Source organism: Clostridium chromiireducens (assembly GCF_003575225.1).
GTDB lineage: Bacteria > Bacillota > Clostridia > Clostridiales > Clostridiaceae > Clostridium > Clostridium chromiireducens.
On record NZ_QXDJ01000004.1, the window covers coordinates 1 to 57,671 of the forward strand.

Sequence of the window (57,671 nt, forward strand, 5' to 3'; positions counted from 1 at the left end):
TTCGTCCTGAGCCAGGATCAAACTCTCAATAAAAAGTTTAATCTTAGCTTACTCAAATAAAGAATTGCTGGTTTACTTAAATGTATTTATATATTCTGTTCAATTTTCAAAGACCAATTTTTCTTTCACAAGCCTGTTGTTACAAGGCTTTACAAGTTTCTGCCGTTTCTGACAGCTTACTCAGTATATCACCGCTTTCAGACTTTGTCAACAACCTTTTCAAAGAACTTTTTAAGCATTTTTCTTAGATGTTCTTTCAGCTTTAAGTCATTGAATTCTGTTCTTTTCAGCGACGAATTACATCATATCATCGATATTTATTCTTGTCAACAATTTTTCCAAAAACTTTTCCACCTTAATTTCAGATAGATTTGTAATCATAGTAGTTTTTAATAACTTTGTCTTTAGATACATATTTCATCTTACACTATTACTATAACCAATGACTTTAAATTTATACTATAAAATTAAATTATTTTTATATTTCATTATGATTCTTTATTACGCTTATTAATAGTACGCAGTGATGTACTGGTATCAGACATTTTGTTTAATAATAACTTTTCTTGGCTTTTACCTTATAATTTGCTCCTTTATTTAATAAATTAAGCATATGGTGTGTATAATAACCTAAAATATAATACACTACGACACCCCTCTAGCTGTATTTTTATTTTTTATTGTCTTTTAAAAAATTATCAAAATTATAACAAAAAAATAAGTCTCCATGAATATGAAAACCTACTTACTTTTGAAAAAAATTTTTAATTATTATTCCTTGGTATAAATCCTTTTATAATTAATATTGACCAATCGGTATTAGGATTTTCTATCCACTCACATTGAATATCAAGAAACTTAAGCCAAGCATTAAGTCCATGACTTTTTTTACTGACATTTGGTGACTTTCTTCCATGTGTTTCCTTGATATCTTCTAATAATTTAACTTGTTCATCTTTTCCTAATTCTTTATTTAACAATTGCTTTATTATTTCTAAACTCTCGCTATAAGCTATAGCATCACCTATATATAATTCATCCGCATATACTTGTCTTTCCTTATTTAACAAATCACTTATTTCATTAATCTCATCTTTATTTGATAAATATTGTTTAACCCTTCTTAAGGCCTCAATATCATTATCTAATTTGTTTATAGTTTTTTCTAAATTTTCAAATCTCATTTACTCTTCTCTCTTTACATTTATATTTTAATCATTAATTACTTAATGAAAATCAATTTATTATAACATTAATATTTATTTTTTACATATATAATTTAAATATTCACTAATAAATTATATTTTCGAGTTAATTTTATCATAAAGATAGACTAAATACTCAACATTTGCATTATTTTCAATTAACTTATCAATTCTATTTCTGGCAATCACTAATGTATCTTTTGCTTCTCTACGATCCTTATCCTTTATGCAATTATTAGCGTATGTTAATAAATAATCTATTTTTAATACATCTTCTGCTAAATCTTCCCTATCAGCATTCACAAGTTCTACTAATAATGAATAAACTTTAGGAGATGTTGTATTTTTAGTGTCTTTTAATATATCTGTATTTCTACTAGTTTTCTTCGCCATAGTTTCAACCACCTCGTTTCCAAAAAAATTATACCAAACATTCTTTATTAATCCAACGGGGTAGTCTTAAATATTTAGGGAATTCTCCTTATTGTTAACATCTTATCTCCATCTTTTTGAAATATATAATTTGTTTTTTCAATCTCAACCACATAGCTTTTATTATACTTCTCTATAATTGGCTTTAACAAACTTGACTCATCAGCGTTTAAATCTAAAATTGGAAAAATACGTACTTCATTGCATATTCTAAGCATTTCATCTATTGATTTAATATGAAAATCAAGTCCAAGATTTGAATATAATAACAAGAAATGTGAGCTTAGCCCTATATCAAAATGTTTATCATGGAAAATTGTTTTATTCGGTAATTCGTGAGTAATATAGCGTTTTTCCACTTTTCCTTTTTCAAAATCATCAATAAAATTATACATAGCTTCCATTCTCATCTTTTCTAATTCTTCTAAATTCTTTATTGTAGTCCAAATGAAATTTTCTTTATTCTCTTCTGTTTGTTTCATTACAATTTCTTTTGTTTCTATTATCCTATTTAATATTTGTTCTTTTGTGAATCCATAAATCGGATCAAATGAAGTTACATTATTTTTTAACTTGTTCATTTCTGAATTAAAACTCGCAGGACCATCGCCAAAACTTGCAATTTCTTTTTTGATATCCTCATTAGTTAATTTAAACATTGCCTTATATTCTTTCAAAGTTCTTCCCCAAGGTACTACTGATAATAATTCATAAGACATATTTAATCCTCCTTATTTTACAATCTTCTTACACTCAGATAACTCTAAATTTATAAATGAATTAATCATTTCTCTATATATGTTTTCAACCATATCTGAATTTACACCATGAAACTTTGCTAACATCCTTACTTTATTTATAATTTCTTCTACTCTTTGTGATGCTTTCACCTCCTCGGAAGTATTCTTAAAATTCGCTGCTTGTACAACATATTTACTTCTTTCTGCTATTAATTCAATTATTTTTTTATCAATTCTATCTATATTCTCCCTTACTTCCTCTAAAGTTTCACATTCCATAAAACTCAACTTCCTTTCTACTAATTTATCCAAAACTTGAACTTCTGTTTACGTTACCTATAATACAAATCGAGCCACTCCGCCTCGAAATATTAGGACGAAGTGACTCGCTCTGCCACCCAAAATCAATTTATATTTATTAATTCAAGCCCTCTTATAAACCTTATCCACTTATAATATTGCTTACGATCTAAATCCTTCCTTTAAATCTTTTATAAAATCTATTACTGCTTGTTTACTTTCTGCCATTCTCTTAACTATTGCACTTCCAACAATTACTCCATCGCAGTAATCTTTAACTTCTTTAACAACTTCTTTCGAAGAAATTCCAAAGCCTATGCACATTGGAATTTCCACAATTTTTCTAACTTCATCTAAATATTCATGAGTTCCACTATCTAATGAAGTTCTTTCACCTGTCGTCCCATTTGTTGAAACGCAATAAACAAATCCTTTTGCATCTTTTGTTATTGCTGAAATTCTATCTCTTGATGTTCTAGCTACTAGAGGAATTAAATAAATCCCATTTTCTTCGCAAATTTTATTAAGTTCTCCTCTTTCTTCAAGAGGTATATCTGGAACGATAAGTCCATCAACTCCAGATTTTGCTGCTTCTTTCAAGAAATTTTCTATTCCTTTGAAATACACAACATTGAAGTAAACCATAAGTACAACTGGAACTTCTGATTTTTCTCTTATTAACTCCACACATCTGAATACATCTTTTAATTTTATTCCATTTTTAAGAGCCTTAGTATATGAATTTAATATTACAGGACCATCTGCAAGAGGGTCACTAAAAGGTACTCCAATTTCTACCACAGTTGCGCCTTCTTGGTCTAAAGCTACAACTAAATCCGCTGTTTCTTCAATTGTAAAATCTGCTCCACAGGTTACAAAAGGTATTAGCGCTTTACTATTATTTTCTTTTACTTTATTAAACGATATATCAATTCTATTCATTATTTTTCACCTAGATATGCTAGCACTGCATCCATATCTTTATCTCCTCTCCCTGAAAGATTTACAATTATAATTTTATCACTGCCTAGTGTTGGTGCTAATTTCTTAGCATAAGCAACAGCATGTGATGATTCCAGTGCTGGTACTATTCCTTCAATTTTGGTTAAATACATAAAGCCGTCTCTTACTGCTTCCTCATCTGTTACACTCACATAATTGGCTTGCTTAGTTTCAGAAAGGTAAGCATGTTCTGGTCCAACCCCTGGATAATCAAGTCCCGCTGATATTGAATACGCCTCAAGAATTCCTCCATCTTCATTTTGAAGAACATAACTTAACGTTCCATGTAAAATTCCCTTTTGTCCTTTTGTAATAGTTGCTGCATGTGCTTCAGTTTCAACACCTTTACCAGCTGCTTCAACTCCGATAAGACTAACTTCTTTATCTTGAATAAATGGATAAAATATTCCTATTGCATTACTTCCTCCTCCAACGGGGGCTAGAATATAATCTGGAAGTTTTCCTTCAAGTTCTATAATTTGCTTTCTTGCCTCATCACCTATTACTCTTTGAAAATTTCTAACCATAGTTGGGTATGGATGAGGCCCAGTAGCCGATCCTATGATGTAAAATGTATCTTCTACATTGGCAGCCCAATATTTAATTGCTTCTGTTGTAGCATCACTTAACGTTCTTGTTCCATTTAGAACTGGAACAACTTCAGCTCCGAGTAGCTCCATCTTCTTAACATTCATAGCTTGCCTTTTTGTATCTTCTTCTCCCATAAATACCTTACATTCCATTCCAAACTTAGCTGCTACAGTAGCCGTTGCAACTCCATGTTGTCCTGCTCCTGTTTCTGCTATTACTTTCTTTTTACCCATTCTTTTAGCTAAAAGCACTTGCCCCAGCGCATTATTAATCTTGTGAGCTCCAGTGTGGTTTAAATCTTCTCTTTTCAAATAAATTTTTGCACCACCTAAGTCCTTTGTCATGTTCTCTGCATAATAAAGTGGACTTGGTCTTCCTGTATAATATTTTAAGTAGTACATATACTCTTCAATAAACTCTTTATCATCTTTAAATTTTTCATACGCATCCTCAAGCTCAATTAAAGCATTCATTACAGTTTCAGGAACATATTGTCCCCCAAATTCGTTGAATCTTCCATTCATTATTTTTCCCAACCTTCCTTAATAAGAGTAAGTTTACTTATATACTTTTAATTTTTCTAACGTTATCAATCAATTTCTTCATTTTTTCAAATGACTTTGTTCTAATTCCTTTTTCATCCATACATTCTACACCTGATGAAACATCAACACCTATAGAATTTGCATTACTAACTCTTTCTACAACATTTTCTGGTGTTATTCCTCCTGCCAAAAAGAAGTTATATTTTCTATTAATATAGTTAATTTCTTGTTCTACATTGCAGTTTTCATCAAACAATCTTCCAATGCTATCTAGTGAATATATTTCACCACTCCCTGGATTATCACCGTCAATAAGGACATTATCTATTAATTTAATATCTTTAAATTTTATAAACCGCTTTATATTATCAACATCACTTATTGAAAGCGCCTTCCATATATTTGTTTCTACATCTATATTTTTCTTTAATTTGGCAATGAATACCTCATCTTCATTTCCATGAAGTTGAACTGCATTTAAAGGAATATCATTAAGAACATCTAAAATCTCTTCCATTGTATTATCTTTAAACACCCCAACCGTTTTAATTCCATTGCTTAAATTATCACACAATTCTTTAGCCTCTCTACTAGTCACTTGTCGTTTACTTTTTGTAAATACAAATCCTATATATTCTGGCTTTAATATATTTAAATATTCAATCTCATTTTTGTTAGTTATCCCACAAATTTTAACTTGAATCATATTAAATCCTCGCATAATCTAATAATTTTTAGATTTAACAAATTACTTATTACTTCTAAACTCTTTATATTTAGTTTTAAATTCTGAATTATCTATGTTTCTCATAAACAATTCTCCAATCAGCACCCCATCTGCTCCATATTTTTTAATCCTATCTAAATCCTCAATACTCATTATCCCGCTTTCAGCTATAATTATCTTTTCTTTCGGAATATACTGAATTAATTCTTTAGTAGTATCTAATGAAACATGAAACGTTTTTAAATCCCTATTGTTAATCCCAATAATTTCACAATCATATTTAAGTGCTAAATCTAGCTCCTCTTTATTATGAACTTCTACTAAGGGTTCTAAATTAAATCTTTTTGCCTCCTTATAAAATTTTCCTAAATTTTCACCTAATACACTAGCAATAAGTAAAATACCGTTAGCTCCCAAAACTTTCGCTTCATAAATTTGATAAAAATCGATTATAAAATCTTTACGTAGTATTGGAATGTATGAAATTTTTCTAATTTCTTTCAAGTATTCATCACACCCCAAAAAGAAATCTTCCTCAGTTAAAATTGAAAATACATCTATTCCGAGATAAGTGTAATAATTTAATATTTCCTTTATATTAAATTCTTCTACAATTACTCCTTTAGATGGAGATGCCTTCTTAAATTCACCTATTACAGATAATCCTTCTTTTTTTAATGCCGTCAAGAACGGATTTGTGACATTCGACTCTTTTTCATCATTTACTTTGCTTAATGCCTGCTTTTCTAACTCTTTTATTGGAATTTCTTTTTTTCTTTCTGCTACTCTAATTTTTTTCATTTCAACAATATCATCTAAAATCAAAATTATCACCTCTTTATTATAATTTGAACTTTCATTTACAAACTAGAAAGTTCCTCGTACTTTTTATAGGCTGCTCCAGAATCAATGAGCTCTGCTGCTTTTTCAATTCCTTCCTCTAGGGAATCAGCCAAATTTGCTACATATAGTGCAGCACCTGAATTCAAAACAACTATATCTCTTTGAGGTCCTTTTTCTCCTTTTAGTATTTTTATTATTATTTCTGCGTTCTCTTTTGCTTCTCCACCCTTTATATCGTCTAAGGTAGCCTTATTAAACCCAAGCTTAACCGGATCAAGTTTGTAAGTTATAATTTCTCCATCTCTCACTTCACACACACTTGTTAATGTAGTAGTAGTAATTTCATCTAATCCATCATCACCATGAACAACCATAGCTCTCTTTAATCCAAGATTTAAAAGAACTTCTCCAACAGTCTCTATTAAAGCCCCATCATATACCCCCATAAGTTGTCCACTAATTGGTGCTGGATTTGCGAGCGGTCCTAACAAATTAAAAATTGTTCTTGTCCCTAGCTCCTTCCTTTCCTTTGCAACGTTTTTCATTGCACCATTGTACTTTGGTGCAAATAAAAATGCCATTCCATTTTCTTCAATAATTTTTTTGCTTTGAATTTCATCAAAGTCAATATTTATTCCTAGCTCAACTAAAGCATCTGCGCAGCCGCTTTTACTAGAAACCGCACGATTTCCATGTTTTGCAACCTTAGCACCGCCACTTGCTGCAATTATTGCAACTGCAGTAGAAATATTAAAAGTCTTCGATCCATCTCCTCCTGTACCACAAGTATCAATTAGATGTTCAGTATTTTCTATTTCAACTTTTACTCCATTATCCCTAAGAGCTTTAACCGCTCCTAAAATATGATCTGGAGTTTCCCCATTTGCTCTAAGCCCAATTAAAAAACCTCCAATTTGAGCAGAAGTTGCTTCCCCCTTCATGATTTGATTAATCACGCCTCTTACTTCATCTTCATTTAATTCTTCTCTCGAAGCTAATTTCTTAATTGCATCATTTATAACCATTTTAATGCCCCCTTAAAATATATAATATTGCTTATTTTTATAGCCTCTGTATTTATAATCCTATTTACTTTAATTACTTTTTAATTAGTCTTCTAATTTATCTTCACAAATGTTAATCACAAAATTTCCAATCATATGCTTGCCTTTAGGTGTATATATTGACTCTGGATGAAATTGAAGTCCAAAAACATTGTATTCTTTATGTTTAATTGCCATAATGTCATTACTATCAACAGTTAATGCTAAAACATCGAGACAACTTGGAAGTGAACTATTTTCGACTATAAGTGAATGATATCTCATAACATCTAACTTTCTTGGAATTCCTTCAAATATATCTTTACCTTTAACTTGGATTCTTGAAGTTTTGCCGTGGAAAACTTCATTAGCTCTAATTACTCTTCCACCGTATGCTGCTGCAATACTTTGATGGCCAAGGCAAATACCCAAAATAGGTATTATATTCCCTAGCTTTTTTATCAACTCTATAGAAATTCCTGCATCTTCAGGAACCCCTGGTCCTGGTGAAATCACTATTCCTTTTGGATTTAGTTCTCTAAGCCCTTCTACAGTTATCTCATCATTTCTAAAAACTTTGGTTTCTGCAAATTCACTTAAATATTGATATAAATTAAATGTGAATGAATCATAGTTATCTATTAACGCTATCATCTTAAAGCCTCCTTTAAAACCATTAGTTTATTTTGAACTTCTTCAAATTCTTTTTCCGGTATTGAGTCATATACTATTCCAGCACCTGCTTGAAGATACGCCGTTTTATCTTTTAATATCATTGTTCTAATAGCAATTGCTGTGTCCATATTTCCACCATAAGAAAAATATCCAACTGCTCCTGAATAAATTCCTCTTTTAAAATCTTCAAGATCTTCTATAATCTCCATCGCTCTTATTTTAGGAGCACCAGATACAGTTCCCGCTGGAAGACAAGCTGCTAATGCATCGAATCCATCTAAATCATCTTTTATATCTCCAACTACCTTAGTCGTAATATGCATAACATGTGAAAATCTCTCAATTTTCATAAACTCACTTACATTAACTGTTCCTATTTTACTCACTTTCCCTATATCATTTCTGCCCAGGTCAACAAGCATTACATGTTCTGCTAGTTCCTTCTTATCTTCCATAAGTTCTTTTTCAAGAGCATTATCAATCTCTGGCGTTTCACCTCTTTTTCTTGTTCCTGCTATAGGATTTGTAATAACTTTTCCCTCTCTCACTGATACCAAACTTTCTGGAGATGATCCTATTACTTGATAGCTATCATAGTCTATTAGATACATATAAGGTGAAGGATTCCCTTCTCTAAGCTTTCTATATATTTCAAGATGAGTTTTTTCAGTTTCACAAGTCATCCTCTGTGACAATACAACTTGAAAAATATCTCCTGCTAATATATGTTCTTTAGCTTTTCTTACTTTTTCTTCAAAATTTTCTTTGGTTGTATGAAACTTAAAAGAAATATCTTTCTTCTCTTCTGATGGTTCTGTTAAAGTTGGTTTATAAAGCAAACTATTTATATATTCATATTGTGTTTTAATTATTTCATCGTATTCTCTAATATCGTTTTTTAGGATGTTGTCTATAATATAGACTTTATGGGTAAAATGATCATAACAAATATATCTGTTATAAAAATTAAATCTTATTATTGGAGCTTTTAATTCATCTTCATTATTAAAATCAAGCTTTTTTTCATATAATTGTATAGAATCATATCCCATATATCCAATTGCTCCACCTTTAAAAGAAAACGTATTGGTACTCTTATCAAATTTAATTCTGCATTCTTTCTTGAGTTGATTTATTTCTTCTTGTCCATCGCCACAAATTTCCTTATAAGGATTTTCTCCCATAAATGAATATCTTCCAAAGTAATTTTCTTTAGTTCCACTTTCAAATATGAATCTTCTACTTCCTTTGAATCCATCAAAAATTTTTATAGGAGTAATTTCATCGCCTCTGAATTCACTTATCAAAGAAAATACATATTCCGATTTCTTTTTTTCATAAAAACTATCTTTTGAAATATTAATCATAATTCTTCCCCCCCGAAGATCCTTTAATTTTCTAAATAAAAAAGAGCCACTTCGTCCTAATTTTTGGGACGAAGTGACTCGCTATGCCACCCAAACTTAAACATTAAATAAGTGATAGATATAATTACAGTTTCATTTTAAATTACAGTACTGCTTATGATAAATATTTTACTTAATTGAATTCTATATTTACAACCAGCAAAAAATAATCAATATTCAATACTTTATTTAATTAAAAACAAAAAAATCCCATCCTAATCAGGACGAAATTCTATAATTCCGTTATACCACCTATTGTAATATATATTATCAGATACTTATATGAGTTAATGCACAATACTTATATTCAAAAAAACTAAAATACTATTAATTTAATCAAATACATTGAAGATTTCAGAAATACTCATAATTTATATCCTGTCATTTTAACGGCTGACTCCCCGTACATCCCTACTATAATATATATTTCAAGATGTCACCTCAAAGACCCATTCAACAATACCTACAGCATTCGAATCTCACCAAACATCGAACTCTCTTTACACTAAGCTTTATTATCTACTATTCTTATCAACGGCTTTAATTTATTGTAATCAATATAACACATTATTTTCTATATTGCAAATACTTTTTTTACAATTTCAATTTTTGTAGATAATTATAAATATCTTTAATCCACTTTATTATGATTGAATTCATTTATATTAATCAATTATAATATCTTTATAATTAGTGGAACCTTATTTCTTTTCTTGAATAAATTAAATTATTATCCAGATATTATTTAAACTTATATTATTATTTTGAAAGGATTTGATAATATGACAACTGCATATGATTTATTTAAAAAACTATTAGGAGTTATGGCTGATATAGATAGATATTTAGATGAAAAATCAAAAGTTACTGATAGTAGAACTATACAAATGTTAGATCAAAAAATCGATAGCCTTGAAACTGAAATGTACGAAATTAGGAACAAGTTAAAAAGTATTGAAATAAAATAGCCTACAAATTAATGTAGGCATTTACACATATTAATAATTTCTTTTAAAGGTATTATAATTATTTTATAATACCTTTTTGATTAAAATATTTTTAATCAGCTATATATAATACATATCTTCTTTATTATACTTTTTATAATCGTTAACAAGATCTTCTAAAGTTATTGAATGAAAAAAGTTACTAATTTTATTATTTATTACATTCCATAAATTTTCACTCATAAAATTTTCTATTTCATTTTCATCATTTTCTATATCTATTAAAAGCAAGTCTCCTTCTAAAACACTTAAAATATCTCCAATAGTAAACTCCCTAGGGCTTTTAGCTAAAAAATATCCTCCTTGTGCCCCCTTCTTCGCATTAATTATTCCTCCCTTTCTTAGGGATGAAAAAATTTGCTCTAAGTATCTTTCTGAAATCCCTTGTCTTTCAGAAATACTTTTCACTGTAACCATATCAGAAGACGAAAATATACATATATCTATTAATGCTCTTAAACCATATCTACCTTTTGTTGAAATCTTCATAAAATCACCATTTCTTACCTTTCCTGCTATATTTAATTATATTAAGACATTTTTAGAAAATCAACTACTAATAACTGTTTTAATACAAAATTTTCTATTAATATTTTTAGTTCTAATACATAGGCTTTCTTATGTAATCCTATGTTTTTTCTATGTATTCCTTCTTATCTATAATTTATCATAATATATTATTTTGTAAACCTATTTTTTCTATTTCATTGACTTTTATTTATCAATAAATATATTATATAGAATAGTGCTTAACAAAAACTCAAATAATTAAATTAATAAATAATACATTATTTATGAAAGGTATGAAAAAAATGAATTTTAAACAATTAGGTCTTAGTGACGATTTAGTAAATATATTAAACAATTCTGGAATTAGTATCCCTACTCCAATTCAGGAACAAAGTATTCCTATTATAAATCAAGGAAAAGATATTATTGCTGAAGCAGCAACTGGAACCGGTAAAACGCTTGCTTTTCTTATTCCACTTTTTGAAACAATAAATCCAAAATCTGATGAAGTTCAAGCTCTTATACTCACACCAACAAGAGAATTAGCTCTTCAAATAACTAATGAGGCTAACAAATTAAAAGAAGTAAAAGATATAAATATATTAGCTACATATGGTGGAAAAGATATAGGATCTCAATTAAAAAAACTAAATAACAACATTCATTTAATTATCGCCACCCCCGGAAGACTATTGGATCATTTAGAAAGAAAATCTATAAACTTAAGTAAACTTAAAACCTTTATTTTAGATGAAGCAGATCAAATGTTATTTATGGGATTTAAAAATGAAGTTGAAGCAATTATAAAACAAATGCCTAAAAAGAAACAAATGCTATGTTTCTCTGCTACTATGGATTCAGCTGTAAAAAAATTAGCATATAGATATATGAACGATCCAGCCATAGTTTCCATCAAAAAAGAGGAGGTAACTTTAAATGCTATTAAGCAGGATGTTGTTGAAACAACTGATAGAAACAAGAGAGATGCTTTATGTAAAGTGCTAGATGAAGATAACCCATTCATGGCTATTATATTTTGCAGGACTAAGAGAAGAGTCGATGAACTTGAAGTAATTTTACATACACGTAAATACAACTGCGTGAAGTTACATAGTGATATTCCTCAAAACAAAAGAGAACGAATAATGAAGTCCTTTAGGAATGCAGATATACAATATTTAATTGCTACAGATGTAGCTGCAAGAGGCTTAGACATCAGCGGAATTACTCATATCTATAATTATGATATTCCTGAAAATGTTGAAAGCTATATTCACCGTATTGGCAGAACAGGAAGGGCTGGTGAAAAAGGATATACTTGCATGTTTGTAGATCCTAAAAACATGAGAGATTTGGATGAAATAGAACAGACTATTGGCTTTAAAATAAACAGACGAATTGTTGAAATATAAATTCAATTTTTCTTTATATTAAATAAAAACTGAAAAAATGAAATCTAGTTTTAAATAAATTTATATATACCTATCTCCATTATGGAATGTATTTATAGTTATAAATACATTCCATGCTAAAAATGAAAATATTTTTTGTACAATGTTGCACTATTTAAATTATTGTTTTTTCTAATTCGATTTTTTTATCATTTTGCATTTTTTCTATTTCCTCAACTGATAAGTTAAAATATTTAGCCAACTCTTCTGGTTTAATATCCTCTGGAAATTTTCTTCTTCTTAAATGTGCAAATCTATTAAAATTATATTTTCCCCATCCATACATTACTATAAATAATATTAGTGATATTAAAATTGTCGCTAATATTATTCTTATGGTATTTTCTAAATTGCCAATCATAAAAAGCTTATCGTAAAAGTTAGTTAAACTAAACCCCCAAACAACTAATGACACTATTATCTGAATTAAATATCCTAGCATCAAACTCCATCCAAATACAGAAAAAAACCATTCAATAATTTTAAATTTCTTTTTTTGCTTTCCATCAATAATATTTTCATCTAAATCATCATGAGCCATTATTATAGCCCCCTGTCCGGACTATCCCACGTAGCAAATTTCAAATTCTTCTTCTTCGTTAATATTTTTATCAAGGCTCTTATTACTATAAATGCGTTTATATACCAATAAAATATCGGATACCATATAGCCCACAAATAATATTTCATTAAATTCTCATCGTATCTTTTATCCAATAACATTGCCACTAAAAATTGTAGTAAGCATAGTAACGCTAAATACTGACCCTGCCAAAAAAAATCTAAAAACGATTTTTGTCCCTGAATCGATTGTATTATAGTTATTGTAAAAAATATTGTCCATATAATTGCCCATAATATACTGAAAATTTGTTCAAAAAATATTGGAAATAATCTTCTATATTTTTTGCTAAAGAGAATATCATAATGTCTTAGTATCACTTCCATTCCGCCTTGTGCCCATCTTACCCTTTGTTTCCATAATCCTGATAATGTTTCAGGGACTAACATATAGCAAAGAGCCTTAGGTTCATATCGTACATCCCAAAACCTTTTTTGCAATTTCCAAGTAACTCCAATATCTTCTGTAATTAAATCTCTATCCCATAATCCACAATCAATTAAAGCCCTTTTCCTGAATGCAACAACAACTCCTGAAACCGTCATTACTTTACCTAATAATCTTTGTGTCCGTTTTATTAAACTTATTATGCTTGAGAACTCGCATAACTGAATTTTAGCTAAAAGAGAACTTCTATTTCTTACTCTTGGATTTCCAGTTACAGCCCCTACTCTCTCCCCATGATTTGGAGCAATGAAGTGCGGAATCATGTAATTTAATGCATCTCTATCTAAATAAGCATCCGCATCTAATCCCACAATATACTCACCTTTAGATGCTATGAGTCCTAAATACAATGCATTGGCTTTTCCACTATTTGTCCTAAGTTGAATTATTCTTAACTTTTCATATTTATCTGCAAGACTATCTAAAATCACATCAGTTCTATCTTTGCTGCCATCATTGATAGCTATTAATTCATAGTGCTCATAATTTAATTTATCTAATTTTTCAATTGTTTCCTCTATTGTTTTTTCTTCGTTATAACATGGAATTAAAATTGAAACTAGAGGATGCTCTTTTAGATCTTTTTCTTCTTTCTTTTCTCTTCTAAAGTAAAATAGTATGCCACCAATTATCCAGCACATACTCATAACAAGTGGATACCAAAATATAAATTGATATAAGAAGTAAATTATAAAATTCATTTCAGGATACCTCCAAGAATTAATTACTTGCTTATCCTTATAACATGTTTCTTATAAAATAAATTGTTAGAAAATAATATATTTTATAAAAATTTTTGCTTATATGATTATATTTTATATATTTATAAGTCTTTTTATGTATAAAATAGATATTAATTTAACGGTTTATACTCATAGATAATTTGTCACTACACAAAAAAGCTTTAGTGTTTAAACCAAAGCTTTTTTATATTGAGGAAGATGAAAGATTATTTTATTTATATAGTTCTCCTGCTAAATAAAGTAATCTTTGTAAATCTTCTATTATATATTCTCTACCATGTTTCTCTAAAATTCCATCTAAACAAAATTTATTTAATGTTCTATTTAAATGCCTATAACTTGTTCCTAACAATTCAGCAATCTCACTATAATTTTCTTTAAACTTGAATCTTTTAACCTCATTATCTTCATTTTCGATATTTGTGGATGCAACTATATAACTTGCAAGTCTATTTTCAAGGGGATATAGTAAATTTATTGAGCTATTATTACTTCCATTTCTAAGTTTTTCACCTAAATAATCACATATTTTTAATAAAAATTTACAATCCTTAGTTAGATGTTTCCTCACTACCTCAAATTTGATACCTATACAATAAGTATCTTTTATGGTTTGAACACTACAATCAGTTTTATTATTTCTTACAAACTCAACATCTCCTATAATAGTAAGAGGACTATAAAAAGAAATTAGTAGCGATCTTCCATTTTCCAAATGCTTTGAAACTTTTGCTTTTCCTTTAACTAAGAAAAACATATTCTCTAAATGTTCGTTTTCTCTGCATATATAATCATTTTTATTAAACATATATAGTGACATATAATCTCTTACGTCATCAGAAAATATGTTGTTTAATTCATACTTTTTTATATAGTTTTCAAGCTTTTTATAATCTTCTACTTTAATCAATATTTCTTCTCCTAAACAATTTATATAAATAGAACTGTAAATATGACATTTGTCCTATTAGTATTTAATTATAATAACTTAAAATATAAAGAGCAACTCTTAAGTTTTGTTCAGAAATATTATTTAGGTTAAATTGCCTATTAGTAACTATGCATACTTAAATTGCAATTATTAATTATTTATAAGGAGACACATATGTATAATTTTTTATCATTTTTTATAGGAGTTCTTATTGCTATAATGATAGCTTTTAATGGAACATTATCAGATAATCTCGGAAATTATTATTCTTTAGTTATAATTCATATTACTGGTTTTATAGTTATGATTGGAATATTATTTTACAAAAAACTCAAAATATCTTTTAAAAATAATATTCCACTATACCTATATAGTGCCGGAGCCATCAGTGTTTTTACTGTTATGATTAATAACTTAAGCTACACAGCTCTTGGAGTTTCACTCCCTGTAGCATTAGGACTTTTAGGACAGCTTTTAACTTCATTAGCTTTCGATTCCTATGGCTTTTTAGGAATGCCAAAAGTAATATTTAACAAGAAAAAGTTTATAGGGTTATTAATTATTACTATAGGTATTTATATAATGACATTTATTTAAAAAGGAGGTTTTATAATATATGTTCTATATATTAATTTCAATTCTATCAGGTTCTATAGTTGTAACTTCAAGGATTCTTAATACTAAGCTTTCTGAAAAGATAGGATTAATGCAATCAAGTTTCTTTAATTATTTAACTGGTTTATCAGCTTCTTTAATTTTAATAGTTTTTTTAAGAGATAAATTGTCAACTAACCAATTTAATACAATACCTTTTTATGCTTATTTAGGAGGATTATTAGGAGTAATAATTGTTATTTTATCTAGTGTTATAACTCCCAAAATGTCGTCTTTCTATGCTACTTTAATTATTTTTATCGGACAACTTTTTGCTGGAATAGTTATAGACTGTCTAATTGATCAAACAATTCCTTTAACTAAAATAGTCGGTGGATTGCTTGTTATTGCAGGCTTAGCATATAATTTATATATTGATTATAATTCTGAAGAAATAGCAACTAAGTCAAAAGAAATCACAACTTAGATTATTAACGACTTAATGTTATAGCTTTGCTTTATTAATTCAAGAAAATGAGGTAGCTATTGCTACCTCTAAATATATAAATTTATTCCATTTTTTCTGAGCCATTCATGTTTTTCTTTATAATCCGGCATTATTTCTGATACTCTATTCCAAAAGTACTTTGAGTGATTTCTATGGTCCATATGACACATCTCATGTATAACTATATAATCTAATACATCAGCTCTTGCCATACTGCATCTCCAATTGAATAAAATTGCATTTTTCCCTGTGCAGCTTGCCCATCTTCTTTTCTGCTCTTTTACTCTTATTTCTGTAACACTATCTTTAAAATTAACTGCATAAAAATCTATTCTTTTTTGTACGATTTTTAATGTTTCTGCTCTATACCATTTTTCTAGCGCCATTTTTATTTTCTCGTTATCCATTGTATTGGTATTTATTATAAATATTTTATTACTAGAAATAGTTTTTTCAAGTTTATTACCTAACATCTCAATGTTATTTATATTTGTATATTCATTATTTAAAATTAACTCTTCATAACTTTGTTCTACTACTAAATCTATAGTTATTTTTTTATTCTTTTCATTAGATATTATTTTACATGGATACTCTTCTCCTAAATACATAAAAGTACTTCCCGTAGCAAAATCTCTTTTAACTTTTCTCGATGTCCTTTGTTGTATTTCCTTTTGCTTTTCCAAAATCCACAATGCCTTATTTTTTACTACTAATAAAATATATTCTTTACTAGTTCTTAATGGTGCACTTACAATAACTTCTCCACTGTCTTCAAGCTTGATGCAAATAGTTTTTCTTTTCTTCCTAACTAGACTAAATTCTATTTCTTTATTTCCATATTTGAATTTTAATTTCATTTGTTCTCCTAAATATTGATTAAATCTTTAAATTATAAGTTTAATATCCTCTCTACAATTCAATTTCACAGTGCATTTCATCATCTGCTCTATCCCATGGAACTAAATAACCTTGCCCATGAGAACAAAATATTGAAGTTGAAGTATATTCTATATCAGCATTTTTATTATATCCCGTACCCTCAATTACCTCTTTACTGTTGTGACATCTATCATATCCATCAAAAATCAAACTAATACTTCCCTTACCTTTTGTAAATGCAATTACTTCCATACTGTAATCCATAAATGTCGCAACTGGCCCTCTTCCATTTATAATCACTTTATCCTCATGAATTTCCGCAGGATCAAAAGTTCCATATAACTTTTGAATATCTGATAGTACTCTTCCTATAAATTCACTAGATACTTCGATAGTGAATTTATAGTATGGCTCTAATAGTATATTTTCTACTTTTTCTAGTCCTTGCCTTAACGCCCTAAAGGTTGCTTCTCTAAAATCCCCTCCACAAGTATGCTTATTATGAGCTCTTCCAGTAAGAAGTGTTATTTTCAAATCTGTTATTGGAGAGCCTGTTAACAATCCATGATGATCTCTTTCAAAGATATGAGTCCTAACTAGATTTTGATTTCCGAAGGTTAAATCATCGCTATGGCATTTATTTTCAAATACTATTCCAGCACCTCTAGGCAACGGCTCTAGTTTTAAATGCACCTCTGAATAATGCCTTAATGGCTCAAAATGCCCACGACCTATAGTTTCTTCTGAAATTGTCTCTTTGTAAAGAATTTGACATGGACCGAACTCTATTTTCAAATCAAATCTTTCATCCACTACTTCTTTTAATACTTCTAACTGAATTTTGCCCATTACATGCACATGTATTTCCTGAAGAACTTCATTCCAAATTATATTTAAAGCTGGATCTTCAGCCTCTAAAATTCTGAAATACCCTAATACTTCTCGAACATTACAAGACTTATCAAAAATGACCTTTGACATTAATGTCGGTACCATTTTATAATTAATTCTTTCTTTTAGCTCTCCAATACCATCACCTGCTATTGCTTTTGATATACCTGAAACAGCAAACAAATCACCAGCATTTACACTATCCACTGTCTTAAATTTACTTCCATTATATATCCTAATACTATTTATTTTTTCATTGATTTCATTTATATAATTAAATTTTGTCTCACCATCTGAACTTAATTCTTCTTGAATCTCGCCACCATAAGTGACTTCATCTTTAACTTTTAGAGTTCCTGTTAACGCCTTAATGAAAGTAATTCTATTTCCACTATCATCATAGCGGATTTTATATACACGTCCCGAAAACTTTTCATTCTCCTTATAATTTGTGACAGTTAACTTATCTAAATCCATTAAGAATTCTTTTATACCTTTATCTTGAAGAGCCGATCCTACAAAACAAGGATATACTTTACATTCCTTGATTAAGTTTTTTAATGTAGTATACCAAAGCTCATAATCGTAATTTCCTTCTAGGTATTTTTCTAAAAGTAAATCATCATATTCACTTATAAATTCTACTAATTCTTCTCCAAAAGTAAATTTATCAGTATTTATCAAACTTTTCTCATTATTATCATTTAAATTACTATCAAAGTAAAATACATCATGAGTTAAATCCTTCTTAATTTCTTTTATGACTCTATCTTTATCCGCTCCAACTCTATCTAATTTATTAATAAAAAATATTGTTGGAACATTATATTTTCTTAGCAAATTCCAAACTGTTTTAGTATGTCCTTGAACTCCTTCAACACTGCTAATAATTATTATTGCATAATCCATTATAGCAATTGCTCTTTCCATTTCAGTACTAAAATCAATATGTCCAGGAGTATCAACTAAATAATATCTAGAATTATTATATTCAAATACGCCTTGATCTGAAAATACAGTTATTCCACGCTGTTTTTCAATATTATGACTATCTAAAAATGAATCTTTATGATCCACTCTACCTCTGTTTCTTATACTATTAGTGTGGTAAAGCACTTGTTCTGAAAAGGTGGTTTTTCCTGCATCAACATGTGCTAATACTCCTATTGTCTTTTTCATATAATCATCCTTATTGTTTAATTTGAATGGTAAGTTGGGTAAAATATTTGGTAAAATCATCACTTTAAAAAGGCGAGTATTACATGAATATTAGAACCCAAACCATTAATAATATAACTTATTATACCATAAGAATAAGCAAGAAATTATGTAATATAGAATTTGTACGCAATACTTCAAATATTGCTTGATTATATATTTTTTAATACAATGATATAGCCCCTCTGTTCATTTTGCAGAGGGGCTATATCTTAATCTATTAATATTTTCATAATATTTTTTAAATTAGGGTTATAGGATTTATTAATTTAATAAGCTTAATTTCCTCGTTAACTCCTTATAAATATTATTGTAAGTTTCTTATTTCAAATTATCTATTATTATATTTCTAATGTCGCTTGCTAAAGTTCCTTCTTCTTCCTTAGTCAAATTTCTTGTTTCTATTGGTTTTCCGAATATAACTTTTATTTTTATAGATTGAAATTTTCTTGTATCTTCAAATGCCCTTGATGCTCTATCAATACTTACAGGTATAATTGGTGCTTTTGATTTTGTTGCAAGTTTTAAGCTGCCCCTTTTGAATTCTCCTACTTTACCTTCTTTATTTCTGGTTCCCTCTGGGAAAATGACCATAGAATTGCCTTCTTGTATATTTCTTATAGCTTCATTAATCGATGCCATAGCTGTTCTTGTATTTTCTCTATCAATAGGTACACATTTGCTATTTCTTAACCAGTATCCTATTATTGGAGTTTTTAACATCTCTTTTTTTGATATAAAGCCCAAATTTCTCTCTGTAACATACAGTAATATAGGGATATCAAGTATACTAGAATGATTCCCGATAAATACGCATGTTTCATCTGGAATATTCTCTAGTCCCTTCACTTCTAAATCTATACCAATTATATTCATAGTAAATTTGCTCCAATTATACGCAACTTTTCTAAGGTATTCTAATGATGCTGCTTCACCTTTATTTTTCTTAAGGTATTCAAATTTAAATCCTTGAATTCTAAGCCATATCATATAAAAGCCATACACTATTTTTTTTAAAAACATTTTCCTGTCTCCTTTTTGACATCTTTAATAATTTAATTTTTTAAACATAATTATTAAAGCTCATTCAATATATCTTTTGTTTAAAATACTATTTTTTAAGTATATCAACATATTTTTCTACAATATTATACTATTTATTTTATAATTTTGCTAACTATATATTTGTCAAATTATTTTTTGTAGTTTTTTCTATATTTTATAGTTATGATTTCTATTGTTACTGTAGTGTTATTTTTCCCATAATTAGAGTTTTTATATGCCGTTTTCTATTACTAATCACATAACTTACCAATAATAAATTCTAGAATTAAGATTACTCCAAGAAAAAAGTTCGCTTGGAGTTTACAATTTTGAAATAACTATACTTTATTTTATTCAATTTTTGGGTAACAAAAAAATCCCTCCTATTTTGCTTAGGAAAGATTTTATATCTATTTTAGTAAAGAAAATTTAAATACAATAAAATATCTTTATATTAATTTTCAGCATTAACTGCGTTGTCTCATCATCATAAATTCAACTTTGTTTGTATCCTCATCTAAGTCTTCGCTTATTATTTTGAAATTATGTTTCTTATAAAAATCCACAGCATTTAGATTATCTTTATACACAGTTAAAGACAATTCATTATATTTATTTATAACAAAATCAATTAACCTACTACCAATTCCTTCACATTGATTCTTATTATCTACAAATAATGCACCAATAAAATTTTCATTAATAATACTTATAAATCCTTTTATTTCATTTTTATCTTTATAAACAAAAGTCTCAGAGTTTGGTATATACTCGTTTTTAACTACTTCATATTTATCAATCCAATATTGCTTATCTATAAAATCATGAGCTGCCATACTTGCATCTAACCATATCCTCATGATCTCATCAACTTCATTTTTATTCAATCTACTTATCATCTATTACACCCCAGCTAATATATATTTACTTTTCCTATTCACTATTGTTTAATCCTCTTCAAAATTCAACGTTGTTTTATATCTATCATAGCCAATTAAAGTATTCTTAAAAACCTCTGCTGCACTATTTAAATATATTTCTGGTTCGCTCATAGCGGTACCAAAGTGAGTTATCAATAAATTTTTAACTTTTCCTTTATGTGCTAATGTTGCAGCTTCCCTAAACGTCATATGCTTATTCTTAATAGCTTTAGGTAAATCTTCATCATCTCCATAAGTGCCTTCACATATAAATATGTCACTCTTTTCAATGAACGTATTTATGCTTTCTATAGGTCTCGTATCTGTAACTATGGTAATTTTTATTCCGTCCCTCTCTACACCCATAACCATATCATCTGTATAATTTATTTCATCAAAAGATATCTCCTTTTCACCTTTTTGTAGCCTTCCCCACAAATGTTTAGGAACATTGTTTTTTAATGCTTTTTCTACTTCAAACTTACGCCTTCTCTTAAAATAAAAACTATATCCAATGCAGGGAGAAGAATGATCTAATTCTATAGTTGATATCTCTGTATTCCAATTTATATTTTTATCCTTAATTTCAAATGATTCTTTTGGGTTTTCAATTATATTAATTTCGTAAGGTAGCCAATTAGCTATAACTCTTAATTTATTAACCGTATCAGCTATTCCTTCTGGTCCTATTATTGTTAAAGGCTCACTTCGTCCACTATTGCCAATAGTTCCAAGTAACCCCGGAAGTCCTACGATATGATCTCCATGAATATGTGTAATACATATGATATCTATATTTTTAAAACCTGTATTAGAAATTCTCATAGATACTTGTGTCCCTTCTCCACAGTCAATAAGAATCTTTCTTCCTTTATAGCTTAATAAAGTAGCTGACAAAAATCTATTAGGCATAGGCATTCCACCACCGCATCCCAATAAAAGCAAATCAACCATAACATTGACTCCTTTCTTATTTGTAAGAATAATTTTCCTCTCTAGTGAAAACTAGTTCATTACCATTTGATAGTTCCTCATTATATTCATAACCTTCATCATTAAACTTTCTTAAGTCTTCTATACTTTTAATTTTATTTTTTATTATAAAAGAAGTCATTAGACCTCTTGCTCTTTTAGCCATTATCGATATTATTTTATATTCTCCATTTCTATATTCTTTAAAAATAGGTGTTATGACCTTAATATCATATAATTCTTTAATATTTTCTATAGCTTTAAAATATTCATAAGAAGCTAAATTTACAAGCATCTTGCTTTCACCTTTTCTCACATCTTGAGCTATATTTTTTAATAATTTATTTCCCCAATAATTATATAAATTTTTATAACCATCAAAACTTAATTTAGTACCCATCTCTAATCTATATAGATCAATTCCGTCAAAAGGCTTTAAAACACCATATAATCCTGACAGAATCCTCAAATTATCATTTGCATAAAAAAAGTCTTCAATAGTATAACTTCCAACATCTATTCCCCTATACACATCGCCTTTAAATGCAATGATGCATTGCCTTGCTGAATCTAATGAATCTGACCATGTTTGAAATCTTTTGTAGTTTAATGTAGATAATTTGGGACTTATTTTCATTATTCTCTCCAATGACAAAGAGTCAAATCCTTTTAGTTCGTGAACCAATTCTTTAGCTTCTATTAAAAATTGAGGCTCTGTCATTGGCAATGTTTCATTTACTTTTTCAAAATCTAAAGTTTTTGCTGGTGAAATTACTATCAGCACTAATCTTTTCCTCCTTGGATTATAATATTTTAAGCTAAGGATACAACTTTCTTCGTTTTCCATAACCTATTTATCAAATAATCCTCCACCATTTCCAACTTTTACTCCTTTCGAAGCTTTTCCTATAACTTTTGCTGCTTTTCTGTTATTTTTAGCATTGTTACTTTTTTGTTTTCTTTCCTCTATTAGCTTTTTCATCATTTCCATACTTTTATTATTCATTTGTATCTCCCATTCTCTAATTAATTATACATCTATTATACATAAAAAATATAATGAATTATATCAAAAAAACAAATAACTTAGGCGCCTGTAATGTTTAAAAATTACCCTTATGTTTTTTCTCAAAGAGTTGTTATTCTAAGGAAAAATAACCTTAATTTTATAGTGAATAATCGAGAACTGCTTGGACGAAATAATGTATGTATAAATTGATACTGTTTTAATTTTATTAGTTAAAATATAATATACTCACTCTTTTTAGCCTAAAAGGAAGTTAGCTTTTTATAAACTCTCTTCCTTTTATAGTTTTTAATCTTAGTTAAAAATTCTTTGCAATATCCTTTGCTCTATTAATCGCCTCATATAATTTTTTATCTGTATCTTCACCTTGAATGTCTAGCTTTTCCGTAGCTATTGTTGTAATATCCTTGATTCCAAAAAATCCAAGAATCGCTCTTAAGTAAATGCCATCCATTTCGTATGGAGTTTCTGCATATGCGCCGCCTCTCGTAGCTATGTATACAGCCCTTTTATTCTCTAAAAGTCCTATCGGCCCTTGTTCTGTGTACTTAAATGATATTCCTACTACGCTCACATAATCAATATACGCCTTTAGAATTGATGGAATACTTAAATTCCACATCGGTGCTGCAATTATATACTTATCAGTTTCTGCAAATTGATATGCATACTTTAGTATTGAATGACTTCTACTTTCTTCATCTTTAGGACCAAAAACCGCGCTTAAATCTTCTGTTTTTAAAAAATTAATGTTTTCTTTATATAAATCTAATGTTGTAATTTCATCTTCAGGGTTATTTTTCTTATATTCTTCAATAAAACTATCTGATATTTTAAAAGTTCTTGATTGCCCTTCTGGTTTTGCATTTGCTTTTATATATAATACTCTACTCATAATTAATCAATCTCCTTAATAATTTTTATTGGATTCATAATTCCTATACATAAGTTTGCACTTTTTTCTTCATTTCTATTACTAAAAAATAAGAATGAAATATACTATTAAACCATTCCAAATTACTTCTACCAATATTTTTATTAAATTAATATATAAAAATCTTAAGGTAAATACTAATGGCAGGTTATCAAAATCTGATTGTCCCTAGAATAACTTGAAACAATAACTTTTTTAACCTGCCATTAAATAATCTTAATATATTCTTATTTTTAATATATTACTGTCTAATTTTTTAAGAAAATTTATGTTTAACCATAAACGTTCAAGAAAACTAATTTAACTTATATTTCTGTTTTCCATAAACCATGTAAATTACAGTATGCATACACAATTGCTTTTCCTTTATCAACAAAGAACGCCTTTGGTTTATCACCTGGGGATAACGAAACTCTTTCCGTTCCTTTATCAGAAACCACTGCAATCCATTCTATATAATGTTCATTTGCCATTGGATGTTCAACCGAACCTACTGTCACATGGATTTGTCCATTTTCCCTAACTGCTACAGGAACATGCTTTTCTTGTGCAGCATCTGTAGTATTAGCTTCGAGCTTAGTCATCTCTTTGCCACAACAAACTAATTTTCCGCCTCCACTTTTAATAAGACCTACAATGTTCCCACATAATTCACAACGATAAAATGATATCATAATTAAACCACCCTTCACCATAGATTTATAATACATATCTATTATAACACCAGATACATTTAAATTCATCATTAATTGCCTAATTTATTCCTATTATACTTCATATTTTTTCATAATTATCATAATTGTAACACAACTAAAGTATTATGAATAAAAACTTCTATAATCAAATTCACAAACCTATTTGATTATAGAAGTTTTATTTTCAGTATAAAATTTAATTTTCTATCTTAAACCTGTCTATCTCTGAATTTAATTTTTCTGCCAATAATTGAAGATCATCTGCATATTTAGTAAATCTGTCCATAGTTGCACTAATTTCCTCTGTTGATGCAGTTACTTCTTCCGATGCAGAAGCAGTTTCTTGTGATATTGACGAAATATTATCTATCTCTATTACCACTCTCTGTTTTCTTTCATTTATATCAGCAACCGATAACTTTACTTCTTCAACCTTATTAATCATGACTCCAATTGATTTAAGTATTTCACTAAATATTTCTTGCGTCTTATTTACTGCTAAATCTTGCTCAATTACCACATCATTTGTAACTTTGATAGCCTTAACTGCAGCATCTGATTTTGCTTGAATATTTACTATAATCCCCTTAATTTCTTCTGTTGAACTCTTAGATTGTTCAGCAAGCTTTCTAATTTCATCAGCTACAACAGCGAATCCTTTACCAGCTTCACCTGCACGGGCAGACTCAATACTTGCATTTAATGCTAAAAGGTTAGTTTGCTCTGTAATTTGAGATATAGTTTCAGATATATTGTTAATTATTTTAGTACTTTCATTCATATCTTGAACTATGTTATCAACTTCACTAGTTGCAGACTTAGTTTTCTGTGATTTTTCTATTAGCGTGTCTATCATTTCTAGACCTTTAGATCCCAATTCCTTTGTTGCTGTAGATAGCTTATCCATTTCATTAGAGTTATCACTTATTTTATCTAATCTGATTGATAAATCATTCATCTCTGAAACTCCACTTTGAGCATTTTGTGATTGATTTGTTGCACCATGTGAAACATCTTCTATAGCTCTTGATACTTCACCAATTGAAGCCGTCACTTCTTCTGACATGCTCGCTAAGTTTGATGAAGTCTCCAATACTGTCTTAGATGATTTTGTAACACTATCCATAAGTTCTGATATATTTTTTATCATACTATTAAATGAATTAGCTAAATCCATAAATTCATCTTTTGTAGATGGATTAATTGTTATCGTTAAATCTCCACTTGAAGCTTTTTCAAATACTACTTTTAATTTTTTAATATTTTCTGCTATACCTTTACTTAAAAATAAAGATAACACTATAGAAATTAATAATATGACTAAAACTGTAATTACTGTAGTCGTTAATATAGAATTTGTATCATTAGTTATTTCTTTTTCATCTAATGTTGCTACTAACTTCCATCCAGTCACATTATTAGTCTCAAAAACACCAAATTTTTTCGCGTTATTATACTCATATGTCAAAAAACCTTTTTCAGAACTTTTAACACTCTCCCAGAATGATTGCTTAGACGCTTCATTTGTACCAATTAATTCTTTCTTTGGATGTACTATCATATTTTTACCTTCAAAATCTGAAGCAAATATATATCCACTAGTTCCTATTTTCTTTGTAGCTATCTTTTCTACAAGGATATCTAATGAAACATTCATTGCGCAGACCCCTATAGTTTTGCCTTCTCTCTCTACTACCTTAGCAATTGCTACAACGCTTCTCCCTGTTTGAGCACTTTTAAATGGCAAAGTTATTATTACCTTATCTTTTTGTTCTAAAGCTCTCTTATACCACTCTGTTTCCTTAGGATCAAAACCTTCTTCCATCTTGTCATTGGGGAATATTTCAAATTTCTCATCAGTAGTTGCAAAAAAAACACTAGAGATATCTTTATTGCTTTCCTTTACATTCTTTAACATTCCTGCGGTAAATGAGTATGGTTCATCCTTATCCGCATTAACAAAATTATAATTAGTTGATAACATAGTAACTGAGCTGCTAAATCCATTAAAATAATTGTCAATTCCATCATTTACTTCTAGAAGTGTCTGTTGACTTGTTGTTTTTAATTTTTCATTAAGAATTAATTTTGCTTGTCTATTTGCTCCATAGCCAAGAATAATCAATGGAATAATACATATTCCTAATAAGCTCACAACTAGCTTAGTTCGAATAGTATTCAGCTTAAATTTTTGTTGTTTCATTATAATTTCCCCTTTTCCTAAATGCATTAAATTATATAACGGTTACAATTCTGTAAAATAATACTTTTTTCAACATTTTACAGTATACAAAGTACATTATCGTTCTATAAAAAAATAACTTTATAGAAAAAAGTATAATGCTTATCAATATTTATCATAACTTTTAATCAATCCAAGTATATTTGCGGAAAATATTATCGAACTCTTTATTTTTTTAACTAATGCTGATTAATCTCCCAAATTTAAGCCTTTAATTTACTTAAAATATTAATTTTATTAAATATTTAAATAATTTATCATTAAACTATATGTAGATTATTTCTCCATAAGAAATAGCAGTAATTGGGTTACGCCTAAACTACTGCCTTAATCATTGTTATTAATTCTTCTCTTTTAGAACATATATTTTAAATCTTTATTAAATTAATAGTATATATCTGAAAATTCTATTTCAGCAGATTCGATTATATTTTTTTGATAGTTAATCGGTTTTTCGATTGTAGCACAAGCTTCTAATGTATATTCTACCGTTGGAAAAGTTACTTTAAACTCTGTACCACAATTTAATTTACTTTCAAAAGTGATAGTACCCTTGTGCATTTCTACAAGTTGCTTTACAAGAGATAATCCGATACCACTCCCCTCTGTTTTTCTAGATAGACTTGTATCTATCTTTAAAAATCTATCAAATATTTTATTTTTCATTTCATTTGCTATACCTATGCCATCATCTTTTATCAAAATCGATATATTATCTTCGCTACTTTGATATATGTAAACTTCTATATTTCCGCCTTCTTTACCATACTTTACTGCATTTGATAAAATATTTAACATTATTCGCTCAATTAAATCTGAATCACATTTAACATATGCTTCTTCTATTTCTGTATCAAATATTAAGTTTATTTTCTTGCTTTCCACATATTCAACTATGGACATTGTTATATCTTCTACAATTGAAACAATATTTTCTATATTATAGTTTGGTTTAAAAAAGCTCGTCTCTATCCTTGTCGTATCTATTATATTATTAATTAATCTTATGAGCCTTAAGCAATTTTGCCTAATAATTTTATTGTATTTAATAATTGGCTGATTAATATTCTCATTTTTCAAATAGTTATTCTCAACTTGAAGTGCAGAATAAATAACATTTATTGGTGTTCTTAGTTCATGTGACATATTTGCAAAAAATTCATCTTTCATAGCTTCTTCTTTTGTCTTTAATTTCAGCAATTGTTCTGCCTCTTCCGCTTTTTTTCTATCTTCAATATCTCTGATAGTCGATATAGTATACTCTCCACTTTCATCATTAACAATTAATGAAGTTACTTCAAACCATTTTCTCTTATTTTCCCATATGAATTCATATTGTTGGGGTTTCTCTAGTATATGTCTGTCCATATTGTTAATTCTTGCTTTAAATATTTCAAGATATGAACTATCAATTATATCAATAAAATTCATATTTAATAATTTCTTATCATCATCGATTTCAAGCATATTCAAAAATCTCTTATTAGCCGATTCAATTTTTTTATCTCTTACAACCAAAATTCCATCAGGAATAAAGTTTATAAATTTTTCATGAAGTTGTTCAATACTATGAGCCTTTTGATTTGCTTTAATTAGATTTCTATTTACACACTCTAGCTCACTAACTTTATGATTTAATTCTTTAAATAAAATAGAATATGGATTAACAACTATACATTTAAATATTACTTTAAAACCATAATAATATGCTAAAATCTTAAACAAATGACCTGCTAGACTAATTCCTCCATATATATCATTATATGAAGTAAATAGTAAGAATGATGTTATTTGAAAAATGGATGCCATTATCAAATCAAATTTATTCTCCCTTACAACCTCTATTTTACTTTTTATTATTCTGAATAAAATAGAAATCAAACATAAAGAAAATATATACTCACTTATTTCATGAAAAAAAGTTAATCCTGCACCTTCAATATAACAATCCGGAAAAAAATGAAATATTATAATACTAGATAAACCAAGGATTATAACTACAAAGTTTATTATAAATACTTTATTGAAATTAAGTTTTTTATCAATGTATATAGATGATAAAGATAACATAATACATTCATAGTATGCTCCTAAAATACTCAATTGAACTGAAACATTAGAATCATCATCAAATGCATTAATCCCCTTATATGTCAATATATGAAACAAATCAATAACCCCTATAAACCCAAACACAATCGCCAAAATATGAAAATAATCATTATCACAAATTTTAGCTGTGCCTAATGCAATTAACATTAATGTTAACCCAAGAACAACCGGAATTATTTCTACAGTTGTATGAAAAGTAACATAACTTTGTTGACTACATAAATATAAAAATATGCACATTGATGTTATATATATAAATTCTATGACTTTTTTTTGATTAATTGGAAAATTATACATTTTAGTGCCCCTTTCTATAAAAGTTTATCACTTTTTTCTTTAGAAATCTCCTAATTTTCCATGTTTTACAAATATTTTTTTCGCCTTATATCTAATATTTTGTTAAATATTTCAAATAAATTATGCAAATGTTTATTTTAAATTAAAATTATTATATAGAAAAAATTCCTATTTGCACTTTTTGTGATATTCTATTATTAATATTTTTTAAATTTATCAATTTATAATCAAGCAAGTAATGATAGTTTGATTTTCTATACCTTACTACATTAATAATAAAATTTACCTTTATATAAAAAATTTCTTAACTCATGCAAAATTTTGGACAAATTAATCGTATTAGTATTGAAAGGAGGTTCAATTAAATGAATAAAGTTTATGGTACCAAAAATTATATTCATTATCTAATAGAAAAATATTCTGATATGCTAATTCGAATTTCATACTCTTATATGAAAAACTTAAGTGACGCTGAAGATATAACTCAAGATGTATTTATTAAATTACTTGAAAAAAGACCTGAATTCGAAAACACAGAACATGAAAAGGCTTGGCTGCTCAGAATTGCAATAAATTTAAGTAAAGATAAGTTAAAATCCGCTTATTTTAAAAATACAGCCCCATTAGAAGGAGATTTTATTGATACTAATCAAAAAGATGATGAAATAATACAAGCTGTACTCAGCCTTCCAATAAAATATAGGAGTATTGTTTTACTATACTACTATGAGGATTATAGTATCTCGGAAATATCAAATGTTTTGAACATAAAAGAATCCACTGTAGGTTCACAGCTTAGTAGAGGAAGAAAGTTACTCAAATCTATACTTAAGGAGGATTTTGAATATGAATAAAATTAAAGATTCTTTTTCAAAACTAAAAGCAAGTGATGAATTTAAAGACAAGCTTGAAAAAGAGTTACTCAATACACAATTAACATTAAAAACTAGTCCCTCCAAAAGAATTTATTATAAACCAAGTATAGTTGCAGCTTCCATATTATTTATATTACTTGGAGTTGTGAGTTTAAAGTTAATAATGAATACATTTGGAACAGATGATACTAATCTAGATGGCATTGCTTATAATCCAATAGAGAAGTCAAATAAAGAAAATACTAATTTCGATAGTTTCTTGGTTGATAATAGCACAAATGAAAAAGAAGAAACTAACAATAGTGATAATAATAATAATAATAAAGGTAATGATTTATTAGTTTATGCTGATAAATCTGAGCCAAATTCTCCTGAAAAAAGTTTATCAACAAAGAATGATATTTCTTCAGTTAATAATACTCCTAATCATGAAGAGAAAAAAGCTCCTACAGAGGATTCTAAAGATATAATATCTTCACATACTGAAAAAGTACCCATTAGAAGCATTTCTTCTAATGAACCAATAAATTCTATAACAAACACTTTATCAGATAATGAAGTATATATTCCAAGGCTTGAATTGCCTACTGAGGATACTAGAGTAGCTGCTAAAATGATTCCATTAATAGTATATAATGAAAAAATATATACACGGTCTCCTATTGATATAAACTCAAAGAATGCTAAAAACTTTCTAGGTAGAAAGCTTGGAACTACAAATTCTAATATTAATGAATTAAGCTCAAATAGCGAATATTCAACAGAGTTTGCCTCTAATATCGGCGTTACAGATGTGTATTCTGTAAACGGGTATGATGAAGGTTTTAGAATAATGACAAATATAACCCTCCCAGATGGAACAAGCTATCCTGAATTTTATGATTGTCTCAATGGTATTTCCATAAAAACTGGTGCGGACTTTTTCGGAAAGTTAAAACTTCAGAATGACATATTATCAGCTAGATTTCAAACATTTGATGATTGGAATAATGGTAATGGAAACTATTATTCTATTAGTGATTCTAGCTTATTAAACTCATTTGTTGATAGTTTAGATAAATCTATCCCTTATTTACCTGAAAATATAGAACCTTTACTAGGTGACTATGGAAATAATGAAAATTGTAAAAAAATAACACTTAATTTAAAAGACGGGTGTGAAAATTTAACTTTCACAGTACTAAAAAGTGGTTATGTATACTATGATTCACCTAATGTCTACTTTAAAATTGATGGCACAATTATCGAAGAAATTTGGGACAAACTAAGTATTATGCATATTAATTAGAAATAAATAAAATAATAATTTGATTAATAAATGCGTTTTATATCATAAATTAGGAAGTATATTGGCCTACTAATAGCCCGGTCAGCATTGAGGCAACTATTACTCTCTATTGACTATAGAATTAACATATCTTTTCAATTATTATTTTGTCCATAAATAAGTACTAAAAATATACTTAGATTTTAGATAATAACAAAACATTAAATAGCTAGATACTTAAGTTAAAGAGTATCTAGCTATTTTGTTCTGCTTTCATAAATAAATTGCTTACTTAAAATTCTAATATTTTAATTTGTCTTACATTTTAGAATTCTGGACTATTACTGCAGACATATTAAAATTATATTTTTATAGTGGTTTTGTATCAATAAATTTTCTAAGTATTTCATCTGATTTTTCTATATTCACATAGAATGTCAGAGAATAGTAAATATCATTTTCCTTCCAAAGGTAGCTAACCTCTGGAACAATACCTGTTGAGGCATATTTGAATATTTGTATACCATTTAGCACTAGTTTCTCAGGTTTAATCAGAAGACTTCCGTACTCATCTTCATTTAAATAATCATTCTTTTCTATACTTTTATAATCTTTTAAACCTTTTCCTTGAGTAAAAACTATTGAGCCACTTTTATTATTATAAAAACTATTAATTTCAAATTTATTTTTATTGTTCTCTTTATTATAATCATCCGATATTCTCACAATTGAACTTGTCATAGTTAATTCTTTATCAATTTCTACAGGAAACTTAGGATTAAACTCTAAATTATTTTTTGCCTTCTCTAAATCTTCTTTATCATATATGTTCATTACAGGAGATTCTGTATAACTATCCTTAACTATTGAATACTTCACATTTCTTAAATCTTCAGGATATTTAATCGATTGTGCTATTTGCAATATATCACTTTGAGAAAGATTTACCGACATACTATTACTATCGCTGCTTTTAGACTCAGATTTATATTCTATGCTGTACCATAAGTCTTCATTCTGCCAAATAAAATATTTTGTAATCTTTTGGCTTTCTATAAAAGTACCATTACCTATTTTTCTATCAGGAAATGTTGTTGATAAAGTGACATTTAATCCAGTAATTCCTCCTATCTTAAGAGGTTCCTTTTCACCATGAACTTTAACATTCTCAAAAGCTTTAGTCTTATCATTCTCAACATTCTTTAATGATTCAAAAGGATCTCCTTGAAAAATTTGAAAAGAAAAACTTCCATTTAAATTCTCAAAGAATATTTCTACTGCGCTACACTTTTCTGAGAGTTTTCTTAGTTGAAACCCTAATACTTTATTTCCTTCTGGTATAAAATCAGGAATCTTAAATTTAAAATTCGAAACTTGTTCTAATTTCCCAATATTATCATAGCTTTTTACTGGCGCGTCAATAATAAAATTATGTTGACTTTCTGTGTATTTCCCACCGCTTTCTATAGTAGTCGTCTCACGTTGTATAGCACTTACTTCAATATAATTTGTCAATATAAAAGGCGTAGTTATCGTAAATAATAATACTGTTACTATAGATGATTTATACGAAACATTTTTAAATCTCTTTATCATTTTTTCCTCCTTCAATACTTTTATCTATTAATAAGTTAATGAAATGTATTTACTTTTCTCATAAAGTTATAATAATTTTATCATAATTCCAATTCTTTTTCCTTATTTTTCCTATTACATTTCACAACTTTTATTCTCATTTAAAAATGTTTCTTTTTATTCATTTATATATTTTAAGAAATTATATTGTATAATTCCGCATTTAATTGTAATTTTCATTGCATATATTTTGTTAGATTTTCATAAAATCTTTTTATTCATTATTGTAAATTAACATATAAAGCCATGCATATAAGGATATATTCTTCCTTTCTATACATGGCTTTTAAATCTAATAAAACCCTTTTTTATATTATTATCATATAATTTTAAATATGAACTTTATTCATTTCTATCCAAAACTTAACTCCGCCTTCAACATTTTCCACTCCATAAGCATTATTATGAAGCTCTGCTAAGGCTTTTACTATTGAAAGACCAAGTCCATATCCACCATAAGCTCTAGTTCTAGCTTTATCTACCTTATAAAAGCTTCCCCATATCTTATCAAGTGACTCATTTGGAATATGCCTGCCAGTATTAAAAACATTTATTCTTACTTTATCAGCAATAACTGTTTTATCTATTTTAATTATTTTAGTATTATCTATGTGATTAATAGCATTATTAATATAGTTAGTGAGTATTTGCTCAATTCTGGTCACATCTCCTAAGACAACACAGCTTTCACCAAGTTCTGTTATTACTTGTATATAATTTTCTTCAAAAATAGACCTATATTTATTTAAAACATATTCTATTAATGATACTAAGTTAAATTCTGTCTTTTCTATATGAAAATATCCTGATTCAATTTGAGATAAATTCAGCAGGTCTTTAACTAATTTATTCATTTTTTCTGTTTCTTTAATTATAACATTACAATAGAAATTTTTATCTTCCTCGCTTTCATTAACATTACATGCTAGTCCCTCAGCATACCCTTGTATTACAGACAAAGGTGTTCTTAACTCGTGAGAAACACTAGATATAAATTCTTTTCTCATTTCATCTATTTTTCTTTCTTTCTCAATATCTTCTTCAAGCTGCCTATTTTTGATATTCAATTCTGTGATTGCTCTATTTAACTCACCAGATAAATAATTAACACTTTGTCCAAGCTGACCAATTTCATCTTTTCCATTAATTTTGCATTTTTCACTAAAATCAAATTTAGCCATATTTTGAGCTATACTATTTAACTCTAATATTGGTTTGGTAAATTTTTTTGAAAACCAAAACGCCCATAAACTACCTAATGAAATTATTAACGCTCCAATTATTAATATGAATTTATTCGCAATACTTACACTTTCTCTTATTGAAACCAGTGGAACCCTTATAGTTAATATATCACTATTATTTAATTTTGTAACAAGTGTTAAGAAATCAACTTTTAGCTGCATATCTCTTCTTGATTCAAATATATATTCGCCTTCAGTATAACGATCATATTTATTTTTTTCATCATCTTGATCTAGCAGCGGCATCATATTACCCTTTGAATGATTGTTATCAATAATGTTTTTTTCATTTGGCAGCCTTCTTGAAGATTTATAAACCAGCTTCCCTTCTTTATCACGAATATCTATGTTTCCCCCAATTATGTTAGCCATCCTATCTAACTCATCCTGAGTATCATCCGCATTTCCTGTGTACATATCAGTTAATTTTTTTGCACTTTCTATGAGCATGCTTTTCTTATTATTGATGTAGTATTGATCAAGATATAAACTATTTAATATCCATAAAAGTAGAATAAAGAATATAAGTAGAAATGTAATTGACATAAAAAGCCTTGATCTTATTGATTTATTCATTTATCTACCTCAAATCTATAACCGTATCCACGTACAGTATGTACATAATCACTTTTTGTATCTAATTTTATCCTTAACCTATTTATATGTGTATCCACTGTTCTTAAATCACCATAGTAATCATATCCCCATACTTTATCAAGTATCTGTTCTCTACTTAGAGCTTTTCCATAATTCTCAGAAAGATAAGTTAGTAGTTCATATTCTTTAGGGCTTAAGTCAACAATATTCCCTTCAATAGTAACTTGATGAGCATTTTTATCTATCTTTAATCCCTGAAATTCTTTAAGCCTAGAATCTATAACTGTTGATGTGGCTCTTCTTAATACGGCATTCACTCTTGCAATTAATACATTGGGACTAAACGGTTTCGAAATATATTCATCAGCACCAATATCTAACCCAAACACTTCGTCAAATTCTTCTCCTCTTGCAGTTAACATAATAATTGGAACTTTAGATTTTTTTCTTATTTCCCTACATACTGTAAAACCATCATATTCAGGCAGCATAACATCGAGAATTATTAAATCAATATTTTCCTCCAACGAGAAGATGTCTAACGCCTGTCTACCGTCTTCTGCTTCAATAGTTCTATATCCTTGTCTTTTAAGAAAATCTGTTACGAGTTTTCTAATTAATTGTTCATCATCAACAACTAGTATTTTTTTTTCTTTCATGGTCATACCTCCGAAATAACTGCCTTACAGCTCATTATAATCCTTCTTCGTTACAATATAGTCACAAAGTAAGAAAATTAGTATTAGGAAATTTCTTTATTGCTTTGTTTTTATTAATTTTAAATTATTAGAAACTCTTTTTAAAGTATTATCTAGAAGAATTTTTACTAAATATATTACTAATAGTATGTTTAAAACTGCGCTTCCTCTAAGAAAAATATTAAAAGTAGATTCAGTTGCACCAAAAAGTACGATAGCTATATTGATAAAACTAGTAATACTAAACCCTACGGCCAAAATGAAGAACCTTGCATCTCTTAAATAAATATAAGCTACAATAGCTAATGCCACTGCAGGAAATAGATATCGTTCATGCATTCCAACCGAAAAAGTGAACACTCCCGCTATTTGAAGCAGCCCTATTGCAGAAATATACTTCCTATTATTTCCTTTAATATAGATAAACCAACTTATTAAAGTTGTTATTATAATAAAACCCATTCCTATTGTATGATAATTAAACAAAAATAAAGTTCTATTGTCATTTTTATAATTGGCGCCTATTAAACTAAAGAAATTAAATGCATTAACAGAAGCATATGGATACTCTGATATAGTTTTAGAATATAAATTAACAATCCAAAATGGACTTTGCTGATTAAAAGCAAATGGAATTATAATAATTATTGCAGTAACTACGGAAGAAACTGCACAGTAGATAAAATTCTTTACTTTTCTCTGCCTTACTAATTCAAAGAAAAGTATTGGAAAGAATATAATTCCCTGAGGTTTCATTAATACTGAAATTACAAATATTAAAGATGAAAACACATATCTCTTCTCACATAAGAAATATACTGCAAATATAATTAATAATGTGAAGAAAGAATCAACTTGTCCCCAAAATGTTGAATCAATAAATACAGCTGGATCGAATATATAAAAAAATGCCAATAAAATACTGATTAAAGAGCTTAAATATTTTTTCCCTAATTTATATATAAAATAACCTGAAATAACATCCGCTGCTATAGAAGGTATTTTTAGCAGCAATATATAATATGCATTTAAAGTTGGTAAACTAGCCAACTTCCCGATTAATGCTAAAACATATATATATAAAGGCGGATAATCTGCCTGCCTTGCATTAGAATAGAACTGTGAAAATCCATTAGCCGCTACTTGTGCCCAATTCTTAAATAAATTAATATCATTATGTCCATTCATTAAAGTTGAAGCTCCTATTCTCAAAAGGAATCCTACTGCTAACAATGTAATTAAAATATGCCTTTCATCATGAAAATCTACTTTTATTTCTTTTTTACGTAAAAAATAATAAATCCCACAACTTAAAATTAAAAATACTACAGAGTATACAGTAAGTTGCTGAAGATATTTACTGCCTCCACCTCCCCTTTGCATATTTCTATTGTTTCCTATTTGCTTGTTATTATTTATATTTGACTGATTTCCCTGATTTCGATTTACTTGACTATCTCTGTTTAGATCAACTTGGTTGTTTTGCTTCATTAAACTATTACTATTATAATTCTGCACAGAAAAAATACTTATAAATACTGATACTATTAGTACCAATATTAAGCTTATTCTTAGTATATATTTTTTACCGCTAGTTTTCCCCATTCCTTTCTCTCCTTTTCTAATGAACTGTATTAAATTGTTACAATTAAATAAATGGATAAAATAATTCATCCATTTATAATAGTTATGTTAATTTTTATTTTAACGTATCGGCTACGCCTTTTAGATCATAAAGTTGCTCTGAATTATTACTACTAAACCTTGCCATGTTTTGTCCTATTAAATTTTTATTTTCATCACTATTTTTAGACTCACTGTTTTGTACTACATCTTTGTATTGACTTTGAGGCACCAATGTACCGTTTTTAGTGACCCAGTTCATAATTTCACTACTGCCACCACGACCCATACCTCCAGTAAGTACATATCTTACTTCATCATTTTTAACCAATTCCTTAAATTGATCTAATGATATTATATTATCTGAACCTGAAAAACCTCCAAGAGCCATCACTGGTTCGCCAGTTTGAATGATAATATTATCAGCACTTTGTGATGAAGCAACAACAATTATATATTTCTCATCTACCCTATTGTTAATTAAAAAATTTATTAACTTTGAATTTGAGCTAGAATTATTTCTTCCGGCATTAAAACCTCCTATTTTATTGTTTGAAAGAAGTTCTAATCCAGCACAAGGGATAGTACTATTTACACTATGAGTTATAGCTGCACTAGCACCAAGAAATGGTGTAGTTAAAATTCCTAGAATCCCACACCCTAATACTATCTTCTTAATGCGCACATTTTTATTGCTATTTAAGTCTGTATATTTTTTTCTACTAATAATCGTAATAATGTTCAATATAATCAACATTCCTGAAGCAGAAAAACACAGTATTAAACCAGCTATAATAATATTTCTAGCTATACCTGATATATTAGCCTCAAAGTTGGAGAACATTGCTAAATGGGTTACCCCCTCTGCTAATAGAGAAGCTGGCAGCAACCATGATTTACATTTGCCTTCTTTAAATAATTCCCACATAGCTACCACTCCAATTCCAGTTAAAGCTGCTATTGGAGGTGCCATCATAGTTAAATAATAAGGATGAAATAGACCTGTTGTGTAACTAAAATATATAAATTCAGGTGCTAACCATATAAACCAAAGAACTAACGATATCTTCCTCTTATTATCTAATTTAAATCGCAATTTTTCCTTTAATGCACCTGCCACAAAACCTATTAACGCTATTGGTAAAAACCAAACTATTTGATCAGACAAACTATTTTTAGAGAATAATCTTGTTATGCCAGCTTGAGCTTGACCTCCAAAAGAACCCTGAATACCGCTTTGTCCAGTGCCATTAGGTGACTGCATATTTCCATTTTTCTGATTCTTAATAGTTGGTGTCACTCCATGCATTCCTTTATCATTATTTTGAGGTGATTCATCCATTCCTCTGTTATTTCCATCATTATCTCTACCAAATCCACCTCTAACAGATTTGCCACTTAATCCAAGTCTTTCTAAGCCATTATGACCAATTATAAGTTCTAAAACACTATTGTTTGTGCTGCTACCAATAAAAGGTCTGTTTTGTGATGGAACTAAGTCAACAATTAACGCCCACGATAAAGATACTGCAAAAAGAATAACTGTACCAATAACAAGATTACCAATTCTCCTTTTAAAAGATATTGTTGATGAAAGAAGATATGTAATATAAAATGCTGGCCCAATCATATATGCCTCTAACATTTTTATATTGAATCCAATTCCCACAAGTATTAAACTCATAAATAAATACTTTACCCTTCCTTTTTCTGCAGCAAAAGTAAGCATAATGCACGCAAAAAGTAACGTAACTACAAGCAGATTATCAATAGTATTATTCCTGCTTGCTGCTACAAAAACTGGAGTTATAGCAAGACAGACTGCTGATATTAATCCTGCTTCGGTCCCATAAGCCCTTTTAACAAGATAATATATAAGATAAACTGATATTACTCCTGCTAAAGCTTGTGGTAACAGTATACTCCACCCGCTAAATCCAAATATCTTAGCAAATATTGCTTGAATCCAGAATCCAAGTGGCGGTTTATCAATTGTTACAAAGCTCCCTGGATCAAAAGATACGAAAAAGAAGTTTTTGATACTCAATGTCATACTTTTTACTCCTGCGGCATAATACCCATTTCCATTCCCCTCTATTCCTATATTTGCAAAATTTAATATTCCAGATAATATTAAAATTAAAGATATCCCTAAATATTCTTTAGTGAATTTATATTTTTTCATTTTTACCTCCTCATACCGTGAGCCTCAGTTAATTATTATATAGTGGTATTGTATTATTTAATTGTCACATTCTTGTTACAGTATAATTACAATTTTATTGCATCAGTAAATGTTTTAAATAATTTTTTATTCATGACATTGGATTTTGTGAAATCATATTCCAGTTTTATATAAATGTCTTTTACTAAGTTACTAATACTTCCTTTATAAACCAAGTAATTATACCAATAAAAAATAAAGGTTACTGAAAACTTTATTTATACATTTTGAATTACTTTTCTGCATAAAATCATATTTTCAGTTACCTTTATTATTCAAATATTATTATTTTAATCTAAATTGAATTACATTATTAATCATTTTTCTTTCACGAACCTTTATGAAATTGGTTTTATACTACTTATAACACTAAACAAATCAAAAATGATTACTACAATTACTAAAATAGAAGTGAAAAACTTAAGCCAAATTCCCTTTTCTGTAGTATTAGCTTGAAGCCACCCAGTAATATTATTTTTATTTCTAAGAATAGCTATTATTAGTATTATTAAGCTGACAGATATAAGAGACATATTAATAATTATATTTGTATTATTAGTTACATATGAAGTAGATTGTGATAATACTTGTACACTAATGTTATTAATAATATGTAAAATTATAGTTAATTTTATTGAATACTCAGTCGCTAAATATCCTAATATTATACCTATCCCAACTCCCATAAATATCTGAAAGAAATTGCCATGCATCAATCCAAATAATAATGCTGAAACTATTATAGCAAAACGCTTTCCATGTTTCTGCAGACTCCTAAGAACTGCACCTCTATATATAAATTCTTCGATTATAGGTCCCAATATACACGAATAAATAATCATTGGTACTGTGAGTTCATTTAATGCATCCAGATCTTCCAATGCTGAATTAGCACTTAATCCAATTGCATTTAAGCCTATTTCTAAGATATTAGAAAACAATACCAATGAACTATTTATAGCTATTATTACAATAAAACCAAACACTAAAGTTCTAAAAGTAAATTTTCTATTTTCTAACTTTAAATCATAATAAAAAAATTTCTTTCCTCTATATATGAGAAATGGAATAAATGAAACCAAGACTGCAACTATACTCATTATTCCATTATAAGTTCCATTATCTAGAACCTTTTCTAATTGATAGTTAGTTATATTAGGATCTTTTATAATCTCGACTAATGTAATAAACATAGCAAAAATTATTACAGCTAAATTAGCCAACAACTCTTTCATTAAAATAGTAAGCCCAAGCTTATTAAAATCTTTTTTTATTAACTTACTAATAGCTTTAGATTCGTTATTATTCATTCATCTCACTCCAATATACTTTTCCTAGTTTAAGTATATTACATTATACTTAATAAAAGAATATCTCTAATAGTGAAACTGTTGTTTTCTTCTTTCAGTAACACTCCTAAACATTATTCATAATATGAATTTGATAGGTTCTTAAACCATAAAAAATATTATAAGGTGATATCAAATGTGTATTGATGATTTTTTTTACTGTCCTAGTTTTATGGAAGACGCTGATTTTCCATCATTAAATGCTAAATTTAGAGGGTATAATAACGATAATGATAGAAAAGTACTTGATGAACTTGATTCATTTTATGATAGATATTACTTACGCGATACTCGAGCTTCTGAACAGGATGTGAATAAAATTATACGAGCTCTTCAAACTCAGCAACCTCAGCTCTATACAGGATTTCAAGGGATAATCGATAATTATTTTAGAACAGTTATTTCTTTTACATTAGACAATTCTTCAAATTATACAGGAAATATTAATCAAAGAACAAACTCCATTTTTAACGATTTTAGAAGAAGATATAACAAAATTTTTGTTGAACTACGCTCTTCTGGCATTCCTAATGGCATAATTAACCGTATTTTTAGAAATGTAATTGCATTCACCTTAAGATACAGCGACTCAGCACCTAGCCCTACACCAATTCCCGGCACTAATTGGAGTCAATGGGAAGATCTTGGTGGTGTACTAAACTCTGGACCAGGCGTTTCATCTTGGTCAACAAATAGACTTGATACTTTCGTAGCTGGCAGCGACAATGCTTTGTACCATAAATACTGGAATGGATCTAGCTGGAGTGACTGGGAAAGCTTAGGCGGAGTTTTAGCATCTGCCCCTGCAGCTATTTCTTGGGGACTTAATAGAATTGATGTCTTTGTAAGAGGCACAAGTAACTCCATGTATCACAAATATTGGAATGGCACTAACTGGAGTGATTGGGAAGACCTCGGTGGTATTTTCACTTCATCTCCCGCTGCCTCTTCATGGGGTAATAATAGAATTGATACTTTTGTACGTGGTACCAATAATGTGCTTTATCATAAATACTGGAATGATTCCAGTTGGAGTGATTGGGAGAGTCTCGGTGGTGTTCTTACTTCATCTCCTGCTGCTGTTTCTTGGGGCAATAGCAGAATTGATGTGTTCGCTCGAGGTCAAGGAAATCAGCTGTACCATAAGTGGTGGGATGGTTCAAATTGGAGTGATTGGGAGAACCTTGGTGGCAATATAACTTCTGCTCCTGCTGTTTCCTCTAGAACTTCTAATAGACTTGAGGTATTTGCAAGAGGAGAAAATAATCAGCTTCAAACAATAATTTGGAATGGAACTCGCTGGAGCGATTGGCAAGACATAGGAGGTATACTCACCTCCGATCCAGCTGCCGTTTCTTGGGGACCTAATAGAACTGATGTATTTGCTAGAGGCACGAATAATGCTTTATGGCATATATGGAGGGACTAGTAAAATAAAATGCTTGGTGCAGGACACTAAGCATTTTCATTACTATTTGCAGTAAAGTATAACATTTTGAAATATAGCTATTCTTTCACTGAAATTCTTGTAAGAATGTGGTTTATTAGCGGCAAATTTAATCGAATTTCCTTTTTGTAATATAAACTTTCTATTATTTATTTCCAATTCAATCTGCCCTGCTGTAACTATAACATATTCTTCTACCCCATCATTATGTGGAGGAGATATATGATTGCACCCTGGTTCTAATTCAATTGTAAATATTTCAAACCCCTTACTTGCATCAAAAGGGAATATTGGAAATAGCTTCATCATATAATTGTCTTCAATTACTGGTTTTATAACTTTCTGATCTACTACTTTTAAATCATCTTGATCCTCATCAATAAAAAATGAAAAGGATACTTTTAACCCAGTTGCAATTTTCCATAGTGTTGAGACTGTTGGGTTTGATATTCCCCTTTCAATTTGCCCAAGCATTGCTTTACTTACGCCTGTTAATTTAGATGCCTCATCCAAACTTAGTTCTCTTGTGTTCCTTATTTCCTTTAATTTATTACCAATTATAATATTCAAACTTTTCATTGCCTCACTCCTACCAGTATGTATGTTATAACATAAATACTAAATATATTGTATATTATAACATACAGGTTTATAATATATAATATACTACTTCTCATATTAACTTATAATTTTATCTTACTATAACATACGGGGGTTGAAAATGGCAAAAGCAATTATATTAGGAATATCAGCATCATTTTTTTTTGCATTTACTTTTATACTTAATCAGCAAATGAATATTTCTGGAGGCAGCTGGCTTTGGAGTTCATCTCTAAGATATATTTTTATGTTACCTATACTATTTTTTATCATGGTTATAAACAATAAATTACTGGCAGTTCTAAATGATATTATAGAAAAACCTATTCAATGGTTGATTTGGAGTACAGTAGGTTTTGGCTTCTTTTATGCACCATTAAGTTTTGCATCAGTATACGGACCATCATGGTTAGTTGCTGGAACTTGGCAAATAACAATAATTGCTGGTGCACTTATGTCTCCATTATTTTATAGGAATGTTGAAACAGAGGATGGCTTTTATAAAGTAAGAAACAAAATGCCAACAAAATCACTCTTAATGTCCTCAATAATTCTTTTGGGTATTTTTTTAATGCAGCTAGAAATATCAAAAGGCATATCAACTTCTCAAACACTTCTTGGAGTTATCCCTGTTGTTTTAGCCGCATTTTCTTATCCCCTAGGCAACCGTAAAATGATCGAGATTTGTGATAACAAGTTTACTACTTTTCAAAGAGTTTTTGGTATGACACTATGCAGTATGCCTTTTTGGTTAATAATATCTATTTGTGGTATTTTAGATGTTGGACTGCCAAGTAGCGGACAAGTGTTCCAATCTTTCATAGTTGCTATTTTCTCAGGTATTATTGCAACTATACTATTTTTCAAGGCTACTGATATGGTAAGTAATGATACTCACAAGCTATCAGTGATTGAATCAACACAATCAGGTGAAGTTATCTTTACACTTCTTGGAGGTTTGTTTATATTTCATGACAAAGTTCCAACTCTTATTAGTATTGTAGGTATCACCCTTGTTGTTACAGGTATGATTCTTAATAGTCTTATTCAAGAGTAACAAAAAATATAGAAATGTTTCATGTTAATAGGCTACAAATAGAAAGTTTAAATAAGTGAATATAATAAATGAAAACTTGTTCTCATATTAATTTGTGCATGAATTATGATAACTAAAAACGTGTGTACTAAATTTAATCTAGTACACACGTTTCTTATCTATATACATTTATTATTATATAGCTTTTTTATCTTTCATCTATATCAATATATTTTTTTCTTTTAACAACACTCTTATATGCAGGTCTAATTATTTTTCCTGAATTGACTATTTCTTCAATTCTGTGAGCGCTCCAACCTGCTATTCTTGAAATGGCAAAGATAGGAGTAAATAATTCAGGAGGAATATCTAACATTCTATATACAAAACCTGAATAAAAATCTACATTCGCACTTACGCCCTTATACATCTTTCTCACTTTTCCCACTGCTTCAGGCGCTAGTTTTTCAACCTTCTCATATAGATTATACTCATCTTCAAACCCTTTTTCCTTTGCCAATCTTGCAACATGTTCCTTAAAAATTACAGCTCTTGGATCAGAAATTGAGTAAACAGCATGACCTATGCCATAAATGAGTCCTGATCGATCAAACGCTTTCTTATTTAGCAACTTAACTAAATACTCCTCAATTTCCTTATCATCCTCCCAATTCTCTACATTTTGTTTTATATCTTCGAACATCTGTGTCACTTTAATATTTGCTCCACCATGTCTAGGTCCTTTTAAAGATCCAAGCGCCGCAGCTATAACCGAATAAGTGTCAGAACCTGAAGACGTAACAACATGTGTAACGAAAGAAGAATTATTTCCACCTCCATGTTCTGCATGGAGAACAAGAGCAAGATCTAATAAAGTTGCTTCAAGCTTTGTATATTTACTATCTGGTCTGAGCATATATAAAATATTTTCAGCTGTGCTTAGATTCTTTTGAGGACTGTGTATAAATAAACTTTTATTTCCATGATAATGTGAATGCGCCTGATAACCGTAAACTGCAATCAATGGAAAACATGCTATAAGTTTTAAACACTGCTTTAGCACATTTTCTATTGTAGTATCGTCAGCTGAATCATCTAGACTATAAAAAGCCAACACACTTCTTGCAATAGAATTCATAATATCCCTGCTCGGCATTTTTAATATCATATCACGAACAAAATCATCTGGTAAACTTCTATATTCCGCCAATAACTCTTCAAAGTCCTTAAGTTCCTCTTTATTTGGTAGATTTCCAAATAAAAGTAAATAGCACGTCTCTTCAAAACCATAACTATTAGTTTTCATAAAACCCGTGACAATATCTGAAATATCTATGCCTCTGTAAAGCAATTTTCCTGGTATTGGAACCATCTCATTTTCTTCAACAATATAAGATCTAACATCCCCAATTTCTGTGAGTCCTACAAGAACGCCTCTTCCATCTATATCCCTAAGTCCTCTTTTAACCTGATATTTTGAAAATAGTTCAGAGTCTATTATATTGCTTGTACGTGCTCTATTGGTAAGTTCTTTTAACATCTTTTCTTCAAGTTGGATAATTTTTTTCATTTTAAGCCCCTTTCAAGATAAATTTTTTACTCATTCTACTTACAATTTCAGATCTTTTTTACTATAACATTTATAAAATCAATAGTTTGATTTTAATTATTTTTAAAAATAATTAAAGATTCGTAATTTCGTATCTTAATTGCTGTAGTTTAATTTCTCATGCCTAAAAAATATATCCTTTATAATTTTAAAATTCTATTTTTTTATATGTCAACATTCTCCCCAAATGATATGATGTAAATAATATAAATGAAGTAACCATAATAATTAAGAGAAAAACTCTTAATCCTATTATAGCAAAAAATCAAAAAAAGTAAAAATTCTTTTACATATTTCCAAAAACATCATTATTTAATTAACTATTTAGCAATTTTATCAACAGATTTTTATAAATACAAAAGTGTATTTATACCGTAACTAAACTAATTCACAATATAATATGCGAAAGATATCCTATACCATCTTTCCCTAACACCTTTACTGCATATAAAAATGAAGCAGCAATCTTTAGTATATTGCTGCTTCAAAAAAATACTTCTTCATCTAAATCTTAAATCTATGAACCATCTCATTAAGATTTTCCGCAAGCTCTGCTTGGTGCTGAGCAGTTACTGCCACTTGTTCAATAGCTTTCGTTGTTTGGCTTATACTTTCTTTTATTGTTTCAGCATTTTCAGATGATTGCTGCGCCGTTCCAGCTGTATTTTGTATTGCTTCATTTATTTGATTAATGGTCACTGTTAACTCTTTAGACATAGATGCTATTTCTTTTGACATATTTGTAACAAACTCTGCATCATTATAATATTTGTTCCCCATGTCTTTCATTGATTCAAATTGAGGATCAACATTATCCCTTATAAAGTTTAATACATCTTTACTATTATCAGAAAGGTTTTTAAAAGCTTGTTGCACTTTTATAATTGTATTTTTAATATTGGTTACAGCTTCAGATGATTGCTCCGCTAATGCTCTAACCTCCTCAGCGACAACTGCAAATCCTTTTCCTTGTTCTCCTGCTCTCGCAGCTTCAATAGCCGCATTTAATGCAAGCAAATTAGTTTGCTCTGATATCTCTGCAATGGTATCCGCCATCACCTTAATATTTTCTACTATTTTACCATCTTCAATAGCTCTTAATCCTTTTTCTTTTTTCTCGTCGTATGTTCGTCTTGTTTCTTGAACAGATGATTTCCCCCTATTTTGAACTTCTGTAGCTCTTCCTTTGGATTCATTAGCATTATTACTTCCTTCAATAGCTCTGCTCGATAATATAGTAATACTTGAATTAACTTCCTCTATAGCCGCACTTATTTCTTCCGCTGACGCACTGGTTTCCTGTGCATCATTTGTAATTCTATTTATTGCTGCTTCTATATTTTCTGCTTTAATAGTAAGTTCTTCAACCGTAGCAGAAAGTTCCTGGCTTGATGCATTCATATCCTGAGATCTGCCCATTATTTCTTTTATTAATGCACTCATATCATTTTGCATCATATGAATTGAATTAGCAAGCTCTCCCATTTCATCTTTACGCTTTAGAAGCTCTTGTGAAATTAATCCTGTAAAATCCCTTTTTGATAAAACTTTTATATATTGTACTGCTGATTTTAAAGGGTTTGATATCGTCTTTGAAATGACTAATGAAAGCATAGTCCCAATAAATACTGCAATTAAGCTAATTATAATTATAATCTTTGTCGAAAAATTGAAATCATTAATATTTTGTTTATTCAAGTTTTCAGCTAAACTAGCTCTGTAAAACGCTAAATCTTTCAAATTCTTTTGAAATTGTTGAGCTATACTATCAATTGTTTTATATTTCTCTAATGCTGCATCCTGATTTCCATTCATAGCTAGTTTTATGATTTCATCTCTTTTTTCTCTATACTCTTTAAGGTTTTTTTCAAGAGTGTTAATCGTCTCCTGTTCATATTCATCATGTTTTATTTCTTTATACATTTGCCACTTTTCATCAAAAGATTTTGCTTTAGATTGGATATCCACTAATTTTGAATTTTGCTCGTTAGGATTTTTGGTATCTAAAATAATATAATATATGTCGCCTTCAATGGTTCTAGCTTGCGCTCTATTATCATTTAACCACTCAACAGGCAATAATGATTCTTGATACATTTCATTAATACTTTTACTTGCTTTTAAATTAAAATAATAGCCTGTACCTCCAAGAATAAAAAGTAGTAGAATCATTGTAGTTGAGAATAATAAAATCTTTTTCGTTACTTTTAAGTCATTTAACATTTTTACTCCCCCTTGTATACCAATAATCTTTATTGTTCCTATGTTTTTTAATTTCTAAATAAAAAAACACTTCCCCTTTTACAAATTATATAAAGACAATTACTCCAACTAAAACAAATATTAAATCGATTTCAAATTGATTCATTGTCAAGTTACCTTATATTATAGAAATATCAAACAAATTTTTTCTCATTTCTATATTTTCTTATCATCTAATATAACTAAATTTTCAGTTCAATTTTACATTTTAACAATATATATGTAATATTAACATTCAAACGCAAAAAAATCAACCTAACAATGTAAATAATACAATTCATTACCATTTTTTCTCCATTTCCTACCATTAAATTATTTCTTATACAAAAAGGTCCAATGTATTCTTATACCTTGGACCTTTTTATCATAGTGTTAGTTTATTTATACTTAATATTTAATTTCTACTATTTGATTTATTATTTTGTGCACCTCATTATAAAAACTAATTAACTTAAATAATCATCTATAGCTGTTGCCGCTTTCTTACCTGCTCCCATAGCTAAAATTACTGTCGCAGCTCCTGTAACCGCATCTCCACCAGCGTACACACCTTCTTTAGTAGTTAATCCATCTTCATTTGCCACTATGCATTTCCATTTATTTGTATCTAATCCTTCAGTTGTCGATGAAATTAGTGGGTTTGGAGATGTTCCAAGTGACATTATTACTGTATCAACGTCCATAATAAATTCTGAGTTTTCTTTAACTACAGGTTTTCTTCTTCCTGAAGCATCTGGCTCTCCAAGCTCCATTACAACACATTTCATTCCTTTAACCCATCCATTTTCGTCTACTAAGATTTCTGTTGGATTTGTTAAAACATCAAATATTACGCCTTCTTCTTTTGCATGATGTATTTCTTCTGCCCTTGCTGGAAGTTCTGCGTCACTTCTTCTGTAAACAATGTGTGATTCCGCTCCTAATCTTAAAGCAGTTCTAGCGGCATCCATAGCAACATTTCCACCACCAACTATAGCAACTTTTTTACCGGCTCTAACTGGAGTGTCATATTCTTCTTTAAATGCTTTCATTAAGTTTACTCTTGTTAAAAATTCATTAGCTGAGAATACTCCATTTGCATTTTCTCCTGGAATCCCCATAAACTTAGGGAGACCTGCACCTGACCCAATAAAGACAGCTTCAAATTTTTCTTCTTCCATTAATTGGTCTATAGTTATTGTTCTTCCGATAATAACGTTGGTTTCAATTTTTACTCCTAATTTCTTTATGTTTTCTATTTCGGCCTTCACAACATCATCTTTAGGTAATCTAAATTCTGGGATACCATATACTAATACTCCGCCTGCTTCATGTAAAGCTTCAAATATAGTTACATCGTAACCTTTTTTAGCTAAATCACCAGCACAAGTAAGTCCAGCAGGACCACTTCCAATAACAGCAACTTTCTTTCCTTTTGAAGGTTCTCTTTGTGATAAGTCTACATTATTTTTTCTTGACCAGTCAGCAGTAAACATTTCTAACTTACCGATTGCTACAGCTTCGCCTTTTATTCCAAGCACACAGTTGCCTTCACATTGGCTTTCTTGTGGACATACTCTACCACAAACTGCTGGAAGCGCACTATATTTTGCTATTTCCTTAGCAGCTCCTTCAAAATCTCCTGTTTTAGCTTTTGAGATAAATCCCGGAATGTCAATTGAGACTGGACATCCTTCAACGCATTTTGGATTTTTACAATTTAAACATCTATTAGCTTCTTTTATAGCTTGTTCCTCATTATATCCTAAACAAACTTCTTCAAAGTTTCTAGCCCTTACTTCAGGAGCTTGCTCAGTGACAGGTGTTCTTTTCATTCTTTCGTTCATATCTATTACTTATCCTCCTTACATCCACAACCACCATGGTTGTGAGTATCTCCTTCTTCACTCTTTAATACAGATCTGCCTTCTTCTGTTTTGTACATTGTTTGTCTTCTCATTGATTCATCGAAGTCAACTAAATGCCCATCGAATTCTGGTCCATCTACACATGCAAATTTAACTTGCCCGCCTACAGTTACTCTACAAGCACCGCACATTCCAGTACCATCAACCATAATAGGGTTTAAACTAACAGTTGTCTTAATGCCAAGTTCTTTTGTAAGCATTGCCATAAACTTCATCATAATCATTGGTCCAATTACAACAGCATGATCATATTTATTGCCTTGAACTTCAACCAATTCTTTTAAGCAATCTGTAACCCTACCGTTAAATCCATACGAACCATCATCAGTTGCAACATATAGGTTTCCCGCAACTTTTTTCATCTCTTCTTCTAATATCAATAATTCTTTATTTCTACTTCCAACTATAACATCGCATTTAATTCCATTTTCATGCATCCATTTTACTTGTGGATATACTGGAGCTGCTCCAACTCCACCAGCGATAAAAATGATATTTTGCTTCTTTAAATCTTCAATATTTTCATGAACAAATTCACTAGGTTGTCCTAACGGCCCAACAAAATCACAAACAAACTCTCCTTCTTCAAAAGAAGCCAGTTGTTTTGTTCCTTGTCCAACAGTTTGAAAAACTATTGCGACTGTTCCTTTTTCTTTATCGTAATCTGCTATTGTTAAAGGTATTCTTTCACCTTTTTCATCATTCTTTATAATTATAAATTGACCTGGTTTTGCTGATTTAGCAACTCTAGGTGCTTCTATATCCATTAAGAATATATTATCTGTAAGTTCTCTTTTGCTAACTATTCTATACAATCTTTGTACCCCCTATAATTTAAATAGCTAATCAGTAATTTTTCATTACTTATATTTACTATTTTTCCGTGTTATTCCTGATAATTTTCATAATAACAAAAGCTCTCTAAGGCGAGAGCCGTTGCTATAAAATAACTTTCTAACGATATCTTAATATATTAACTCAATTAAGTCCATAGGAATTTTTTAACCTTAATCCAATTAATTCTTATGCAAATTATAATTGTGACTCTTTTAAACTTAAAACTATTCCTTCAACTTTGGTTTACACTAAAAAAGCATTTGTTTTAATTCTGTGTTTATCTTTAATGATAATAAATCTATTTGACAAAACTTATTATAAGTTAACCTTAGTTCCATAATATGTGCATTCAAATAATTTTTCCATTGTTGAATCGTCTATTTCTCTTGGATTTGAACCAGTACACGCATCCAAAACTGCATTATGAGCTACGAATGAAAGATTAGCTTTGAAATCAGCTTCTTCAACTCCGTATTCTTTCATTGAATGAGGAATACATAATTTATCATTTAATTCATTTATTACTGCTATTAATGCATCAGTTAATTCTGCATCGCTATTTCCTTCCAATTTCAATGTTCTTGCTATATCAGCATATCTGTTTTCACATTTTACCCTATTATATTGAATTACATATGGTAAGAAAATTGCATTAGCACATCCATGAGGAATATGGAATACAGCTCCTACCTTATGAGCCATTGAGTGAACTATTCCAAGTAACGCATTTGAAAATGCCATTCCTGCTAAACATTGAGCTTCATGCATTAAATCTCTAGCAGTTTTATCTCCTTCGTATGATTTAACTAAATTTTCTTGAACCATTTCTATTGCCTTAATAGCTAATGGATCTGAAAAATTTGATCTAAGTGATGCAGTATATGCTTCTATAGCATGAGTTAATGCATCCATTCCAGTGTGAGCTGTTAATTTAGCAGGCATAGTTTGAGCTAGCGCTGGATCTACTATTGCTATATCTGGAGTTATGTTAAAATCAGCTAATGGATATTTAATTTTTTCTGTATAATTTGTTATTACAGAGAATGCTGTTACTTCTGTAGCTGTACCACTTGTAGATGGAATAGCTACAAATTTAGCTTTTTGTCTAAGTTCTGGTAATCCAAATGGAACAACTGCTTGCTCAAACGTAAAGTCTGGGTATTCGTAGAATATCCACATAGCTTTTGCTGCGTCAATTGGTGATCCACCACCCATAGCAACAATCCAATCAGGCTCAAAGTTTCTCATAGCTTCTGCACCCTTCATTACGGTTTCAACTGATGGATCTGGTTCTACCCCTTCAAATAATTCAACTTCCATTCCAGCTTCTTTTAGATAGTCTTCTACTTGCTTTAAAAAGCCAAACTTCTTCATTGATCCACCGCCAACAACTACAAAAGCTTTCTTTCCTTTTAAAGTCTTAAGAACTTCAAGCGATCCTTCTCCATGGTATAAATCTCTTGGTAAAGTAAAACGTGCCATAAATTTAATTCCTCCTAATATTTATCTGTCATTTTTTATTTTGACATATTTAAAAACAAGGTTATGTATAATTTCTAGGTTTTCTACAATATGTCTTTCTAACCACATGATTATAATAAGCAATATTCATGCCAACTTGTTATAATTTTATCAATCTTTCTGCAAAATCCTTCAAAATTATTCCTTATATATCAAAAAACATATAAAAAATAATCTGCATTCATTCTTAATTCCGTGCTTCCCACAGTTTTCTCTTAAATTTAAAGTATTAAATAAATTATATTCAACTTTAATCTATCCATTTACCGTCAGCTTACGACATTCTTCTATTCAACGTTTTGAAATAAAAATGTCCTAAAACATTACACATTATCATATAATTACTGTGTTATTTTAGGACAGTGTATTATTTTAGGACATTTTAATATCATATTTTTTTATTTTTAAGTACAATGTATTTCTACTTATACCTAAAGTCTTTGCAACTTTGCTCATGTTATGATTGCATAATTTTATCGCAGCTTTGATAGCTTTACTTTCTATTATCTCTAAATTAAATTCTTCTTCATTTGCGTCAAAAATTTCACTAAATCTCTTTTTAATATTTTCATTATGCATTATTTCTAGATAATTTACTTTACTTTCCTTATTCAAATCATTTATTGATTCTAGTTCATTAATTTCTTCAGAAATTCTATAATCATTTTCATCCCATAAATCAAAAGATAATTTTCCATCTAAATTCACTATATTCTCTATATAGTTTTCTAACTGCCTTATGTTTCCTGGCCAATTGTAGCTTAATAGATTACTATATAATTCTTCACTAATATCTGGAATTGGTTTATTCAATTTGAAAGATTTTATTCTAAAAAAATATTCTATAAGCTTAACTACATCGCCTTTTCTTTCTCTTAGTGGAGGCAGCTTTATCGGAATAACGCATAACCTATAATACAAATCCTCTCTAAAATTCCCTTTTTTTACTTCATTTTTAAGGTTCTTATTTGTAGCCGCTATTACTCTAATATCTATAGAAATTTCCCTACTTCCACCAAGTCTTGTTACTCTACTATTTTGAAGTACCCTGAGTAGCTTAACTTGCATATCTAATGGCATCTCTCCAATTTCATCTAAGAACAAGGTTCCACCATTTGCTATCTCAAATTTTCCGGGATTTCCTCCTTTTTTTCCTCCAGTAAAAGTGCCATCCTCATATCCAAATAATTCACTTTCAATTATATTGGCAGGTATAGCCCCACAGTTAATGGCTATGAATTTATTACTTCTTCTTAAGCTATAATTGTGCATAGCCTGAGCTAAAACTTCTTTTCCTGTCCCACTTTCTCCCTGAATCAATACTGTTGAAGGGCTATTTGAAATAATTTTACAATTTGTTATCACATTCTCTATTGCAGCACTTTCGCCAATTATATCATTAAAGGTAAAAAATGCTCCACTAACATTTTTAATATCAATCTCTTCTTTTTCATTACTCATAGTTACAACCAGTCCAACAGTAATCTCCTTATGTTTTATGCCCTTGAAAAAAAGTTTAGTTTTATAGCTACTTGTATGTTTTAATTTTACTTCCTTAATTATAGGTCTATTTCTTTTATCCGATTCTTCTATAATGTTTCCTAAATCGGGTAAAATATAATGCATCTCTTCGCCTAGTAAAGAATATTTATCTCTATTAAATATTTCAGCGCCTAACTTATTTATATTAATAATCTTGCCATCTTTGTCTATAATCATAATCCCTTTATCCACATTGTCTATAACACTTTCCATATAATTATAGGTCTGAATTAAAATATCACTAATTTTTTTCTTATCTAATTCATTTTCGATTGCTTTTACTCCAAAAACTACTAGTCCCAATGTATGTGGATGCTTCATATTACTTCTTCCTGTTAAATTCAAAGTTCCTATAATCTCACCACTGCTATTATGAATAGGTGCAGCTGAACAAGTTAATTTTTGAAAACCTTGAATATAATGCTCGTTGGCAGTTATTTGAATACACCTATCTTCTTTTATTGCAGTTCCCATTGCATTCGTTCCTATGTTCTGCTCATCCATATAGGCTCCAATATTAATATTATCCACTTCTAGTTTCCCACTATTTTCTTCTGCACCTTTTATATATAAGATACACCCATCTCTATCTGTTAATAATATAATGAATTCATTATCCATAACTGCTGAAAAAACCATATCTATATATACTTTAGATACTTCAATCAATTCCTTATTATCATTTAAAATCTTTTCCAACTTTGAACCAAATAGGATTTTTTTTGAGTAATTAGATTTCTTCTCAACTCCATAGCTTTCACTTCTCTTATGAGAATTTTCAATTAATATTTCTTTACTATCCATAAAGGCATCTCCATCCTTTGTAGTTATATTTATTAATTTAATCTAGACTTATTCTAGTTTTAGACATGCCTCTATTATATTGAATTGATTTTCACATATCAAGCTATGATATAAATTTATAAATATTGTTAAGACAATATTTATTTTAATATCATGCCTATATATTATCTGAAAAAATAAGTGCAAATGTTAAATCTAAATATTAGACTTAACACCTACACTTAAACATATCAAGATTAGAAATTAGGCTAAAATAGGCTTATAGTTTTTATTGAAAATTTAAATTTATTCTCTTTCAACTACTAGTGCAGTTCCTTGACCTCCACCGATACATAAAGTAGCAAGTCCTTTCTTCGCATCTCTCTTTTTCATTGCATGTAACAAAGTTACTAAAATACGTGCGCCAGATGCCCCTATAGGATGTCCAAGTGCTATAGCTCCTCCATTTACATTGACTTTATTCATATCCAAATTTAGATCTTTAGATATCGCTATACTTTGAGAAGCATATGCTTCATTGGCTTCAATCAAATCTAATTCTTCAGCTTTTAAATTAATTTTATCTAGTGCAGCTTTTGTTGCACAAAATGCTCCATACCCCATTATTGCTGGATCTAATCCTGCTGATCCATATGAAGTAATTTTAGCAAGAGGTTTTATTCCGAGTGCATTAGCCTTTTCTTCACTCATTATTACCAATGCTGCTGCTCCATCATTTAATCCAGATGCATTTCCTGCCGTTACAGTACCATTTTCTTTAAATATAGGTTTAAGTTTTTTTAAGGCTTCTATAGTATTACCGAATCGAGGAAATTCATCCTGATCAAATACTATTTCTCCTTTTTTAGTTTTGATTACTACAGGAACTATCTCCTCCCTGAATTCCCCATTCTTTATGGCATTTTCAGCTTTTTGTTGTGATAAGAGCGAAAATTCATCTTGCTCCTCTCTTGTTACATTCCATTTTTCAGCAACATTTTCTGCTGTAACTCCCATATGATAATCATTGAAAGCATCCCACAAACCATCTTTTATCATTTCATCAACTAATTCTCCATGACCCATTCTTTGTCCCCATCTTGCATTATTAAGTAAAAATGGTGCACTAGACATGTTTTCCATTCCACCTACTACAATGGCATCAGCATCTCCTGCTTTTATAATTTGAGCAGCTAAACTAATAGATCTTAAGCCAGATCCACAAACCTTGTTAATTGTAAACGCTGGTATTTCTACAGGTAATCCAGCTTTTACAGCAGCTTGTCTTGCTGGATTTTGTCCTAAACCTGCTTGAAGAACATTTCCGAAAATCACTTCATTAATATCTTCTGGATTTATATTGGCCCTCTTAACAGCCTCTTTTATTACTATAGCTCCTAAATCTACAGCTGGTACATCCTTTAAAGTCTTACCATATGCTCCTATTGCTGTTCTTACTGCACTTACTATTACTACATCTCTCATTTTCTATTCCTCCTATAATTTAACATATTTTTGTTATTTTCTAATAAATATTAATAGACCAGTTTGTTTATTTTGATTTTAAAAAAATATATCCAAAATTTAAATTAGATTTATCTAATTACTTCTACATGCTGGGCATAGTTTTAAACAATTAAAACAATAATATTGTGTTGTATATGCAGTGGCTTGATAATAAGGAAAGAATTCCATCGTCATTGCTTTCCTTTCTTCCTTACTAGCCTCAACATATTTATCTAAAAATGATAAGTATGATACAAAAGAAAACGGCTGCGAAACTGTCATACATTTTCTCACATCGGTTTTACCATCTTCATCTAAAGCCTTTGCTGGACAACTTTTAACACAAATATTACAATTATTACAAAATCTATTTTCTATTTTATCGTCTGGCTCAATCTCTAAATTAGTGACTATTGCAGTGAAAGTAACTCTTGTTCCAAACTTAGGATGTATAACAAGATTGTGTCTTCCAAAAGTTCCTAACCCTGCTGCCACTGCAGCATGCCTAAGGGATACTGCTGAGGTTCCTCCCCTAGGAAATGATTCAGGTATGGAAAGAATCTGTGCATTAAATTCATCCTCTAAATAATGACATATCTTATAAGCATCAGATCTCATTACCTCTTTCTTATCCAATCTTCCATTCATAGCCAGTTGAGGATCGCTACTCTCACAAGTCGTCAATTCTTTATAAGCTATTACTATTATTGATTTTGCTCTAGGAAAAAAAGATTCTATTTTAGGTGTATTGGGACTTAAATATTCAGATACTGATGCAAATCCCACATCATCTACGCCTCTGCTTTTAATATAATTTCTTATTTGTTCTTTCATGCTTTCACCTCCTTAAAATTTTCATATATATCTATTAAATCCCTTAACATCATTTTTAATACTTCTACATCTTTGCCTATTCTATAATACAGTAAATATCCTTCATATATAGCAAAAGCACGATTTGATAAAACATCTATCTTGTCCTCTGGTATATCTGAAATTTTAAGAACTGAAGCGAAGATATCTATTAATTTTTTCATGGACTTATAATAACTTTCTGAAATATCTGGTTCAGAAAAAGCTATCTCTAATCCTAGCACTGCAAATGGACAGCCATAATGTTTTTTATTTTCTGCACCCTGGATCATCTGTCCTATTAAATCTGTTACAAATTCTACCCAAGTTTTTCCCTTTGACGTATTTAATATCCAACCCCCAATTTTACTTTCATAATAAGCTGAAACATTAATAGCTAAGTCTTTTTTGCTTGCAAAGTGAAAATAAAATGATCCTTTAGGTAATCCTGTACCTGCTAAAATATCATTAATTCCAGTTGCATTATATCCTTTTTGCAAAAACAACTCCGCAGCACATTCAATTAATCTTATTTTGGACTGCTCTCCTTTTGTTGTCTTAATCATTTTATCACCTCAAATAGATTGTTAAATCCTTAACTTAATAATAGACCACTTTGTCTATTTTGTCAATTGATTTTATTATTATATTATAAATAATTAAATTAAGAACAAATAGAGGTTATAGTATGTTTACTTTAT

General features: G+C 29.2%; 50 protein-coding genes. 8 read left to right on the forward strand and 42 right to left on the reverse strand.

What is annotated here, in order from left to right; translation table 11 throughout:
* Positions 1–764: 764 nt before the first annotated feature.
* From D2A34_RS15850 to trpE, 11 genes are all read right to left on the reverse strand, one after another.
* The gene (locus D2A34_RS15850) at positions 765–1,184 is read right to left on the reverse strand and encodes a hypothetical protein (protein WP_079442188.1); all 420 of its coding nucleotides are present in this window, start codon (positions 1,182–1,184) and stop codon (positions 765–767) included.
* 114 nt (positions 1,185–1,298) lie between these two features.
* The gene (locus D2A34_RS15855; RefSeq protein WP_079442189.1) at positions 1,299–1,598 is read right to left on the reverse strand and encodes a hypothetical protein; all 300 of its coding nucleotides are present in this window, start codon (positions 1,596–1,598) and stop codon (positions 1,299–1,301) included.
* 74 nt (positions 1,599–1,672) lie between these two features.
* Positions 1,673–2,356 (reverse strand): SAM-dependent methyltransferase, encoded by a 684-nt coding sequence (locus D2A34_RS15860; protein ID WP_119367287.1) that lies wholly within the window; start codon positions 2,354–2,356, stop codon positions 1,673–1,675.
* 12 nt (positions 2,357–2,368) lie between these two features.
* Positions 2,369–2,656: a chorismate mutase gene (locus D2A34_RS15865; protein WP_119367288.1), complete on the reverse strand. Its 288-nt coding sequence runs from the start codon at positions 2,654–2,656 to the stop codon at positions 2,369–2,371.
* 183 nt (positions 2,657–2,839) lie between these two features.
* Positions 2,840–3,619 (reverse strand): tryptophan synthase subunit alpha, encoded by a 780-nt coding sequence (trpA, locus tag D2A34_RS15870; RefSeq protein WP_119367289.1) that lies wholly within the window; start codon positions 3,617–3,619, stop codon positions 2,840–2,842.
* A complete protein-coding gene (gene trpB / locus D2A34_RS15875; RefSeq protein WP_119367290.1) occupies positions 3,619–4,794 on the reverse strand; it encodes a tryptophan synthase subunit beta in 1,176 nt (391 codons plus the stop codon). Before trpB ends, trpA begins: the two co-directional genes overlap by 1 nt.
* Positions 4,795–4,831: 37 nt before the next feature.
* A complete protein-coding gene (locus D2A34_RS15880) occupies positions 4,832–5,521 on the reverse strand; it encodes a phosphoribosylanthranilate isomerase (RefSeq protein ID WP_119367291.1) in 690 nt (229 codons plus the stop codon).
* 42 nt (positions 5,522–5,563) lie between these two features.
* Positions 5,564–6,367 carry an indole-3-glycerol phosphate synthase TrpC gene (gene trpC / locus D2A34_RS15885; RefSeq protein ID WP_119367292.1) on the reverse strand — a complete coding sequence of 268 codons (804 nt, stop codon included), beginning with the start codon at positions 6,365–6,367 and terminating at the stop codon, positions 5,564–5,566.
* Between the two features lie 35 nt (positions 6,368–6,402).
* Positions 6,403–7,410 carry an anthranilate phosphoribosyltransferase gene (gene trpD, locus D2A34_RS15890; protein ID WP_119367293.1) on the reverse strand — a complete coding sequence of 336 codons (1,008 nt, stop codon included), beginning with the start codon at positions 7,408–7,410 and terminating at the stop codon, positions 6,403–6,405.
* 84 nt (positions 7,411–7,494) lie between these two features.
* Positions 7,495–8,082 (reverse strand): anthranilate synthase component II, encoded by a 588-nt coding sequence (locus D2A34_RS15895; RefSeq protein WP_079442197.1) that lies wholly within the window; start codon positions 8,080–8,082, stop codon positions 7,495–7,497.
* Entirely contained in the window at positions 8,079–9,470 is a 1,392-nt protein-coding gene (trpE, locus tag D2A34_RS15900; RefSeq protein WP_119367294.1) for an anthranilate synthase component I, read from the reverse strand. Before trpE ends, D2A34_RS15895 begins: the two co-directional genes overlap by 4 nt.
* 803 nt (positions 9,471–10,273) lie before the next feature.
* On the opposite strand from trpE, the gene D2A34_RS15905 reads away from it, so the two are divergent.
* Positions 10,274–10,477, forward strand: coding sequence for a hypothetical protein (locus tag D2A34_RS15905; RefSeq protein ID WP_242966200.1), 204 nt, complete (start codon positions 10,274–10,276; stop codon positions 10,475–10,477).
* A 99-nt stretch (positions 10,478–10,576) separates the two neighbouring features.
* Here D2A34_RS15905 and D2A34_RS15910 read toward each other — a convergent pair whose 3' ends face one another.
* On the reverse strand, positions 10,577–11,005 hold the full coding sequence (locus tag D2A34_RS15910; RefSeq protein WP_079442493.1) for an RrF2 family transcriptional regulator: 429 nt from the start codon (positions 11,003–11,005) through the stop codon (positions 10,577–10,579).
* A 323-nt stretch (positions 11,006–11,328) separates the two neighbouring features.
* Here D2A34_RS15910 and D2A34_RS15915 point away from each other — a divergent pair, with 323 nt between their 5' ends.
* The gene (locus D2A34_RS15915; protein ID WP_079439469.1) at positions 11,329–12,438 is read left to right on the forward strand and encodes a DEAD/DEAH box helicase; all 1,110 of its coding nucleotides are present in this window, start codon (positions 11,329–11,331) and stop codon (positions 12,436–12,438) included.
* A 154-nt stretch (positions 12,439–12,592) separates the two neighbouring features.
* On the opposite strand, the gene pgaD is transcribed toward D2A34_RS15915, so the two are convergent.
* The 3 genes from pgaD to D2A34_RS15930 form a co-directional block, all read right to left on the reverse strand.
* Positions 12,593–13,018 (reverse strand): poly-beta-1,6-N-acetyl-D-glucosamine biosynthesis protein PgaD, encoded by a 426-nt coding sequence (pgaD, locus tag D2A34_RS15920; protein ID WP_119367295.1) that lies wholly within the window; start codon positions 13,016–13,018, stop codon positions 12,593–12,595.
* Between the two features lie 2 nt (positions 13,019–13,020).
* Positions 13,021–14,247 carry a poly-beta-1,6-N-acetyl-D-glucosamine synthase gene (pgaC, locus tag D2A34_RS15925; protein ID WP_119367296.1) on the reverse strand — a complete coding sequence of 409 codons (1,227 nt, stop codon included), beginning with the start codon at positions 14,245–14,247 and terminating at the stop codon, positions 13,021–13,023.
* Between the two features lie 253 nt (positions 14,248–14,500).
* Positions 14,501–15,199, reverse strand: coding sequence for a cyclic nucleotide-binding domain-containing protein (locus tag D2A34_RS15930; protein WP_119367297.1), 699 nt, complete (start codon positions 15,197–15,199; stop codon positions 14,501–14,503).
* A 195-nt stretch (positions 15,200–15,394) separates the two neighbouring features.
* Here D2A34_RS15930 and D2A34_RS15935 point away from each other — a divergent pair, with 195 nt between their 5' ends.
* Together D2A34_RS15935 and D2A34_RS15940 are read left to right on the forward strand one after the other, a co-directional pair.
* The gene (locus D2A34_RS15935; protein WP_119367298.1) at positions 15,395–15,817 is read left to right on the forward strand and encodes a DMT family transporter; all 423 of its coding nucleotides are present in this window, start codon (positions 15,395–15,397) and stop codon (positions 15,815–15,817) included.
* A 19-nt stretch (positions 15,818–15,836) separates the two neighbouring features.
* Entirely contained in the window at positions 15,837–16,301 is a 465-nt protein-coding gene (locus D2A34_RS15940; RefSeq protein ID WP_079439474.1) for a DMT family transporter, read from the forward strand.
* A 68-nt stretch (positions 16,302–16,369) separates the two neighbouring features.
* Here D2A34_RS15940 and D2A34_RS15945 read toward each other — a convergent pair whose 3' ends face one another.
* The 11 genes from D2A34_RS15945 to D2A34_RS15990 all read right to left on the reverse strand — a co-directional run bounded on the left by D2A34_RS15945 (position 16,370) and on the right by D2A34_RS15990 (position 29,556).
* Positions 16,370–17,182, reverse strand: coding sequence for a M48 family metallopeptidase (locus D2A34_RS15945; RefSeq protein ID WP_119367299.1), 813 nt, complete (start codon positions 17,180–17,182; stop codon positions 16,370–16,372).
* A 52-nt stretch (positions 17,183–17,234) separates the two neighbouring features.
* Entirely contained in the window at positions 17,235–19,274 is a 2,040-nt protein-coding gene (locus D2A34_RS15950) for an elongation factor G (RefSeq protein WP_119367300.1), read from the reverse strand.
* A 360-nt stretch (positions 19,275–19,634) separates the two neighbouring features.
* Complete coding sequence (locus D2A34_RS15955; protein WP_119367301.1) at positions 19,635–20,336, reverse strand: lysophospholipid acyltransferase family protein; 702 nt, start codon at positions 20,334–20,336, stop codon at positions 19,635–19,637.
* A 488-nt stretch (positions 20,337–20,824) separates the two neighbouring features.
* Positions 20,825–21,256, reverse strand: a complete 432-nt coding sequence (locus tag D2A34_RS15960; RefSeq protein ID WP_079439478.1) for an N-acetyltransferase — start codon at positions 21,254–21,256, stop codon at positions 20,825–20,827.
* 48 nt (positions 21,257–21,304) lie between these two features.
* On the reverse strand, positions 21,305–22,231 hold the full coding sequence (locus tag D2A34_RS15965; protein ID WP_119367302.1) for a ribonuclease Z: 927 nt from the start codon (positions 22,229–22,231) through the stop codon (positions 21,305–21,307).
* Positions 22,232–22,247: 16 nt separating this feature from the next.
* Positions 22,248–23,033, reverse strand: coding sequence for a peroxide stress protein YaaA (gene yaaA, locus D2A34_RS15970; protein WP_119367303.1), 786 nt, complete (start codon positions 23,031–23,033; stop codon positions 22,248–22,250).
* A gap of 66 nt (positions 23,034–23,099) precedes the next feature.
* Complete coding sequence (locus D2A34_RS26805) at positions 23,100–23,255, reverse strand: hypothetical protein (protein WP_169896781.1); 156 nt, start codon at positions 23,253–23,255, stop codon at positions 23,100–23,102.
* Positions 23,256–23,574: 319 nt separating this feature from the next.
* Positions 23,575–24,171 carry an FMN-dependent NADH-azoreductase gene (locus D2A34_RS15975; protein WP_119367304.1) on the reverse strand — a complete coding sequence of 199 codons (597 nt, stop codon included), beginning with the start codon at positions 24,169–24,171 and terminating at the stop codon, positions 23,575–23,577.
* A gap of 344 nt (positions 24,172–24,515) precedes the next feature.
* Entirely contained in the window at positions 24,516–24,884 is a 369-nt protein-coding gene (locus D2A34_RS15980; RefSeq protein ID WP_079439482.1) for a desulfoferrodoxin, read from the reverse strand.
* A 217-nt stretch (positions 24,885–25,101) separates the two neighbouring features.
* Positions 25,102–27,108, reverse strand: coding sequence for a methyl-accepting chemotaxis protein (locus D2A34_RS15985; protein ID WP_119367305.1), 2,007 nt, complete (start codon positions 27,106–27,108; stop codon positions 25,102–25,104).
* A gap of 423 nt (positions 27,109–27,531) precedes the next feature.
* The gene (locus tag D2A34_RS15990; RefSeq protein ID WP_119367306.1) at positions 27,532–29,556 is read right to left on the reverse strand and encodes a sensor histidine kinase; all 2,025 of its coding nucleotides are present in this window, start codon (positions 29,554–29,556) and stop codon (positions 27,532–27,534) included.
* 365 nt (positions 29,557–29,921) lie between these two features.
* Here D2A34_RS15990 and D2A34_RS15995 point away from each other — a divergent pair, with 365 nt between their 5' ends.
* On the forward strand, positions 29,922–30,410 hold the full coding sequence (locus tag D2A34_RS15995) for an RNA polymerase sigma factor (RefSeq protein WP_079439485.1): 489 nt from the start codon (positions 29,922–29,924) through the stop codon (positions 30,408–30,410).
* Complete coding sequence (locus D2A34_RS16000; protein WP_119367307.1) at positions 30,403–31,719, forward strand: hypothetical protein; 1,317 nt, start codon at positions 30,403–30,405, stop codon at positions 31,717–31,719. The genes D2A34_RS15995 and D2A34_RS16000 overlap by 8 nt, the downstream gene beginning before the upstream one ends.
* A gap of 348 nt (positions 31,720–32,067) precedes the next feature.
* On the opposite strand, the gene D2A34_RS16005 is transcribed toward D2A34_RS16000, so the two are convergent.
* From D2A34_RS16005 to D2A34_RS16030, 6 genes are all read right to left on the reverse strand, one after another.
* Positions 32,068–33,294 carry a hypothetical protein gene (locus tag D2A34_RS16005; protein ID WP_119367308.1) on the reverse strand — a complete coding sequence of 409 codons (1,227 nt, stop codon included), beginning with the start codon at positions 33,292–33,294 and terminating at the stop codon, positions 32,068–32,070.
* Between the two features lie 368 nt (positions 33,295–33,662).
* Complete coding sequence (locus tag D2A34_RS16010; RefSeq protein WP_119367309.1) at positions 33,663–35,153, reverse strand: sensor histidine kinase; 1,491 nt, start codon at positions 35,151–35,153, stop codon at positions 33,663–33,665.
* Positions 35,150–35,833, reverse strand: coding sequence for a response regulator transcription factor (locus D2A34_RS16015; RefSeq protein ID WP_079439489.1), 684 nt, complete (start codon positions 35,831–35,833; stop codon positions 35,150–35,152). The genes D2A34_RS16010 and D2A34_RS16015 overlap by 4 nt, the downstream gene beginning before the upstream one ends.
* A gap of 96 nt (positions 35,834–35,929) precedes the next feature.
* Positions 35,930–37,477 (reverse strand): glycosyltransferase 87 family protein, encoded by a 1,548-nt coding sequence (locus D2A34_RS16020; protein ID WP_119367310.1) that lies wholly within the window; start codon positions 37,475–37,477, stop codon positions 35,930–35,932.
* 94 nt (positions 37,478–37,571) lie between these two features.
* Positions 37,572–39,680 carry a glycosyltransferase family 39 protein gene (locus D2A34_RS16025; protein ID WP_119367311.1) on the reverse strand — a complete coding sequence of 703 codons (2,109 nt, stop codon included), beginning with the start codon at positions 39,678–39,680 and terminating at the stop codon, positions 37,572–37,574.
* A gap of 377 nt (positions 39,681–40,057) precedes the next feature.
* The gene (locus tag D2A34_RS16030) at positions 40,058–41,029 is read right to left on the reverse strand and encodes a CPBP family intramembrane glutamic endopeptidase (protein ID WP_079439492.1); all 972 of its coding nucleotides are present in this window, start codon (positions 41,027–41,029) and stop codon (positions 40,058–40,060) included.
* A 211-nt stretch (positions 41,030–41,240) separates the two neighbouring features.
* Between D2A34_RS16030 and D2A34_RS16035 the strand changes: the two genes are divergently transcribed.
* The gene (locus D2A34_RS16035) at positions 41,241–42,497 is read left to right on the forward strand and encodes a PLL family lectin (RefSeq protein WP_243128353.1); all 1,257 of its coding nucleotides are present in this window, start codon (positions 41,241–41,243) and stop codon (positions 42,495–42,497) included.
* A 42-nt stretch (positions 42,498–42,539) separates the two neighbouring features.
* Here the strand turns inward: D2A34_RS16035 and D2A34_RS16040 are convergent, their stop codons facing one another.
* On the reverse strand, positions 42,540–43,094 hold the full coding sequence (locus D2A34_RS16040) for a helix-turn-helix domain-containing protein (RefSeq protein ID WP_119367312.1): 555 nt from the start codon (positions 43,092–43,094) through the stop codon (positions 42,540–42,542).
* Positions 43,095–43,236: 142 nt separating this feature from the next.
* On the opposite strand from D2A34_RS16040, the gene D2A34_RS16045 reads away from it, so the two are divergent.
* Positions 43,237–44,172: a DMT family transporter gene (locus tag D2A34_RS16045; protein ID WP_119367313.1), complete on the forward strand. Its 936-nt coding sequence runs from the start codon at positions 43,237–43,239 to the stop codon at positions 44,170–44,172.
* Between the two features lie 187 nt (positions 44,173–44,359).
* On the opposite strand, the gene D2A34_RS16050 is transcribed toward D2A34_RS16045, so the two are convergent.
* From D2A34_RS16050 to D2A34_RS16090, 9 genes are all read right to left on the reverse strand, one after another.
* The gene (locus D2A34_RS16050; RefSeq protein WP_079439496.1) at positions 44,360–45,721 is read right to left on the reverse strand and encodes a citrate/2-methylcitrate synthase; all 1,362 of its coding nucleotides are present in this window, start codon (positions 45,719–45,721) and stop codon (positions 44,360–44,362) included.
* A gap of 543 nt (positions 45,722–46,264) precedes the next feature.
* Positions 46,265–47,983, reverse strand: a complete 1,719-nt coding sequence (locus D2A34_RS16055; protein ID WP_119367314.1) for a methyl-accepting chemotaxis protein — start codon at positions 47,981–47,983, stop codon at positions 46,265–46,267.
* A gap of 485 nt (positions 47,984–48,468) precedes the next feature.
* Positions 48,469–49,854 (reverse strand): NADPH-dependent glutamate synthase, encoded by a 1,386-nt coding sequence (gene gltA / locus D2A34_RS16060; protein WP_119367315.1) that lies wholly within the window; start codon positions 49,852–49,854, stop codon positions 48,469–48,471.
* Positions 49,854–50,744, reverse strand: a complete 891-nt coding sequence (locus tag D2A34_RS16065; RefSeq protein WP_119367316.1) for a sulfide/dihydroorotate dehydrogenase-like FAD/NAD-binding protein — start codon at positions 50,742–50,744, stop codon at positions 49,854–49,856. Before D2A34_RS16065 ends, gltA begins: the two co-directional genes overlap by 1 nt.
* A gap of 337 nt (positions 50,745–51,081) precedes the next feature.
* The gene (locus tag D2A34_RS16070) at positions 51,082–52,248 is read right to left on the reverse strand and encodes an iron-containing alcohol dehydrogenase (RefSeq protein ID WP_119367317.1); all 1,167 of its coding nucleotides are present in this window, start codon (positions 52,246–52,248) and stop codon (positions 51,082–51,084) included.
* A gap of 411 nt (positions 52,249–52,659) precedes the next feature.
* Positions 52,660–54,633 (reverse strand): sigma-54-dependent Fis family transcriptional regulator, encoded by a 1,974-nt coding sequence (locus D2A34_RS16075; RefSeq protein ID WP_119367318.1) that lies wholly within the window; start codon positions 54,631–54,633, stop codon positions 52,660–52,662.
* A gap of 285 nt (positions 54,634–54,918) precedes the next feature.
* The gene (locus tag D2A34_RS16080) at positions 54,919–56,097 is read right to left on the reverse strand and encodes an acetyl-CoA C-acetyltransferase (protein WP_119367319.1); all 1,179 of its coding nucleotides are present in this window, start codon (positions 56,095–56,097) and stop codon (positions 54,919–54,921) included.
* A gap of 114 nt (positions 56,098–56,211) precedes the next feature.
* Positions 56,212–56,952 carry an epoxyqueuosine reductase gene (locus tag D2A34_RS16085; protein ID WP_119367320.1) on the reverse strand — a complete coding sequence of 247 codons (741 nt, stop codon included), beginning with the start codon at positions 56,950–56,952 and terminating at the stop codon, positions 56,212–56,214.
* Complete coding sequence (locus D2A34_RS16090) at positions 56,949–57,536, reverse strand: TetR/AcrR family transcriptional regulator (protein WP_119367321.1); 588 nt, start codon at positions 57,534–57,536, stop codon at positions 56,949–56,951. The genes D2A34_RS16085 and D2A34_RS16090 overlap by 4 nt, the downstream gene beginning before the upstream one ends.
* Positions 57,537–57,671 lie beyond the last annotated feature (135 nt).

Coding starts and splice junctions, on each gene's coding strand:
- D2A34_RS15850 (WP_079442188.1), bottom strand. CDS start 1,184: ATGAGATTTGAAAATTTAGAAAAAACTATAAACAAATTAGATAATGAT.
- D2A34_RS15855 (WP_079442189.1), bottom strand. CDS start 1,598: ATGGCGAAGAAAACTAGTAGAAATACAGATATATTAAAAGACACTAAA.
- D2A34_RS15860 (WP_119367287.1), bottom strand. CDS start 2,356: ATGTCTTATGAATTATTATCAGTAGTACCTTGGGGAAGAACTTTGAAA.
- D2A34_RS15865 (WP_119367288.1), bottom strand. CDS start 2,656: ATGGAATGTGAAACTTTAGAGGAAGTAAGGGAGAATATAGATAGAATT.
- trpA (WP_119367289.1), bottom strand. CDS start 3,619: ATGAATAGAATTGATATATCGTTTAATAAAGTAAAAGAAAATAATAGT.
- trpB (WP_119367290.1), bottom strand. CDS start 4,794: ATGAATGGAAGATTCAACGAATTTGGGGGACAATATGTTCCTGAAACT.
- D2A34_RS15880 (WP_119367291.1), bottom strand. CDS start 5,521: ATGATTCAAGTTAAAATTTGTGGGATAACTAACAAAAATGAGATTGAA.
- trpD (WP_119367293.1), bottom strand. CDS start 7,410: ATGGTTATAAATGATGCAATTAAGAAATTAGCTTCGAGAGAAGAATTA.
- D2A34_RS15895 (WP_079442197.1), bottom strand. CDS start 8,082: ATGATAGCGTTAATAGATAACTATGATTCATTCACATTTAATTTATAT.
- trpE (WP_119367294.1), bottom strand. CDS start 9,470: ATGATTAATATTTCAAAAGATAGTTTTTATGAAAAAAAGAAATCGGAA.
- D2A34_RS15910 (WP_079442493.1), bottom strand. CDS start 11,005: ATGAAGATTTCAACAAAAGGTAGATATGGTTTAAGAGCATTAATAGAT.
- D2A34_RS15915 (WP_079439469.1), top strand. CDS start 11,329: ATGAATTTTAAACAATTAGGTCTTAGTGACGATTTAGTAAATATATTA.
- pgaD (WP_119367295.1), bottom strand. CDS start 13,018: ATGGCTCATGATGATTTAGATGAAAATATTATTGATGGAAAGCAAAAA.
- pgaC (WP_119367296.1), bottom strand. CDS start 14,247: ATGAATTTTATAATTTACTTCTTATATCAATTTATATTTTGGTATCCA.
- D2A34_RS15935 (WP_119367298.1), top strand. CDS start 15,395: ATGTATAATTTTTTATCATTTTTTATAGGAGTTCTTATTGCTATAATG.
- D2A34_RS15940 (WP_079439474.1), top strand. CDS start 15,837: ATGTTCTATATATTAATTTCAATTCTATCAGGTTCTATAGTTGTAACT.
- D2A34_RS15945 (WP_119367299.1), bottom strand. CDS start 17,182: ATGAAATTAAAATTCAAATATGGAAATAAAGAAATAGAATTTAGTCTA.
- D2A34_RS15950 (WP_119367300.1), bottom strand. CDS start 19,274: ATGAAAAAGACAATAGGAGTATTAGCACATGTTGATGCAGGAAAAACC.
- D2A34_RS15955 (WP_119367301.1), bottom strand. CDS start 20,336: ATGTTTTTAAAAAAAATAGTGTATGGCTTTTATATGATATGGCTTAGA.
- D2A34_RS15960 (WP_079439478.1), bottom strand. CDS start 21,256: ATGATAAGTAGATTGAATAAAAATGAAGTTGATGAGATCATGAGGATA.
- D2A34_RS15965 (WP_119367302.1), bottom strand. CDS start 22,231: ATGGTTGATTTGCTTTTATTGGGATGCGGTGGTGGAATGCCTATGCCT.
- D2A34_RS26805 (WP_169896781.1), bottom strand. CDS start 23,255: ATGAATAATAAAAGTATGGAAATGATGAAAAAGCTAATAGAGGAAAGA.
- D2A34_RS15975 (WP_119367304.1), bottom strand. CDS start 24,171: ATGAGTAGAGTATTATATATAAAAGCAAATGCAAAACCAGAAGGGCAA.
- D2A34_RS15980 (WP_079439482.1), bottom strand. CDS start 24,884: ATGATATCATTTTATCGTTGTGAATTATGTGGGAACATTGTAGGTCTT.
- D2A34_RS15985 (WP_119367305.1), bottom strand. CDS start 27,108: ATGAAACAACAAAAATTTAAGCTGAATACTATTCGAACTAAGCTAGTT.
- D2A34_RS15990 (WP_119367306.1), bottom strand. CDS start 29,556: ATGTATAATTTTCCAATTAATCAAAAAAAAGTCATAGAATTTATATAT.
- D2A34_RS15995 (WP_079439485.1), top strand. CDS start 29,922: ATGAATAAAGTTTATGGTACCAAAAATTATATTCATTATCTAATAGAA.
- D2A34_RS16000 (WP_119367307.1), top strand. CDS start 30,403: ATGAATAAAATTAAAGATTCTTTTTCAAAACTAAAAGCAAGTGATGAA.
- D2A34_RS16005 (WP_119367308.1), bottom strand. CDS start 33,294: ATGATAAAGAGATTTAAAAATGTTTCGTATAAATCATCTATAGTAACA.
- D2A34_RS16010 (WP_119367309.1), bottom strand. CDS start 35,153: ATGAATAAATCAATAAGATCAAGGCTTTTTATGTCAATTACATTTCTA.
- D2A34_RS16015 (WP_079439489.1), bottom strand. CDS start 35,833: ATGAAAGAAAAAAAAATACTAGTTGTTGATGATGAACAATTAATTAGA.
- D2A34_RS16020 (WP_119367310.1), bottom strand. CDS start 37,477: ATGGGGAAAACTAGCGGTAAAAAATATATACTAAGAATAAGCTTAATA.
- D2A34_RS16025 (WP_119367311.1), bottom strand. CDS start 39,680: ATGAAAAAATATAAATTCACTAAAGAATATTTAGGGATATCTTTAATT.
- D2A34_RS16030 (WP_079439492.1), bottom strand. CDS start 41,029: ATGAATAATAACGAATCTAAAGCTATTAGTAAGTTAATAAAAAAAGAT.
- D2A34_RS16035 (WP_243128353.1), top strand. CDS start 41,241: ATGGAAGACGCTGATTTTCCATCATTAAATGCTAAATTTAGAGGGTAT.
- D2A34_RS16040 (WP_119367312.1), bottom strand. CDS start 43,094: ATGAAAAGTTTGAATATTATAATTGGTAATAAATTAAAGGAAATAAGG.
- D2A34_RS16045 (WP_119367313.1), top strand. CDS start 43,237: ATGGCAAAAGCAATTATATTAGGAATATCAGCATCATTTTTTTTTGCA.
- D2A34_RS16050 (WP_079439496.1), bottom strand. CDS start 45,721: ATGAAAAAAATTATCCAACTTGAAGAAAAGATGTTAAAAGAACTTACC.
- D2A34_RS16055 (WP_119367314.1), bottom strand. CDS start 47,983: ATGTTAAATGACTTAAAAGTAACGAAAAAGATTTTATTATTCTCAACT.
- D2A34_RS16070 (WP_119367317.1), bottom strand. CDS start 52,248: ATGGCACGTTTTACTTTACCAAGAGATTTATACCATGGAGAAGGATCG.
- D2A34_RS16075 (WP_119367318.1), bottom strand. CDS start 54,633: ATGGATAGTAAAGAAATATTAATTGAAAATTCTCATAAGAGAAGTGAA.
- D2A34_RS16080 (WP_119367319.1), bottom strand. CDS start 56,097: ATGAGAGATGTAGTAATAGTAAGTGCAGTAAGAACAGCAATAGGAGCA.
- D2A34_RS16085 (WP_119367320.1), bottom strand. CDS start 56,952: ATGAAAGAACAAATAAGAAATTATATTAAAAGCAGAGGCGTAGATGAT.
- D2A34_RS16090 (WP_119367321.1), bottom strand. CDS start 57,536: ATGATTAAGACAACAAAAGGAGAGCAGTCCAAAATAAGATTAATTGAA.